This window comes from Selenomonas dianae (assembly GCF_030644225.1).
In the GTDB taxonomy this organism is placed as follows: Bacteria; Bacillota; Negativicutes; order Selenomonadales; family Selenomonadaceae; genus Centipeda; species Centipeda dianae.
Genome location: NZ_CP128650.1, coordinates 1,597,215 through 1,654,885, shown reverse-complemented (window position 1 = coordinate 1,654,885; position 57,671 = coordinate 1,597,215). Strand labels below are relative to the sequence as shown.

Below are 57,671 nucleotides of genomic sequence, written 5' to 3'. Positions count from 1 at the left end.
CCGACGCGGAACTCATTGTTCTTGATTTCCTTCGAAACGCCAACAATCATGTTTTTTTCCTCCTACTACAGATAGATAAAAAATACAGAAGGTTTGAAACGGCTAGGGGAATTTCTAAAGGTATACCCTATTCGAGATTTTATTATAATTCAGATACTTTTGTCAAGTAATAAAAGTGATTTTTTTTAAGCCAAAGTGCTTGTTCGTCCCCGTAAGTCCAGATAGAACAAGCACTTACGGGCATTCTTTAAATTTATAAAAATTATGATTCTATCAGTATGCCCTATGCCGTTTCGCGATGATGAGGCAGAAAAAATCATCTGTACGAAAATCGACAGATGATTTTTCTTTTTGTATGCGTTACTCCTCCGCTGCACGTCGCGCGATGATGGCGTCGATTTCGCGTTGCTGTTGTTCCTCCATGCGTTTCTGGATGAAGATGTTCGGGATGGAGACACCGACGACAATGGCGAGGATGATGGTAATGCCGCTGATGCCGAAGCGGAGTGCCTCCAAAAATTCTTCTGCGGAGATGGTCTGGATGTAGAGAACGGCGAAGAGCAGCCGATAGAGCAGGACGCCGGGAACGAGCGGAATGATGGGCGGGATGATGAGCAGTGTGTTTGGTGTATGGACGATATGAATGACTTTGAGTGCGGAAATACCGACCACAGCCGCAGCGACGAAAGAGCCGACCGCCTGCGATAAACCGATTTCATTCATGAGGATGTTGCGGATCAGCATGGTCACAATTCCTTCGAATGCGACAATGGCGAGCAGTTTTTTCGGTGTGTTGAAGATGATGGAAAAGCCGCCTGCCGCAAGTGCTGCGGCAAATGCCTGACTGATGTAGGCATCTGTCGGGAGGATGTGGACATCGGAGATGTTCGCGATGCCGGTGGACAGGATAGCGAAGGCGATGCCGAAGGTCATGCCTCCGACGATGAGCATGGTGTCTATCGCACGCGTCATGCCGGAGGAGATAAAGCGGTTGATGACATCGCTTGCAGCGTTGATGATCGGGAATCCGGGGATGAGGAAAATGGTACAGGAAACAAGCGCGTACCACATGGTCGGCAGAGCGAGAACGAACGGAATGAGCCATGCGACGATGGTGGCGGCAAACGCGGCAATCATGGAGCAGGCGTAGGGATTGAATTCATTTCGGATGCTGAGACGGTGGGCGATGAACCCGATCAGGGCTGCAGCGGTTGCGACCGACGACTCCGGCAGACTGCCGCCGAACAGTGAGCACGAAGCCCCCGAGGCAATCGCAGCACCAAGAGCCGCCGCCCATACCGGATAGCTGCGTGGGCGCTGTCGGACACGGGTAACGGCGTTTTCGATCGCGTTTATGGGGGTATTTCCGCGCAGGATACGCCATGTCAGTTTGCTGATGGCTGCGATTACAGCGAGATTGACACCGTGCTTCATACACTTTCGGAACTGGGTAAGGGATCGTTCGCCGTCCGTGACGTTCAGCATGAGCGTGGTATAGGTGACATGGGATTGGATCTGGTCGGAGGGAATGCGCAGATGGGCTGCGGCACGCCTCATGTCCCGTATGATGCGTGCGCAGTCTGCACCGCTCTCCATCAGAGACTGCCCGATGTCGAGCAGGATTTTCATTTTGTGGTTGAGCGTTCGGTTGTCATCCTCCGATGCGCTCTTGAATTGTGCCCGAGTCATGTGTATACAGACCGCCTTTCTCTCCACTAAACTATAAGTCTGCGTTATTATAACATAAATACAAACGCAAAGAAATGGAGAGAAACGTCTGCTGAAAAGATGCCGTACGGGTGAAATTGCGTGAGGACTATACGTCCCCCCGTGTTGCGATGATGGCGTCGATTTCGCGCTGCTGTTGTGCCTCCATGCGTTTCTGGATGAAGATGTTCGGGATGGAGACGCCGACGACGACGGCGAGGATGATCGTGACACCGTTCACGCCGAAGCGCAGAGCCTCAAGCAGCTCCTCGACGGAGATGGTCTGGATGTGCAGGACGGCGAAGAGGAGACGGTAGAGGAGAACGCAGGGGATCAGCGGGATGACGGGCGGAATGATGAGCAGGGTGTTCGGCGTGTGGACAATGTGGATGATCTTGAGCGCGGCGATGCCGACGACGGCGGCTGCTGCGAAGGAGCCGATGGACTGCGGCAGTCCGAACTCAAGCATGAGGACGTTGCGGATGAGCATGGTGACAATGCCCTCGACGGCGACGATGGCGAGCAGCTTCTTCGGTGTGTTGAACATGATGGAGAAGCCGCCCGCTGCGAGTGCCGCTGCAATCGCTTGATTGAGGTAGGTGTCGGTCGGCTGTATATGCACGTCGGAGATGTTGTGTACGCCCGCAACGAGGATGGCGAAGGCGATGCCGAAGGTCATGCCGCCGATGATGAGCATGGTGTCCATCGCACGCGTCATCCCGGAGGTCGTGAAGCGGTTCAGCATATCGCTTGCGGCGTTGATGGACGGGAATCCGGGCATCAGAAAGATCGTACAGGCGACGAGTGCGTACCACATGGTCGGCAGACCGAGGGCGGCGGGGATGATCCACGCGAAGATCGTCGCGACAAAACCCGTAATCATGGCGCAGGCGTACGGATTAAACGCATATCTTGTACTTGTGCGGTGTGCGATAAATCCCATGAGTGCGGCGATGGTGGCGACCAGTGCTTCAAGCCAGCTGCCGCCGAAGAGCTTGCACGAGCCGCCGGAGCCGACAGCGGCTCCGAGCGCGATCCCCCAGTCCGGATAACAGAGTGCGCGTTCGCGGATGCGGTCGATGGCACGCTCAATCGGATGCAGCGGCGTATTGCCGCGCAGGATGCGCCAGGTGAGTTTGCTGACGGCGGCGAGGACGGCAAGGTTGACCCCGTGCTTCAGACATTTGCGGAACTGGGTAAAGGATCGTTCGCCGTCGCTGACGCAGAGCATGAGTGTTGTATAGGTGACGTGCGACTGGATTTGATGCGCCGGAATGCGCAGATGTACCGCCGCGCGGCGCATATCACGTACGATGCGTGCGCAGTCCGCACCGTTCTCCATGAGTGTCTGTCCGATGTCGAGCAGGATTTTCATTTTGTGGTTCAGCATCTTGTTGCTGTCCTGCGCGGCATTTTTGATGGTTTCGATTTCCATGATTCCCCCTAATTATTTCCCAATGCTCCGCCCATTATACCACAGTCCGATGTGTGCGTGAAATGGAGGATGTGGGCGGCACATCAATTTTCCCAATAAAAAAGCCGCCCTGTCGAGGGCAGCTTCTTTGCTCACGCAGCGCTCAGCACTTGATGCCGGAGCCCTTGCGTGCGTAAAAGACATAGGTGATGATGATGGTAATGACGGTGAACGCGATGAGAATGTAGAACGCGGGGATGACACTGCCCTGTGTGCCGTATGACCAGCCGAAAATCTTTGGGATGAGGAACGCGCCATATGCCGCAATCGCCGCCGTGAAACCTGTGACGAGCGAGGCGTGCACGGGGTTGTCAAAGACGAAGGGGATCATGCGGAAGGATGCGGCGTTGATGAAGCCGGTCGAGAAGAAGAGTACGAGGAACGCACCGAAAAACAGTGCGAAATTGTGCGCCTGAATGCCCATGACGGTGACGATGCACGCGACGAGCATGAGGAGCAGCGAGTAGAACGTGACCTTCGAGCCGCTGTTGACCTTGTCCGAGACCCAACCGCCGATGGGGCGTACGCCCGCGCCGATGAAGGGGCCGAGGAACGCAGCATAGGCAAACGAGACCTCGGGGAACTCGCGGTTCACGAGGAGTGCGAGCGCTGCGGAGTAGCCGATGAACGAGCCGAAGCCGCAGGTATAGATGACGGTGATGAGCCATGTGTGCTTGTTGCCGAAGATCGACATCATGCTGCGCGGGCTCTGCTTCGGGATGGGCAGGTTGTCCATGAACATCCAGATGAGCACGAGGGTGAGCGCCGTGGGGATCGCCCAGAAATAGCAGACGTTCTGGATGTAGACCTCCTTGCCTGCCGCACTCAGGAGCGGATCGCCGAAGAGGCCGCCGAAACTCGCACCGAGGAGCATGGGGGCGGTCAGATAGATGAGTGATACGCCAAGGTTGCCGATGCCGGCGTTGATGCCGAGGGCAAGCCCCTTCTGCGACTTCGGGAAAAAGAAGCCGATGTTTGCCATCGACGAGGAGAAGTTTGCGCCCGCGATGCCGATGCCCGCGACGAGCAGGACAAAGGTGTCATAGGTTGTGGTCGTGTCCGTGAGAGCGTTGCCGAGCCCGATGAGCGGGATGAGAAGGAGTGCGGTCGAGATGAACGTCCAGTTGCGTCCGCCGACCATGGCGGGGAGGTAGGTGTAGACGAGACGCCCCGTTGCACCGACGAGTCCCGGCAGTGCCGCGAGCGTGAAGATCTCGTTATCCGTGAAGTGAAAGCCGATCTGATTGAGCTGTGCCGCGATGGTCGCCCACATCGTCCATGCGACAAAGGCGAGGGTCAGCGCCCATGTCGAGGTGTAGAGGTTCTGTTTGGCGATGCGCTCGCCGTATTTTTTCCAGAACGTCTCATTCTCCGGATCCCAATGCGTGAGAATATCACGCCGTGACGGGTTCTCGCCGAGTACAGCGAGGATGTCCTTGCTTTCCATTTGCATCTCTCCCATGATGATTTCGTGAAGCTCCGAGGGGATTGTGCCTTATCAGAGTTTCCTATAACGTTGATACAAAAAAATTATAGTGAAAAATTTTTCGCTTGGATGTGACCGATGTCACAGGATTTTAATAGTTTTTTCGATAATATTAAAAAATACAATGAACATTCTCTATGGACAGGAATGGAGGAGAGGTTCGTGGATCAGGAGACGCTCATTCGAGAGGTGGAGTCGATTCCGGGCAAGGTGATTTCCTTGCATGACGGCGCATATCTCTTTCGTGAGGGCAGGCCGGCACATTATTTCTACATCGTGCGGTCGGGGCATATCTTCATTGTGAAGTATGGTGCATCGGGGCGCGTGCTTGCCCTGCGTCTCGCGACAAAGGGCAGTATCATCGGCGAGCTGCCGATCTATGAGGAGAAGCCGATCTATATCTTCAGTGCGGTTGCACGCAGCGCCGCTGAGGTCTATGCCATTGAGTTTCCCGTACTACAGGCATACCTGGAAAAACACCCGCATCTCTCGATTGCCCTGCTCAAGCTGATCGGAATGCATATGCGAAAGCAGCATCTGAAATTTCGCGACTTGGTTCTCTACGGGAAGAAGGGGGCGCTCTGCTCGACGCTGATCCGTCTCGCGAACAGCTACGGGATGGAGACGGATGAGGGGATTCTGATCTCCGTTCCGCTGACGAATCAGGAGCTTGCGAACTACTCGGCATCGGCGCGTGAAAGCCTCAACCGTATGCTTGCCGATCTCAAGAAACAGAATGTGATCGAGATGCGCGGACATCTCATACTCATCAAGGATATGGAGTATCTGAAGGCAGAGATTCACTGTGAGAACTGCGGCAGGGAAATCTGTAATATCGAATAGAAAAAGCGCCTCATTGAGGCGCTTTTTCTATGCAAGGGGGACTGCGACGTATTTTTGCCCGCCGAGCCGGTACTGTGCGCGTCCTGCCGTGAGGTCGGTGAGTGCACGTTGATGGAGTTCGGTATCGGCAGCGGGGACGAGGAGGGGAAGGGTAACCCTGTCCGCATACGCAGCTTCCTCTGTCAAAAGACCTGCATCTCGGATATAGCGTTCCACTGGAGCCAAAAGGTCGTAGTCGATCTGAACATACATGGTCTGCAGCGGTGTCATACGTACCTTCGCCGCCGCGTCGAGTCCGAGCCCTGCCGTATGCGCATAGGCACGGATGAGCCCGCCCGCGCCGAGCTTGATCCCACCGAAGTAGCGTACGACAGCGACGGCTGCATTCGTGATGCCGCGTGCCTTGATCGCTTCGAGGATGGGGCTGCCCGCCGTGCCGCCCGGCTCGCCGTCGTCGCTCGAACGCTGACGATCCGAGCGTTCCCCCAGTACCATTGCGTAGGGAACGTGGCGTGCCTCATAGTGTTCCTTCTTTACCGTCTGCAGCCATGTCCGTACCTCGTTCTCGTCCTCTGCGTGGATTGCATAGGCAAGGAAGCGTGACCGCTGAATTTCGTATAAAACAGGGGAGACACCGCCGTTCGGTATCTCCCCTGTGATGGTTGTATAAATTTCCATCGTCATTTGTTTTTGCGGTTAAAGTAGTCGATGATGGACGCATCGAGCAGGATGTAGGTCGGCCCTGTGCTCGCCGTCAGCTCGCCCGCCTGAAAGATGGGGCATACATAGCCGCTGCCGCCGAGGAAGTAGTTCGTCGGAATTTCGCGGACGGATTTTTCGGGCTGAATCGGCGTGTTGCGCCCCTGCTCATTGTAGAGATGCCCACTGACCGCCTCACCGTCGAGGTCGGACGGGGTGAGGTGAACAAAGAACGAGAGCGGAATGCGTTGTCCTGTTTTTTTGTAGTAGACGCAGCCGTAGTCATGACGGACGGGCTGATTTGCGCGCAGCTCGTAGCGCAGATCCGTGAACGTTACGGAGAGGAAGTTGTCGTCGTCCAGGTGTACCCGATAGCCAAGCTCCCCGCGGTAAAAGGCGCCGTTCTCGTAGGCCGTGCGCATATTTGCGGCGAGCGACGCGATGTCGGCATTGATGAGATCTGCAGCGGCAGTGTCTTCCAACGCAAGGACGGGGTAGGCGATGGAGAGGTTCGTCGTCGACTCCCGATGTTCGGTGACGGTTGCGCCCGCTGTCCCGGAAACAGTAATGACGAGGGCGAGAGCGAGCAGCAAGGCTCTGAATTTCATAATCAAACTCCTCCTTTATACAGCTTCTACGATGATAATAAAAATTTACGGCTTTGTCAAATAAATCATAGTAATTCACGCCTTCCTGTAGTATGATGGGAGCGCATATTTTCGCGTGGGGATTTTGGAAGAAAGGTTGTGTTAAGAAGCCCATGGGCGAAACAACAATGAAACGGAAGCTGAAGAACAGGCATCTTCAGTTTATCTCTCTCGGCGGTGTCATCGGGAGCGGATATTTCCTCGGAACGGGCTATGTGCTCGAACATGCGGGGCCTGCTGCGATGATCTCCTACCTCCTCGGCGGACTGATTGTTCTCTCGGTCATGCTTTGTCTTGCAGAGCTGGCGGTGGAAAAACCGCTTTCGGGATCTTTTGTTGTCTATGCGCGCGAAAATATATCGCCGACGTGGGCGTGCGGCGTCGGCTGGTCGTATTGGGTGACGTGGGTGTCCTATGTGCCCTCGGAGATGATTGCCGCCGGCATCATCATGAACGGCTTTTTCCCGGAGGTCGGGACGATCTGGTGGGCGGTGTTCTTCGGGCTCGTCGTCACCATGATCAATCTGTTTCGTGTCGATAAATTCGGTGAGAGCGAGTTTTGGCTCTCGCTCATCAAGGTGTCTGCGCTCGTCGCGTTCAGTGTGGTCGCTCTGCTCATCTGTCTTGGGCTCGTCGGAGGGGAGGGGTATATCGGGACACGCATCCTGCTCGGCAGCGGCGGTTTTGCGCCGCACGGCTGCGCGAGTATCGCACTCACGATGGTGATCATTCTCGTGAATTTTCAAGGGACGGAGATCATCGGGCTTGCGGCGGGGGAGACCGCCGATCCTGCACGCAGCATTCCGACAGCGGTGCGCAACATTACATGGCGCATCATCGCCCTCTACATCGTTCCCATTACGCTGCTGATTTCCATTTTTCCGTGGGATCACGCCTCGCTCTCGGAGAGTGTCTTTGCGGCGGCGCTCGCAGAGCATGGATTTACGGAGCTGGCGGCGGTGTTCTCGCTCGTCGTCCTCACAGCGGCGATTTCCTGCTCGAACTCGGGGCTTTACGGTGCGGCGCGCGCAGTTCACGCACTTGCGACGATGGGCATGGCTCCGCGCGTGCTTGCGGGGCTCAGCAGTCAGGGCGTACCGTCGCGCGCGATTTATGCATCCATCCTGTTCTGCTGGGGGGTCATCGGCATCTATGCGGTGAATCCGGATGCGGCACTCTACACGTATTTGCTTGCGCTCTCCGGATTCTCGGGGGCGGTGGCGTGGATCTCGATCTGTTGGAGTCAGTACCGGCGGCGGCGTAAACTCGAAGCGGAGGGACAGGTGTCCCTGCTGCGCTATCGTATGCCCTTCTTTCCCTATGTGACGCTCTTTGGCATTTGGGCGCAGGTATGCTGCCTCGCATTCATGTTTTTTGTCCCGGAGCTGCGCTCCGCTCTCTATCTCGGTGTTCCCCTGCTGATTGTTCCCATGATTCTTTACAGGTTCTTGCGGTATAAATAGATATATGTTATAATTGAATTAACTTTTTCGATAGGGGGGACAATATGTTTGGGTTATTTGGAAATAAAAAGAGGGAGGAAGTGTCGCTCGCGGATCGGATCAAGGCGAAACCTCTCGCAGCAGAGCCCGCCGCACGCGAGGAGGGAGGGAAGGCACGTGCGCCGTTTGCGGGACTTGGCAGTGTGGGCGGCAGCGATATGAAATGTGCCTATCTCTCGCGCAGTGAACTGACGGCGGAGCGACTGCGGGAGGTCTATGACGTACCGGGCGGTCCCGCCATCGTCCTCGGGTTTGTTTCTGCGGATCTCCGTATGGACGATGTGGCACGCGCCGTACAGTCTGCCTCGCCGCCCGATGTCAAGATTCTGATGATGACGACCTGCGGCGAGCTGACGCATACGCCCGGCACACGCTCCTACTATATGGAGGCGGGGGATGGACGTGCGAAGGTGCTCCTGCAGGTGTTCAGCAAGCGCATGATCGCGGGAACGCACATGATGACGCTCCCGCTGCACAACGAGGATATGAAGCGCGGGGCGGTGACCATGACACCCACCGAGCGCGTGGCGAAGCTCACGGCGGACATCCGTGCGGAGAAGATACCGTTTCCCGTACGGTTTGACGATACCTTTGCCTTTGTCTATGTGGACGGCGTGAGTGCGTGTGAGTCGTTCGTGTTGAAGGCGATGTACGATGCCGAGAGTCTGCCCTGTCCTTACGTCGGCGGCAGTGCGGGCGGTGCGCTTGATTTCTCGCACACCTATATTTACAACGGGAAAGATGTGCTCGAAAACCATGCGGTTATCCTCGTGGTGAAACTCGCAGCGGACTACCGCTACTCGGTGTTCAAGACACAGGCGGCGGAGGAGACGGGGGATAAGTGGACGGTCATCGGATCGGATACGACGTTTCGCACGGTGGATACCGTCGCCGACAGCGACGGCCGGCCGGTGCTGTTCGCGGATGTGTTGATGAAGAAGATGCACGCTGCGGATATTCCTGCGCTGATGGAGGCTCTCGACGAGTTTACCTTTGCGACGCATGTTGGCAATCAGTTTTACATTCGCTCCCTGCAGACGATTGACCCTGCGACGAAGCGGATGCACTTTTTCTGTGACATTTCCGCCGGTGAGGAAGTCTCTCTCATGCGGCGTGCGAAGTTCCGCGAGATCCTGAAGGCGGACTATGCGGGGTTTGCCAAGGGCAAGCCTGCGCCCATCGGCGTCGTGCTGAACGACTGCCTCCTGCGCCGTCTGAAGTTTGCGGGGGACCTTGCGGGGGCGGATCTCTTTGAGGGGATCCCCGTCGCGGGGTATTCCGCACTCGGTGAGATCGCGGGAATGCACATCAACGAAACGCTGACGGCGATTTTCTTTTATCAGACCACCGGCGGCTCGTTCTATGACGGATATATGAACCGCTTTCCCTCTGTCTATGCGCTTTGCCAGAAATCCTTTCTCGAACATGAGATCAGCCGGCTTGAGATCATTGGCAAACTCAAAGACGGCATCATGCAGGAATTCGCTGAATACCGCAGCCATATGGCGGGCATGTCCAAGGCGATGGCGCGTGTCGGGGAAAGTGCCGAGAGCGTTTCCTCTCTTGTGGGCAATTTGAGTAGCGGGCTCACCGGGCAGGGCGACATGACCAAGCAGCTCCTTGAGCGCAATGTGGAGATCACACCGAAACTCGAACGCCTCACAGAGAGTACGAAGAAAATCGAGCAGGTCATGAATATGATTACGGAGATCTCGGCGCAGATCAATCTCCTCGCGCTCAATGCCGCCATCGAAGCGGCGCGTGCGGGAGAACAGGGGCGCGGCTTTGCTGTTGTTGCGGGTGAGGTGCGCAAACTCTCGGAGAATACGCGCGAGCGCCTTGAGGCATCCGACGAGGCGATCAGTGCGCTGCTGCGCGATGTGCAGGAGATTGACAAGATGCTTGCAACGAGTCAGGCGTTTGAGGATCAGGTCGAGAGTTTCGAGCACGGCTTTGACGGTCGCATCGCACAGATGCAGCGTGGTCTGGACGACGGACTGCGCGCCATCCGTGACTCACGTGCCTCCATCGATCGCGTGAGTGAACTCAGTATACGTCTGAGCAGCCGTTTCGATGAGCTGGACGAAGTGCTGCGTTCGATTCGGTGATGGCTTTTCGGAATATGCAGCGGTGTGCAACGGGGGGACACACCGCTGTTTCCGTCCCGGCACGTTCTTGTTGGTGCGGCAGGGCATCTTTGCCCTATGTTCTGTGAACGATGAATAGTGATTGACGCATTCATTCCGCTTCATGTATAATATATTGATAATATAGATATGTTGGAATTATGGAAGCACTGATAAATTCAGCGATTCCTTATTTATCGGGAGGAGCAGGAGTATCGTGGAGAGATATTGCCCGCAGGAGATCGAAGCGAAATGGCAGAAGTTCTGGGAGACAGAGCACAGCTGCCATACGGAGATGGAGGACACGAAACCGAAGTATTATGTGCTTGAGATGTTTCCCTATCCGTCCGGAAAACTCCATATGGGGCATGTCCGCAATTACTCGATCGGCGATGTGGTCGCGCGTTTTCGGACGATGGAGGGCTACAATGTCCTGCACCCGATGGGGTTTGATTCCTTTGGTATGCCCGCAGAGAATGCGGCGATCAAGAACAAGGTGCATCCCGCGCAGTGGACGTACTCGAACATCGAGAATATGGAGCGGCAGCAGAAGGCGCTCGGGCTTGCGTACGACTGGTCGCGTGAGGTCATCACCTGCCGTGAGGACTACTACCGCTGGACACAGTGGCTGTTCGAGTTGTTCTACAAAAAGGGGCTTGCGTATAAAAAGGCGGCGTCCGTCAACTGGTGCGACACCTGTGGAACGGTGCTTGCGAACGAGCAGGTCGAGGACGGCAAGTGTTGGCGCTGCAAATCCGAGGTGCACAAAAAGAACCTCGCGCAATGGTTCTTCAAGATCACGGACTACGCCGACGAACTCCTTGCCGATCTTGCAAAACTGCCGGGGTGGCCCGAGCGCGTCAAGACGATGCAGGAGAATTGGATCGGGCGGAGCGAGGGTCTGGAGTTCCGACTGCCCGCGCCCGCACTCCGGACAGAGATCCCCGTCTACACGACGCGTCCGGACACCGTGTTCGGCATTACCTTCCTCGCACTCGCGCCCGAGCATCCCCTTGTGGAGAAGATCTGTGCGATCAGCGACAAGGCGGACGAGATTCGTGCGTTCTGCACGCGTGTGAAGAAGCAGTCCGACATCGAGCGTGCATCGAGCGAGTCGGAGAAGGAAGGCATTTTTACCGGGCTTTACTGCACGAATCCATTCAACGGCGAGCAGGTCGAAATCTGGATTACGAACTACGTCCTCTTCGAGTACGGCACGGGCGCAGTCATGGCGGTTCCGTCCGAGGATCAGCGCGATTGGATGTTTGCGACGAAGTACGGCATCCGCAAGATCCTCACGATCCGCCCGCCCGAGGGTGAGCTGCGGCTTGCGGATATGACGGAAGCATACGTTGAGAAAGAAGGCTTCCTGATCAACTCCGGCAAGTTCACGGGAATGGAGATGCACGCGGCGATGGGCGCGATCATCGACGAGGCGGAGGCGCAGGGCTTCGGTAAACGCTGTGTCAACTACCGTCTGCGTGACTGGCTCATCTCGCGCCAGCGGTACTGGGGTGCGCCGATTCCAATTATCAACTGTGAAAAATGCGGTGAGGTACTTGTCCCTGAGGAAGAACTTCCCGTGCGTCTGCCCGAGGATGTGTCGTTCGAGCAGGGGACGGTATCGCCGCTGTCCTCAAGCGAGCACTTCCTCCACTGCACCTGTCCGAAATGCGGCGGTCCGGCGACGCGTGAGACGGATACGATGGACACGTTCATCTGCTCTTCGTGGTACTACTACCGTTACGCCGATCCGCACAACACGGAGCGTCCCTTTGATCGGGACAAGGCGAACTATTGGGCGCCCGTCGATCAGTACATCGGCGGTATTGAGCACGCGATCCTGCATCTCCTCTATGCGCGTTTCTTTACGAAGGTGCTGCGCGATGCGGGGATGCTGGACTTTGACGAGCCGTTTACGAACCTCCTCACGCAGGGCATGGTCATCAAGGACGGCGCAAAGATGTCGAAGTCGCTCGGCAACGTTGTTTCGCCCGAGGAGATCATTGAAAAATACGGCGCGGATACGGCGCGTCTTTTCATCCTCTTTGCCGCGCCCGTGGAGCGTGACCTCGACTGGAGCGATCAGGGGGTTGAGGGCGCATTCCGCTTCCTGAATCGTGTCTGGCGCATTCTGCTCCAATTCGAGGATACGATCAAGTCGGCGCCTGTGGTCTGTGACCCGTCGGCACTTACGCCCGAGGAGACCGAACTGCGCCGCATCCTGCATCTGACCGTGAAAAAAGTCACGGAGGATGTGCGCGACCGCTTTATGTTCAACACGGCGATTTCCGCCATCATGGAGTTGGTCAATGCGTTTTACGCATTTCAGGATAAGGAGCTCAGTGCTGCACTTGCGCGTGAGACGGCGAGCGCACTTCTGCGTCTGCTTGCGCCGTTCGCGCCGCACATCACGGAGGAACTCTGGGCACGGGTCTTTACGGGCAGCGTTCACGCGCAGAAATGGCCTGCATACGATCCGTCGGCTCTCGTACAGAACGAGATCGAGGTGGTCTTGCAGATCAACGGGAAGGTGCGCGACCGCGTGAGGATTGCCGCAGATTTGGACAGGGAGGCGATGGAGCGGATTGTAACTGAACTGCCGCGCGCGAAGGAACTCACAGAGGGAAAGCAGATTGTAAAGGTTGTCTGCGTCCCCGGCAAGCTGGTCAATATTGTCATCAAAGGATAACAGGGATACGCGGGTCAAGGAAGAAAAGGGAGAGGACACATTATGCTAAAAGCGTTTGCTGTGCGCAGTTTGCTGCCGGAAATGCTCATCGGTCGCACGGTCTACGATGGCGACACGGAGGATGTGCTTGTTGAGGGGGGGACGGTTCTGGATCGTGAGACGATCAAGCTCCTCAAGAAGAAGGGGATTGCGTCTGTCTACGTCGACGAGGACAGCATTATCGCAGCCGTACAGCGGGAGAAGACGGCAAAGGCGGATGCGGTGCCGAAGTCCTTTGTCGGCAAAGTTGCCCCTGCTCCTGAGCGCACAGTGAAACTCGACAGCAAATACGAAGAGAACTATCACTACGTTTACACCGAGATGGAAAAGCTCTTTCAGCAGGCTGCAATTACCGGTAAGCTCAACATGGACATCCTGCAGCCGGTCATGGCGAGCGGACGGCTGCGCGAACTCTACAAGGAGGGGGCGACGGCGGTTTCCATGATCTACACGATGAACCAGGAGGGGGACTACAACCTTCATCACTGCGTCCATCTCGCCATCCTCAGCGGTCTTATGGCAAAGTGGATGGGGCTAAGCGGCATCGACCGCCAGAACCTCGTGCTTGCGGGACTTTTCCTTGACATCGGCAAGCAGTTTATCGATAAAGAACTGCTTGAGAAAAAAGGACGCCTCACAGAAGAGGAGTTCGACATCCTCAAGAACCATGTCGTTGACAGTTTTAAGGTACTGGAGTGCAGCGATCTCTCCGGGCGTACAGATCTCATGAACGGCATTATCCAGCATCACGAACGCTGCGACGGATCGGGGTATCCCTCCGGACTTGACGGGGATCAGATTTCGACCTACGGCAAGGTGCTCGCTGTACTCGACAGCTACGATGCAATGGCATCCAGCCGTACCTATGCGGAGAAGCGTTCGCCGTTCGAGGTGTTCAAGATCCTCTATGCCGATGTGTTGGACGGAAAACTCGATTCCGAGTACGCTGTGCTTTTTATGCGTAAGCTCAACGCCGCACTCAACGGCTGCTGGCTGCGCCTCTCGGACGGTTCGGCGGGGCGCATCGTCTACATCGACCAGTCACGCGTTACGGCGATGCCTGTCGTTCAGCTTGTAGACGGCGGATTCATTGACCTCAATACAGTGAAGGAAATCACCGTCGTGGAGATCATGACGGCGGCAGAGGTCAGCAAACTTTAATCAGAACGAAAAAAGCACCCTGCGGGGTGCTTTTTTGTGTGCGGCTATTTCCATCACACGTTGAATGCGTTATAATGACAGAATGACTTTTCAGCAGTGACAGGGAGGGCGCAGGATGGCGATGGTTCCGAAACTCAATACGACGATCTTCGAAAAGGAGATCCCGTTCAAGGTCGTTGCGCCGTTCGAGCCGATGGGCGATCAGCCGCAGGCGATTGCGGACCTTGCGGGCGGCATCGAGAACGGGATGGCGGCGCAGGTACTGCTCGGTGCGACAGGAACGGGCAAGACCTATACGATGGCAAAGGTCATCGAGCGCGTGCAGCGCCCGACGCTCGTCATTGCGCACAACAAGACCCTTGCGGCGCAGCTCGCAAGCGAGTTCAAGTCGTTCTTTCCCGACAACTATGTCGGCTACTTCGTCAGCTACTACGATTACTATCAGCCGGAGGCGTATATCGCGCAGACGGACACCTACATCGAGAAGGACGCATCCATCAACGACGAGATTGACGAGCTGCGCCACTCCGCGACCTGTTCGTTGTTCGAGCGGCGCGATGTCATCATCGTTGCGAGCGTGTCGTGCATCTACGGTCTCGGCTCGCCCGAGAGCTATCACGAGATGGTACTCTCCGTACACAAGGGACAGACGATCCCGCGCGAGGCGATTCTGCAAAAACTCGTTTCCATCCGTTACGAGCGTAACGACATCGCATTCGAGCGCGGTCGCTTCCGCGTGCGCGGCGATGTGGTCGAGATTTTTCCCGCAGGTTACAACAACCGCGGCGTGCGCATCGAGATGTTCGGCGACGAGGTCGAACGCATCATCGAGTTTGATGTGACCTCGGGCGAGGTATATGGTGAGCGTTTACATTCCATGGTCTTTCCCGCGTCCCACTATGTCACGGACGATGAGGATATGAAAATCGCCATGGCGGACATCCGCACGGAGCTTGTGGAGCGTCTGGATGAGCTGAAGGGTGCGGGCAAACTTCTCGAAGCGCAGCGCCTTGAGCAGCGCACGAACTACGATCTTGAGATGATGGCGGAGATGGGTTACTGCTCCGGCATCGAGAACTACTCGCGTCACCTGACGCACCGGAACGCAGGGGACACGCCGTATACCCTCCTCGACTACTTCCCCGAGGATTTCCTCATCATGATTGACGAGTCCCATGTGACCCTGCCGCAGATTCACGCTATGTACGGCGGCGACCGCAGCCGAAAGGTCTCGCTCGTTGACAACGGCTTCCGCCTACCGTCCGCGTTCGATAACCGACCGCTCACGTTTGAGGAGTTTGCCGCGCGTGTCAACCAGATCGTATACGTGTCTGCGACACCGGGCAAATACGAGATGCAGCAGGCGCAGCAGGTCGCACAGCAGATCATCCGTCCGACGGGACTGCTCGATCCTGTGGTCGAGGTGCGCCCGCTCGACGGACAGATTGACGATTTGCTTTCAGAGATCCGTCTGCGCATTGAACGCAATGAACGCGTTCTCGTTACGACCCTCACGAAGCGCATGGCGGAGAATCTCACCGAATACCTCCGCGAGGCGGGGGTCAAGGTGCGCTACCTCCACTCGGACATCGCGACCATCGAGCGCGCGGAGATCATTCATGACCTGCGCGCGGGCGCGTTCGATGTACTCGTCGGCATCAACCTCCTGCGCGAGGGACTGGACATGCCCGAGGTGTCGCTCATCGCCATTCTCGATGCGGACAAAGAGGGCTTTCTGCGCTCGGATACTGCGCTCATCCAGACCATCGGACGCGCCGCACGCAATGCGGGCGGGCACGTCATCATGTACGGCGATGTCATCACGGGCTCGATGCAGCGTGCCATGGACGAGACGGAACGCCGCCGCACGATCCAGAGCGAGTATAACACGGCGCACGGCATCACGCCCAAGACCATCGAAAAGCCCATCGTCCCGCTCATCGAGATGACACTCGTCGCCGCCGAGGACAGAGCACTGTATGGCAAAAAGGACGGCAAGGCGAAGAAGAAGCTCGGCAAGAAGGAGCGCGAGAACCTCGTCAAGAGCCTCCTGCGCGAAATGCAGCAGGCATCGCGTGCGCTTGAATTCGAGCGTGCCGCAGAACTCCGCGACATGATTGTGGAACTGGAAGGCGAACTGCCGAAGAAGAAAAAATAAGCGTGAGGGAAAGCACTATGATCTGACAAAACAACTTACGCGGTACTCTTTGGGGGAGAAGTGTTCTAAGGAATCGCTGATAAAATGAAGTCTGCCAGATTGGCGTAGATTTTTTCGTCCGAACAAGGAGACAAACCGGACGCATAGCAAAAGCTATGTGGAGGATTTGTCGACACAGTGCGGGCAAAAAAGATGCGTCAAGATGGCGGCGCTGAATTTATCAGTGCTTCCTTAACAAGATCCGTTTCCGGGCTTTCCCAAATACTGTCCGAGGAGCTTCACCGAACAGTAATTCCCGCACATGGAGCACGCCTCCGCACCCTCCTCGTTGCGCGCTCCGCGTTTTCTGCGGGCAAGGTCGGGGTCGATTGCAAGCGTCATCTGCTTCTCCCAATCCAGAGCCTTGCGTGCCTTCGCCATTGCGAGATCCCACTCCCACGCGCCCGGTACGCCGCGCACGAGATCAGCTGAATGTGCCGCTATCCGTGCCGTGATAACGCCCGTATGCACGTCCTCGATGGTCGGCAGTCCCAGATGTTCCGCAGGCGTCACATAGCAGATAAAATCTGCCCCATTTACGGCGGCAAGTGTCCCGCCGATCGCCGAGGTAATGTGATCGTATCCCGGTGCGATGTCCGTCACGAGAGGGCCGAGAACATAGAATGGCGCGTTGTGGCAGAGTTCCTTTTCGAGCTTCATGTTTGATGCGATCTGATCGAACGGCACGTGACCCGGACCCTCTACCATCACCTGAACGCCGCGCGCCCATGCGCGATCCACAAGCGCTCCGAGTGTGAGCAGTTCCGTGATTTGGCAGCGATCTGTTGCATCTGCGAGACAGCCGGGGCGCATTCCGTCGCCAAGGCTGATCGTCACATCGTATTTCTCGCAGATGTCGAGGATGTCGTCGTAACGCTCATACAACGGGTTTTCCTTATCGTGGTGGAGCATCCAGCCCGCAATGAACGACCCGCCGCGGCTCACAATATCCATGACGCGTCCCTCGTGCTTCATATGCTCGATGGCAGAGCGCGTTACGCCGCAGTGCAGTGTTAGGAAGTCTGCTCCATCCCGCGCCTGCTGCTCGATTACATGAAAGAGATCCGTATCCGTCATTTCAATCACTGCGCCGTGGTTTCGGATCGCAACCACGGTCGCTTCGTAGAGTGGAACTGTCCCAACCATGACAGGGGAGTGGGCGATGATCCGCTGGCGTGATACGTCGATATGATCCCCCGTCGAGAGATCCATCACAGCGTCAGCACCGCAGCGGACGGCTTCGTCCAGTTTCGCAAGTTCCGGCTCAACTGCGGGGAATACGTTCGATGTACCGATGTTCGCGTTCACTTTGACGCGCAGCCCTGCGCCAACCCCGCGCGGACGGAGCCCCTTGTGTTCCGTGTTCGCGGGAATCACAATCCGTCCTGCTGCCACGCTCTCGCGTACGAACTCCGGCGTCACCCGTTCCTCCTCTGCGACAATACGCATCTCCTCCGTAATTTCCCCCGCGCGTGCACGCTGCATCTGCGTTGCCATAAAACTGCCTCCTAAAATACAAAAACCGTCCGGCATAGACCGAACGGCAACAACAAACAAAGCCACTTCCCTACGCAGGCATTACCCAACAGGTTCCAAGGGTCGATCCGAAGATCTCTCAGCAATAACGCTCCCCTAGTGGAAATATGTAATTTTCTGTTATTATATCATCGCTGCGCATGAAAAACAAGATTGAAAAACTTCAGTCACTTGATCCAAATAAATGGAGGGAAATATGAACGAAAGTATCAAAATCGAGGGCGCACGCGCCCATAATCTAAAGAATATCAACGTGGAGATCCCGCGCGACAAGCTCGTTGTCGTGACGGGGCTCTCGGGCTCGGGGAAATCCTCGCTCGCGTTTGACACGATCTACGCCGAGGGGCAGCGCCGCTATGTGGAGTCGCTGTCTGCGTATGCGCGGCAGTTCCTCGGACAGATGGACAAGCCTGACGTGGACAATATCGAGGGGCTGTCGCCTGCGATCTCGATTGACCAAAAGACGACGAGCCACAACCCGCGCTCGACGGTGGGCACGGTGACGGAGGTCTATGACTATCTGCGTCTGCTCTACGCGCGTGCGGGGCGGCCGCACTGCCCGAGCTGCGGCAAGCCCATTGCGCAGCAGAGCGTCGATCAGATGGTGGATGCCATCATGACGCAGCCCGAGGGGACGAAGCTGCTCATCATGGCGCAGCTCGTGCGCGGGAAAAAGGGCGAGCACCGCAAGATCCTCGACCAGATCCGCCGCGACGGCTATGTGCGCGTGCGCATCGATGGCGAACTGCGCGACCTCGGCGAGGAAATCACCCTTGAAAAGCAGAAAAAGCATACGATCGAGATTGTGGTGGATCGCCTTGTTGTGCGTGCGGGCATGGAGAGCCGTCTGACAGACTCTCTGGAAACGGCTCTGCGTGCGGGCGGCGGTGTGGTCTACGTGCAGGTGGTGGACGGGGAGCTCCTCATGTTCAGCGAGAATTTCGCCTGTGTGGACTGCGGCATCTCTCTCCCCGAGATTGCGCCGCGTATGTTTTCGTTTAACAGCCCGTTCGGCGCGTGTCCCGTCTGTACGGGACTCGGCAGTCACAAGGAGTTCGATGAGGAACTTGTCGTACCCGACCCGACACTCAGCGTAGCGGACGGTGTTTTTGCCCCCCTGTCCAAAAATCCGAACTCGTACGGGATGCGTGCGATTACGGCACTGCTGCGCGCGCATGACTATGACGAGCACACGCAGTGGAACCGCATGGACAAGAAGATGCAAAAGCTGCTGCTCTACGGTTCGGATGAGGAGATCTCCTTTCAGTACACGAATATGTTCGGCGAGGAGAAGGAATACAACGTTCCGTACGAGGGCGTTCTGCCCACGCTTGCACGCCGCTACCGCGAGACGGACTCGGAGGAGATGCGCGAGAGCTACGAGGACTATATGACGGAGACCCCGTGTACGGCATGCCACGGCGCACGGTTGAAGCCCGAGACGCTTGCCGTCACGATTGGCGGCAAGAGCATCGCCGACCTCACGGCACTGACGATCCGCGAGGCGGATGCCTTTCTCGCAGAGGCGGAGAAGGATTTTTCCCCGCGCGAGGCGAAGATAGCTGTGGAGATCCTAAAGGAAATCCATGCGCGTCTGAACTTCCTGCTCGATGTGGGGCTGGACTATCTGACGCTCTCGCGTGCGGCAGGGACGCTCTCGGGCGGTGAGGCGCAGCGCATCCGCCTCGCAACGCAGATCGGCTCGGGGCTGATGGGGGTGCTCTACATCCTCGACGAGCCGAGCATCGGACTGCATCAGCGTGACAACAACCGTCTGCTTGCGACGCTGCGCCATCTGCGCGACCTCGGCAATACGCTGATTGTTGTGGAGCACGACGAGGATACGATGCACGCCGCCGACCACATCATCGACATCGGCCCCGGTGCGGGCGAGCATGGCGGCGAGGTGGTCGCGGAGGGAACGGCGGAGGAGATCATGGCGAACCCCGCCTCCATCACGGGGCAGTACCTCGCGCGGAAAAAGTTCATCCCCGTGCCCGAAACGCGGCGGCGGGGGAATGGTAATTTCCTTGAGATTGTGGGCGCGGCGGAGAACAATCTGAAGAATATCAATGTGAAGTTCCCGCTTGGAACGCTGACGCTCGTTACGGGAGTATCCGGCTCCGGCAAATCCACGCTTGTCAACGAGATCCTTTATCGCGGGGTCGCCTCGCGTCTCTACCGTGCGAAGGGAAAGCCCGGCAAGCACAGGAAGATCAAGGGGCTTGAGCACATCGACAAGGTCATCAACATCGACCAACAGCCCATCGGGCGCACGCCACGCTCGAATCCTGCAACGTATACGGGTGTGTTTGATGCGATCCGCGATCTCTTTAGTCAGGTGTCCGAGTCGCGGATGCGCGGGTACAAGGCGGGGCGGTTCAGCTTCAACGTGAAGGGCGGACGCTGTGAGGCGTGCCGTGGCGATGGCATTCTCAAGATCGAGATGCAGTTTCTCCCCGATGTCTATGTTCCGTGCGAGGTCTGCAAGGGCGCACGCTACAACCGCGAGACACTTGAGGTGCACTATAAGGGCAAGACCATCGCTGAGGTGCTCGACATGACGATCGACGAGGCGGTGGACTTCTTTCAGAACGTGCCGCGCATCGCACGCAAGCTTGAGATCATCCGCGACGTGGGGCTCGGCTACATCCGTCTCGGACAGCCCGCGACGACGCTTTCGGGCGGCGAGGCACAGCGCGTGAAGCTCGCGACGGAGCTGTCGAAGCGCAGCACGGGCAAGACGCTCTACATCCTCGACGAGCCGACGACGGGACTGCACGCGGCGGACATCCACAAGCTGCTCGTCATTCTCCAGCGGCTCGTGGACGGCGGCGATACGGTCGTCGTCATTGAGCACAATCTCGATGTGATCAAGGCTGCGGACTATGTGATCGACCTCGGTCCCGAGGGCGGCGTGCGTGGGGGAATCATCGTCGCGAAGGGGACGCCGGAGCAGATCGTAGAGGTTGCAGCGTCCTATACGGGGCAGTTCCTGAAGCCGCTGCTTGTGGAGAAACATTGATGGCTCGAATGCAATGCAAAGCCCCAAAGCGAACCCTAGTGGAGCAAGTGAGTAAAGCGGGCGACTCGCCCCCGGCGTACTTCTTTCGTTCAAGCGAAGCGCGTTTAAGAAGTGCGCCGGTATTTAGGCGAATGAGCACGCGATCACTTGCGTAACTAAGTGTTCGCGAGGGGCTTGCATGAAAGAAACACAACTGATTTTACGAACTGAAATAAAGAAGGTAATGCAATGCTGATTTTAGGCCAGATGATCGTATTCTTTTTGATGATCTTTGCGGGAGCACTCGCACGCCGCTACAAGATCATCATTCCGAACAATCAGGAGCAGTTTTCCTCGCTGATTGTCAACATCGCGTGTCCCTGCCTCATCATCTCCTCGGCGATGCACGCGGAGGAGCACATGAACATGGCGCAGGTCATTGAGACCTATATGGACTATGCCATTCTCCTCGTGATGATGTGTGCTGTCGGTTTCCTGCTCCCGATTCTCCTGCGCTATCGCGGGCGGCTGCGCGGAGCGGTCAATCTCTCGTTTTGGTTCAACAACTCTCTTTTTATGGGGCTACCGCTCGTGCAGGGCGTGTATGGCGATCAGGCGGTCGTCTATATGACGCTGTTCTTCATTCCCGTCAATCTGCTCTTTTTCATCTACGGTGTTTCCTCGATTAGTATTCATAAGCGGCGTGGGCGCGAGATGTTCCGTCTGCTGCTGAACCCGGGCATCATCGCTTCGCTGATCGCGTGCGTGATCTACTTTGGCGAGATTCCGACGCATCCGCTGCTCATGCAGGCATTCTCCATGCTTGGTGCGATGACTGCGCCGCTTGCGATGATGATGATTGGCGCGTCGCTCAAGGACATCCATATGCGCCATATGCTGACCGATCGCAAACTGCTCGTCTATACTTTCCTCAAGGCGGTTGTCCTGCCAATTCCCATTCTCTTTGCGATGAAATTCTTCGTTACGAATCCCTATGTCCTCGGGTGCAGTCTCGTCATTGTCGCTGCGCCGACGGGCGGTATGGTGGCGATGGTGGCGCTGCTCTACAACAAGGTCGCCTATCCTCTGATGACGGAGATCATCGCACTCTCCACCGTCATCTCGGTGGCGACGATTCCGCTCGTGTCGATGATTACGGGTCTTTGATGAAATGGGGCGGTACATTTGCCGGGCTTCTTGGTGATTTTCCTGCTCATCGTTCTCGCACTGCTCGCACTCAGCGTCTATTTCCTGCGCTATTTGGCAGAGGGGCGGAGGCTTCGTGCGGCGCGAATCGCCCTTGTGTTCTTTGAGCTCGGCAGTGTCGGCGGGCTGTTCTTCCTGTTCAGTACGCATCGGACGGACGGCTGGGCGGGGCTCGTGACGCTGCCGATCATTCTGCTGCTGGTCGCGCAGATGATTGTACTTGCTCTTGTGGCGGTTGTCGTTTCGGTGCGGTTTTTCCTGCGAACGTTGGAAAATGCGCCCTACGATGAGGGGCGTCGGCGCGTGCTGAAAAATGCGGCGCTCTATCCTGCGGCAGGCGTTCTTCTCAGCAGCTATGGAGCGTTTATCGAGCGAAAACATACGGTGCGCCGTGACTATACCATCCCTGTGCCGAACCTGCCGCCCGAGGCGGACGGCATGGTGATCGCGCAGATCAGCGACGTGCATCTGGGGATGTTCTTCTCTGTGGAGGTCTTCGACGCTCTCCTCACGGAGGCTGCGGCGGGCGGCGCAGATCTGCTCGCCGTGACGGGCGATGTGTTCGATGATGAACGGCTGAACGAGCGTGCTGCCAAGGTGCTTGCTGCGCACGCGGGAGATTTTCGCGATGGGATCTGGTACTGTATCGGCAACCATGAATACTATCACGATGGCCGCCCGATTGTTGACCGCATGGCAGGAGAGGGGGCGGTGCACGTCGTACTGAACTCTGCGGCGCGTGTCGCAGGGCGTGGCGCACTCTACATCGCGGGTGTGGACTATCCATTTGCACGCGGCGACGGATTTTACACGCAAAAAGAGGCGTATTTTACAGCGGCGATGGCGGATGTTTCGCGTGACGCTGTTACCGTTCTGCTCGCGCATCATCCCGAGTTTATTGATGATGCGGCGGCGCACGGCGGCGTTCCGCTGACGCTCACGGGACACACGCACGGCAGTCAGTTCGGCATCCTTGGTCTGCCGCTCTTTCCCGTGTTCAAGTACACACGTGGCATGGTGCGCATCGGGGACAGTTACGGCTACGTGCATACGGGAAACGGCAGCTGGTTTCCGCTGCGGATCGGCTGTCCGCCCGAGATTGCATATTTTAGATTGGAGAGAACAGTACAATGAGTTGGATGGACGACTACACCGCCCTTCGCGAGGACATTCATCAGGGGTATATCTACGAGGCGATCGAGGCGATCCTCTATCTGCGTGCACACGAGGAGATTCCTGCGGATGAGCAGTGGCGTTTCTCCGAGATGATGGGCGCGTGCTGCGGTGCACTCGCCGATACGGAGGGCGCGATTGCGGCGTATTTCGAGGCGGCGACGGAGGATAAATTTCTCCGCAGTCAACGGCAGCATTTTTCCAACTATCTCTACCTCTGTCACGCCGTCCCGAACCTCACGCCAAAGGAACTCAAGGCGCAGTTCGATATGTATGCGACGCTCTACCGCCATGAGGAGCCGCTGCCGCCGCGTGCAGATGTACGCCATGAGCGGCTTCGGATCGGCTTTCTCGCGCCGCATTTTCTCAGCTCGTCCTCTGCGCTCTTCTACGAGGAGCTTCTGCGTGGGCTGACGGAGCAGTACGATGTCTATGTGTACTCCCTCAGTGACCGTGTGGATGCCTTTACCGAGCGCTTGCGCGGCATGGTGAACTACCATGTGATTGCAAATCTCTCCATCGCGGAGCAGGCGGAGTGGATCCGTGCGGACGAGATCGACGTGCTCGTTGACATCGGCGGACACACGGATGGCGGCATGACCCTCATGGTGCTTGCGCACCGTCCTGCGCCCGTGCAGATTTCGGGTATCGGTTGGTTCGCGACGACGGGCGTACCCTTTGTCGATGGCTTTTTGACAGATGAGGTACTCTCCCCTGTGGGATCGGAGGAGTTTTACAGCGAGGAGCTGCTGCGTCTGCCGCACGCGTTTCATTTCACACCGGATGAGGCGATGTGTGCGCGTGCGGTGGCGGAGCGTCCCGCGGATGCGCCCGTGACCTTCGGCGTGTTCCAGAACTTTATGAAGATCAACGAGGAGTGCCTCAAGGTCTGGGGGCGGATTCTGAAAAAACTGCCGCAGGCACAGCTCATTTTGCAGGATGCCGCCGTAGACAGCCCTCTGCGCGTGACGACGATCATTGAGATGATCGAGGGGCTGAAACTGCCCGCGAAGCGCATTTTTGTGCGGACAGGAAAACGGGACTACCTTGGGGACTACGGGGACATCGACATTGCGCTCGATACCTTTCCCTATACGGGCGGCGCATCGACCGCAACCGCGCTCTACATGGGCGTGCCTGTCGTCACACTGCGCGGGGAGACGCACCATGCGTCGCGGCTCGGGGCGGCGATGCTCACGGCAGCGGGGAAAGCAACGTGGATTGCGGAGGATGTACGTGGGTATGAGCAGCTTGCTGTTCGGATGGTGGAGGATATTGCTGCCGTCCGCGCGAACCGTGCAGCACTGCGTGCCGAGGTGGAGAAGTCCGCATTGATGGATGGAGCATCCTACCTTGCCGCGTTTTCGGGTGAGATGGAACGCCTGTGGGCAGAGCACGGGGATTTTGCACGGTGAGGACGGAGCTGCTTGAACTCCTCGCGCCGAGTGCGGAGCGTCTGTGCATTCTCGTTGTTGACGGCTCGGAATATCTTGCGCATCTGAGGGAGATGTACCCGAATGCGGAGATGCACGCCGTTACGCCATATGTTGAGATTGCGGAGGATGCACACGTTACCACACTTGGCGTGCACGCACACGTCCTCGATTGGCGGCGCGACCCGCTGCCGTTCGCAGAGGAGATGTTTGACCACATTATCTCGGCGTTTGCGATTGAGTGTGCCTATGAACCGTACGATACGCTTATGGCTCTGAACCGTGCGCTTAAGGAGACGGGGACGCTCTACACCTGCTATACGAATGTTCGTTATCACCGTATACTTGCGGGGTTGCGTGACGGCGAGTTCCGCGTGCGCGGCGACCGTCACCTGTATGCCAAGCCCGAGATCGTGCGGCTCCTCAATGATACGCTCTACAAGGAAATCCACTTCTTTGCAGGGGAGCGTGACGATGACCCGTCGGCGGGGGAAGCATGGGCGGAGGCGGGCTTTGCAAACTTCAGTGATGACCTCATTACACGGACATGGCTCATACAGGCATCTCGCAGTACGGCGGCAGCCGCGAACCTCAAGCGATTCTTTTCGCAGGAAAAGCGGCGCACGATGGCGCGTCTCCTGCACCGCGTCGAATACGATACTGCGGCGCAGGAAGCAGTCGCAGAGCTGCACAGACTCTGTGTGCGTGAGGGGATCTTTTATGATTATCTGTCAGATTTTATCACAGAAACGTGTGTGCATAAGGAACGCGTGCGGTCGCTGCTCACAGGAGTGCTTGCAGACATATAAAGAGTAAACTACGGTTAAATATTTAGTTGACGGAATAAAAAACCTGCCTTATAATAGAGAACATAAACATAATCTATGACAAGGCAGGTATTTTTTTATGCGCGAAAATCGTGTAAATGAACTGACGAAGAAGATCATTGCCGGCTATCGTGTCAGCCGTACGGACGACCGCTCCGTTTTTATGGATACGCCGGTCGAGGAACTCGGCGAGGGGGCATATCGTCTCCAAAAACATTTCTGCGGCAATCACATCGACCTGTGCACCATTGTCAACGGGCGCAGCGGACGCTGTGGGGAGGACTGTAAATACTGTGCACAGGCAGGGCGGCACAAGACAGGTGTCGATACCTATAACTTTATGGCGCAGGCGGATTTGATTGCGCACGCAAAGGCAAATCAGGACGCGGGTGCAAACCGTTTCTCCATCGTCACCTCGGGTGGTGCGCTCTCGGGTGCGGAGTTTGAACAGGCTCTGGATGCCTACAAGGAGATGCGCCGCACGCTCTCCATTGACCTCTGTGCCTCGCATGGGCTGCTCACGCGCAGTCAGTTCCGCCGTCTGCGTGAGGCGGGGGTGACGAGCTATCATCACAACATCGAGACATCGGAGCGTTATTTCCCCGAGATCTGCACGACGCACAGTTATGCCGACCGCATTCGCACGATTAAGGCGGCACAGGCGGAGGGGCTGTGTGTCTGCTCGGGTGGTATCATCGGCATGGGGGAGACGTGGGAGGATCGCTTTGATATGGCGTTCGCCCTGCAGGAACTCGGTATCGAGTCCATCCCGCTCAACTCACTCATGGCGATCCCGGGAACACCGCTCGAACATCTCCCGCCGATCTCGGGCGAGGACATCCTGCGTACGGTCGCAATCTTCCGCTTCATCAATCCGACCGCAAACATCCGCCTCGGCGCGGGGCGCAAACTCCTGCCCGAGAACGGGGCGACGGCGTTCCGTGCGGGTGCGTCCGCATCCATCACGGGCAATATGCTCACGACATCGGGTACGACCATCGCCGAGGATATGGAACTCATTCGAGAGATGGGCTTTACAAACCGCAGCGAGGACTGCCGCGTGTCATCGGGGGCGTGTGGCGCACACTGACATTGATTCCTTCAATATTTACATATAAAATTAGGGACGCTGCATTTTGCAGCGTCCCTAATTTTATCAGCGATTCCTATAAATACTCCTCAAACTTCTCCATATCGACAACTCGTATGCTGCGCCCCGTCGCCTCGATGATGCCCTCGCGCTGCATCGTGCTCAGCTCGCGCGAGAGGGAGGGACGGCTGACGGCGAGGTAGGCAGCAATAAACTCGCGGCTGACCGTGAGCGTTACACGCCCATCTTTGTCGATGTACGGGAACAGATAGCGGACAATTTTCTCGCGCAGCGTGCCGCTCGCGAGAATTTTCAGCTTTGTATGCATCGCATACGCCTTGCCCGCAAAGATCTTCATGAGGTTGCGCTGGACGATCAGTGCAGAGCGGCGCGGTGCTTCGCCTACATCGAGGGTGAAGAGATGGCTCGATACTTCGAGCAACTTCACCTTTGTTATTGCACGCACATACATATCATAGGGGCGTTTCAGAACCTCGTAGACCTCACCGAACATATCGCCCGGCCGATCGATCTCCGAGATGAAGATCTGTCGTCCCGAATAGGTGTCCTTGAGAATGTGTACCTCGCCCTCAAGCAGGATATAGAGCGAGTGGGGCATCTCCCCGTCGTGGAAGATGAGTGCTCCCTTCGGGTATGTGCGCAGCGTAACATCGCTTGAGGCGAGGAGTTCGGCAACCTCCTCTGCATTCATTCCCTGCGCGAGACTCGTCTGTGCGAGAATGTGTGCGGCATTTTCCTTTTCCTTTGACATCATGATACTCCTGCATATACAAAAAAACCGCCCACACGGGACGGCTGTCATATACAATGGTGCTCACTGAGGGATTCGAACCCCCGACCCCCTCCATGTGACGGAGATGCTCTACCAACTGAGCTAAGTGAGCCTAAAGGAAGCACTGATAAATTCAGCACCATCACCTTGACGCATCTTTTTTGCCTACACTTCGGCGGAAAATCCTCCACAGAGCAGCACTCTGCGTCCGGTTTTCCGCCTTGTTCAGACGAAAAATCTACGCCAATCTGACGGACTTCATTTTATCAGTGATTCCTAAGAAAAAATCCGCATCGCTGCGGATGGAAAATCAAATGGTGGGGTTAACAAGATTCGAACTTGTGACCTCCTCGATGTCAACGAGACACTCTAACCAACTGAGCTATAACCCCATTTTGTCGCTCATGTCCAAACGACAAGATGGATTATAGCAAGGATGGGGGCATATGTCAAGAAAATTTTTTTAGAGAATGAAACAGGGGCACAATTCTTATTTGCGGTGTTTTTGTCGATGAGAGTCAAAAAACGCAGAGGGGTTTCCTATCCTCTGCGTTTTTGTCCATTTCTCTGTGATTCCCTAGAAAAGGAAACGAACGCCTACATCGGCGCGCCACTTGTTATCCAGTGTTGCACCAAAATTCTTCGTGTATGTCCCATAGATATACGAGCTGTCGTTGAGTTTATGACTTCCGCCAAGTTCGAGATCCACCCAAGTGTCCTTCAGGTCGATCTCTGTGCTGCTTGTCGGCTCGCTCGGCGCAGTGAATTTACTCGTCATTGTGCCGCTGAACTCGTGCGCCAGTGCTATTTTCATAAATAGGTTGCTTCTTGGCGTGTCAGTGCCAACCCCAATGCCAATCCTGCCGACCGTGCTGTTAAATGCATCCTGTTGAACGCGTATTTTCTTTCCTGCAACATTGGTCGGCGCATCGTAGTCCGCCCCTTCCAAATGACCATAGGTCAGTTCTACACTCGGCTCGACGTAGAATCCGTTCTTTTCAGGAAGTTTTTTCCCATATTCCATGCTCAGGGAGAACCCGTGCGTTCCGTAGTCGCCATCCATGCGGTAGCCGCTGTCGGTGTAGGCACTGTATTCATTGTTCAGATGCGTGCCTTTCCCGATGATGTCGAGGTACTGCCCGTCGTCTTTCTGCATACTCCCGTAGAGTGCGATGCCGCTCAGTCGTCCCTTCCCTGAGCCGTTGCCGTAGGATGCACTGGATGTTCCGTACTCCAGTGCAATGCCGGTCGTCCAGTCCTTCACCTTTCGATCGTATCCGAGCTGTGTAATATGGTAGTTCTGCCTGAGATTGAGATGCTCGTCCTCAACCCCCGTCTTGCCGCCCAGATATTTCACCCAGATGCCGTTTTCTTCGCTTCCCAGACGCAGATCGCCCATGCGGCGGCGCAGGTCGTTATTGTTTCCCGCCCAAAAGACGGAAGAAGCCAGCATCGCGCTCTTTGCACCGCGTACCAGCGGTGTCTCCTTTTCGAAGATCGGTGACGACAGCTTTGCCTGCCCGTCGGCGGCTTGATAATCGAGCTGCATCTTTGCCGCCGGGGCGACCAGACCGCCCTCCACTGCCGCGATTCCTCTCAGGTTCCGCTCTCCGTTGACATAGCCCGTATAAGAGAGCTTGCCTGCGAGTGCCTGCAAGCTTTTCTCCACTTCCGCCTTGTATTCCTCCTCGTTCAGGCTCTTGCCGATGGTCGGATTCTGTGCGGAGAGCGTCACCTGCGAACCTGCGGCGGCATGGTTGACGACGAAATTCCCTCCGACGAGACTGCCGTCCGCCGCACGACCATAATGCACCGCCTCATGACCGCTGTAGTTATCTACGGTAATGGGGCGCGTGTCTTTTTGGTGGATGTGTCCGCGCTCCGCCTCCGACGCCCCGCCGACAAGGTTCCTCACCTTGCTTCCTGTGTAGAGATAGGTGTTTTTGTCCGCCCGGTTGGGAGCCGCCACGCGTTCCGCGCCGATCCACTGATTGTTCCAGACGGCACCGTTCTTCAGGTACATATCGACACCGGCGTGATGTTTGTTCTGTCCGTTTTCAGCGAACTCGTTGAGCACACCGCCGGTCAGCTTCGACTTTGCCGTGGTCAGACCAATGGAGACGAAAGAGCCGTGTGCGTCCGGATTGGGGTCGATGCCATAGTTTTTGTGCAGCACCCCGAGGTTGCCATAGACATCCACGTCTGCTGTCCCCGGAGTCTTCCCATCGGCACCGGTATTCATGAACACCGAGCCCTCCTCGGCAAGCATCGCATAGGTATCGGATGTGGTGAGTGCGTGCGTGACGATCTTGCCGCCGCGCACGGTGATGTATCCGTCCTTATTGGCTTGGAGCGCCACGCCTACAATGTCCATATCCACGTTGCCGTTGATTGTGCATTTTGTATCCCCGTGCTGCTCACCGTACGAGTACCCGCCGTAACCCGCATAGATGCCGCTCATATAGTAATGTGCGATGTCCGAGGTGGACGATGATTTGCCCCGCGTGGCCGGATTTTTGTTTTTCACCACCATTTTCAAGTCGCCGTTGATCGTGAGATCTGCGCCCTCCAAGAGGTACAGCCCCGTCACATTGTTGTACCACTGGCCGCCCCCATTGCCGGAGACGTTGACCGTGACATCCTCATTCCATACTTCTTTTTGGTCGTCGTGCATCGTACGGCCGTAGGCTTTGCCGTTCGTATGTTTCTCAATCGTTTTCGCCGCGCATACCGTCGCACTCGATAGGACACTTACCGCCAGCATAGAGGCAAGAACCATGTTCTTTTTGTTTCTCCTGCCGAGCATCTTCCAATACGCCATAATTATTCCTCCTTCATCATCGGGACGAAACACCGCATTTCATCCAAGCAACATAATCGTCGGCTATTATAACATCTGCTTTTTTTATTGTAAAATAAATTTTCGTTAAAAAATTATGCAAAAGAAAAATGACGACATATCGGCAATCGAGAAAGTAGAATAAATGAGGTTTTTGATTGTATTGTTGCATCACAATTCAACTTGACAGTGTATTAACAGTATGATAATCTAGGCTTATCTTTTTGAAATAAAAATATAATTCAATATTTTGCCAATCGGGTGCGCATTGCGCTCAAGGAATCACTGATAAAATGAAGTCCGTCGTATTGGTACAGATTTTTTGTCCTGCCAAGGAAACAAACCGGACGCATAGTAGGGCTATGTGGAGGATTTGTTGACGATGGCAGGGCGGAAAAGATGTGCTAAGACGGCGGTGCTGAATTTATCCGTGTTTCCTGAATAGAGAAGCAGGTGCAAGACCTGCGCTGTCCCGCAGCTGTAATGCAGAGTCGACCTCAATATGTCACTGGGAAACCGGGAAGGCGGGGAAGACGAGGAAGCAGAGCCAGAAGAACTGCCCGATTGGAACGCTGTATCGTCCCTGCGAGAGACAGGAAGGCGCGATTATCTTTGTGTGTTTCGTGTGCCTTTTTGCCGGAGAGCAAGAAGGCTTTTTTTGTTACATGGTGTGTGCATCTTTTGCTCGAAAGCATAACGAGAAAAAGGTAATGGGGATCAGGCAGAAGGAGAGGCGTATGATCTGATGTGTCGATGTCGCAGATACAAGCACATATCGGATCTTGGGATATTGTTTTTTCTTTTCGCTGTGATATTTTGCACGATCTTTATTTTACGTGAATTTACAACAACATCTTTACCGATTCATGATGTTCTGCCGGAGAGACAGACGACGGTGCGCAGTGTGCAGACCTATAACTCACGAGGACAGCAGGAGATGTTGGTCATCACGCGTGAACCGCAGCGGATTGTGGTGATGGATTGGAACAACATTGAAATCCTCTTGGCGTTGGGATTGGCAGATCGCATCGTATTAGCCTGTATGGAGCCTCCGCATACGACTGATTTACAGGAGCGGTATCCGGAGGAATTTGCCAAAATACAGGAAATTGCTCCGGAGAGAGTAAGTTTGGAAATGATTCTGGCCGCGGAACCGGATCTGATTTTCGCACGGCAATCCGCATTTTCTGAGCGGAGACTCCGATCGACAGAATGGTGGCACAAACGTGGTGTAGCTACCTATATTCCTGTGACATCAAATACCGGAGAGAAACAGACCATCGAAAAAGAACTCCGCTACATACGTGATGTTGGTATCGTGTTTGGCTGTCCGGAGAGAGCTGAGGCGATTGCAGCAGACATCTCCGCTCAGATTGGGCAGATACGGGAACAAACAGCGGGGAAAAGGCAGGATCGTGTCATCGTTCTGGAAGGCTCACCATCAAAATATGTGATCAACTATAATGCGCGTTGGCTTGTCGGTGATTTTCTGCACACACTCGGTGCTCGTATGGCGACAGATGTGCAGTTTCGCGACGCGGAGACTTTATTGGTCTTAGATCCGGATGTTATCTTTGTGGAATATTTTGATGAGCATACGGCTTCTTTTGCAGATCAGTTGATGCATCATCCGGAATACCGTTCGCTCAAAGCCGTGCGGGAAAACCGCGTCTACCCAATTCCTGTGGAGTATATGTATATGCCCGGGCTGCGCACAGCAAAGGGGCTTTGCCTGTTTGCAAAAGGTCTGTATCCGGACATTGAATGCGATATGGAAACCAAGGGGGGCGGTTCAAAGGTCATATCGAACCTAGAATAATATGTATCTCCATGAATGTTGGAAAGGATGATTCTCATGAAAAAAAGAGCCGTTCTCCTCAGTATTCTGCTTGCAGGGTCCGTCCATCTGCCGGTCGTATATGGCGCAGCCGCTGAGAATAAGGATTCGTATTCTCTGCCGGATGTTTTTGTGTATGGCAATTATAAGGACGAAATTTTCCATGGCGGGCAAATTGTACGCAAGAACAATTTGGGCATTATTGGCAAGGCAGACTTTATGGATGTACCGTTTAATGTGATGAGCCTTTCGCAAAAGTCCATTGACATGAATCGCTCCTCCGGAAATACGCTCCTTGAGGTGCTTACGTTGGATCCCACGGTGACCTCTGACGGCGACAATACCTATAATGATGTGCATATTCGCGGCTATCGTCTGCGTTCGCAGGACTATTACATCAATGGCGTGCCGGGGATGCTCTCCCCTTCGTCGATTCCAACCAATTTCGTGGACAGGGTGGAGATCATCTCAGGGCCAAATACGTTGGTGAACGGGATCGGTAGTTACTCTGCCAGTGCGGCCGGCACCGTGAATCTCGTTCCGAAAGTTGCGGAAGATGAGACGAAGATCGTCTTCCGGGAAACCTTTTCCGGGAAGAGCCATTTTGCTCATGAACTGGATCTCGGGACACGCTTCGGGAAGGACAAGGAGTGGGGCGTTCGGGCCAATATCGGCATCGAGGATGGAGCAACGCGATTCCGAAATGAAAAATATAAGGAAAACAATGCTTTTGTCAATGTCGATTATCGGGGAGAGAAAACTTCTGCGCAGCTTTTGGTCGGACATCGGGAGGTGCGCCACAAAGGATGTCAGACAGGAATCCGACTGGGTGGTCATTCTCTGCCAAAACCGCCGCAGGGGGATGCAAACTTTCAGCCTTCGTGGGGAGAATACAGCCATGCCAACGATATTGTGACGTTTTCTCTGGCGCAGCAGCTCAATCCCTCGGCAGAACTGTTTTTTAAGTGCGGGTATCATACCGATGAGTGGGATCCCGTGATCATGGCGTACTATCCAAGGCTGACCGATGAGAAGGGGAATTTTATAACCTATGTGGAGATGATTCGGGAGAACAGAACCTTTCGCGGGTATGCCGGGGGTGTTCGTCTGAAAGCCGATACCGGTCAGATGCATCACGATATTGTGCTGAGCGCGGATCGGTTGGAGGGCGAGGAATGGATTGAGTATGATACGGATTACTATGATGATCTGCTTCCTCCTTACAAGGGGAATATTTACGACAAATCCTCGTTTGATAAGATGATCCCGCCCAAGGCACCGAATTGGGGGTATCATGATGATGACGACGATAAGGTCATGAAGGGAATCAGTTTTGTCGATCGCATCGTCACCGATGATGACAAATGGTCTTTTTTGCTCGGCCTTCGTCATCAGGTTGTTTCACAGGGAAAAAATGACAGCTCCAAGTATAGTCCAAATTTCGGACTGATGTATGCGCTGAACCCCCATGTGAAGGTGTATGCCAACTACATGGAAAGTCTCGGCAGGGGAAGAAAGGTGGGCAGACGATATGCCAACAGGGGAGAATATCTGCCGCCACAGACCACCGAGCAATACGAGCTTGGCGTGAAATGGGATGCCAAGCGTCTGGGCGGGAGCTTCAGCATTTTTTCCGTGGAGCAGGAAAATCTCCATGTGGATGCGAATAATCGGTATGGCTATAACGGCCGACAAAAAAATCAAGGGGGACAAGTGACGGTATTCGGACACGTAACGCCAAAACTCAATCTCCTTGGCGGGATAATGTACCTGAACGCCAAGCAAAAGGGTGGAAAAAATGACGGTAGGACGATTGCGGGAATTCCAAAATGGAATTTCACACTCTCCACCGAATATCAGATGAATGCGGAATGGTCACTGACGGGACGTATGGTGGCGAATAGCAAGGCACCTATGAATCCGCTTGCCAGCAAGCATGTACCGGGATGGTGGCGACTGGATCTTGGGGCGCAGTACAAACATACATTTGCGAATGGAGATGCGCTGCGCGTGGGGCTCAACGTATTTAATGTACTGAACAGAGAGTATTGGGTTGTTCAGGATGCCGTTGCGGAATCGGTCTCGATGCATGGTCCGCGCAGTCTGGTACTGTCTCTGGCGTATGATTTCTAAGAAGTACTGTCATATCAGAAACAGAATACGCGTACGGGAGTGTCCCTGTACTTGGACATTGTTTCGATGATGTGTCGATGTATTCATTGGTGTTTTGTCAAAGGAGAGTCAGCAAATGAGCAAGAAGATTCGTGAGGGTGCGGCGCTTGGCGTTCTCTTGTCATCTGTCCTGTACGGGGGGGTGAATGTTCACGCACAGGAGATTTCTGCGCGTGAATCCATCGAGGAGACCGATTCGTCAATTTCATATGAAACGAAGGATATCGAGGTCGCAGGTGAACTCAAAGATCCGTTTGGCAATGTTATCACGGAACAGTCCTACTACCGCACGGGCGGCGACGTGAATGTCATTGATCGGGAGACGCTTGAGAAGCGTCATTTTAACCAACTCAGTGATGCGCTGAAAACAGTCCCCGGTGTACTCGTGCGTAAGCCCGGCTACCGCGGCGGCGAGATGGGAATCGAAGACACGCACAGCATTCTGAGCATCAACGGCGATGATCGTGTCGTTGTGCTTGTGGACGGACGCCGCGTGGACAACTCGGCGGCCAATGTACTGCAACCATGGACGGAAGACGGCACGAAAGCGATGCTCGACATCAACCAGATCATCAATATGAACGGTGTCGAACAGATCGAGGTCATCAAGGGCCCGGGCGCATCCATCTACGGTTCGGATGCGACGGGCGGCGTTATCAATATCATCACACGCAAGGGCGAAGGGCAGCCGCAGGGAACGCTCGATATATCGACGGGTTCGTGGAATCGTCATAATTATAAGTTTACCTATTCCGGAGCTCTCGATGCGAATCGTCTCAAATATTTCGTTTCACTCAGCCGTGAGATGAGTGGGGATGCGAAATACAAGGACGGTCTGAGCGGGAATACCTATCGCTGGCTGAATACGGGCTATAAGGATCAGGCTGCCAATATTCGCGTCGACTATGACTTTGACAAGAATCATGCACTTTATTTCTCTCATAACCATATGCAGGGCGATGACGACTATCCGATGACCGCACCGGAGCACAGATACTTCAACCCGACGGACTGGAATCGTATCATTACGGATTGGAAGACGTATAAAAAACGAGGTGAAACGGACAATCCGGGTTTCCGCAATCTGCGCTACACATGGGCGGCGACAGGTGCATACAATGCATATAACAAGAACAACAATGATGTGACGTATGTGTTCCATCGCGATAACGGCATGGAGAGCTTTGTCCGCATTTACAATCAGCATGAGCGCTACTGGGGAGCGTTCGGTGCGGGAGATGCGCGTGACCCGCACATTTCGCCGAATACACCTGCATGGGATGCGTGGGTGCGTCAGCACTATGTCGGACGCAGTGAAAAGCATTGGTTTTTCCGTATGGAGAACTACGGTATGCAGCTCCAGCTTGGCAAGGCATACGGCAGACACAACTTGCTGACAACATGGACGTATGACCGGTCGAAGTTTGAGAATCATAGGCTTTATAGGGGTATTGTGTCGCGCATGGAACGTTCATCCATTAACGGTTATCTGCAGGACAAGATTTTTGTTTCGGATAAATTCGAGATTACTCCATCTCTCCGCTATGCGCGCTATACGGATGCCTCTGAGAACGATGGCGAGGGAGGGAATGAGAACCTCGGTCAAACACGCGGCGTGTTCACGCCGTCGCTCCATATGCAGTATGCCTTTGAGAAGGGGACGAGTGCCTATCTCGGCTATACGCGCGTGCATCGTCCCTTGCGTCCGAATGACTATACTTCATCGTATGAAGACCCCTATGGGAACGAGCTACTTGCCAATCTGAAAGATGAGCGTGGGGATGTCTGGACGATGGGGCTGCGCCATGACTTCTCGAAGAAGACATCCGCCTCCGTCCACTATGACTATACGTGGATGAGCAATGCGGTCGTCGGCTATAACGTGCTCGATCCGAGTGACCCAACGCAGTCGTTCTATCGTGCCGTCAATGCCAATGAGCTGAAGAAGTCCTTCAATTTAACGTTGCAGCACCGATTTGATAAGCATCTGACGGTCGGTGCGGATTACTTCCATGCGTATGATCGGTACTCGGCAAAGGATGGCATGACCTTTGACCCTGACCTTAGTTTGGCAGATGGCAATGTCAACTCGGTTATCAATGATCTGCGTCCTGCGAATGTCTACAAGTTTGATATTTCCTATGACAACAGGCGGCTCAATGCATCTCTGTCCGGTACGTGGTATACGGGGATGAATACGATGGTATTCACTTCGACGCGCAAACTGATTATGGATTTTAACATCAATTACAAACTGCATAAGGACATGACGATCTATGCATCGATCGAAAATCTGACGAATGCAGCGTATGAGACGGTTGGATCGGATTACTACGGACCTGCCGCCTACCCCGAACTTGGGCGATCGTTCATGGTCGGCGCGAAGTATACGTTCTGATTTATTCTAGGGAAGCGCTGATAAAATGAGGTATGCCGGATTGGCGTAGATTTTTTGTCCGATTGAGGCAGCAAACCGGACGCATAGCGAGGGCTATGTGGAGGATTTGCTAACGAAAAGCGGGCGAAAAAGATGCGTCAAGATGGTCGTGCCGAATTTATCAGTGCTTCCCTAACTATAAGAATGGCAAGACAACCTTTTTGGCTGCTTGCCATTTTTGAGGCGCTGATTTTATGAAGAAGATCGTATGCTTTCTCCTATTATTCTTGTCGTTCGTGTTGTTCCCTTTTCTTCCTGTAAATGACAAAATACAGGTTGTTTCGCTCCGAGAGGAGTTTCCAAATACTGTTTCACCACACTATCCCGTTGTGGTTGATACCTATGATGCGGACGGTGCTCCCTTGCAGACGACGTTTCAGCGTGCGCCGCAGCGCATCATCGTAGACGAGGTGAATGCACTGGAAACTCTGCTGATCCTCGGACAGGGGGAGCGTATCGTCGGCGCGGCACTGAGCACCGCGGGCGTTTCCTACGCGCGTCTGCAGCGAGAATACCCGGAGGAGTTTGCCAAGGTAGAGCCCGTGATTCAAAACTCCATCGGACGGGAGCAGGCAGTCGCTCTGCAGCCGGATTTCATCCTCGCATGGAAGGCTTCGTTTACGCCGCGCTGGTATGGGAATACAGCGTGGTGGCAGGAACGCGGTGTGAATACCTATGTGATTGCAACGGCGAACCACGTTCTAAAAGATGCGACGGTTGAGGACGAATGCAAATTCATTGACGATATGGGGCGGATCTTCGACCAAAAAGAGCAGACGGATGCCCTGCTGCGGGATATTCGCGCGGAGTTGCGCATGGATGAGGAGACGATGCGCGGAAGAGAACAGCAGACGGTTCTGATCGTCGAGGTGGGGGAGGGGGATATCCTCAACTATGACGCGGGCTGGGTGGTCGGCGATATGGTGCGCCGCCTCGGTGGACGCATTCCGCTCACGAGTAAGTACATCGGCGAGGAAGAACTGATCTCCTGTGATCCGGATGTCATTTTTGTTGCGTATAACGATGCATACGGGAAACAGTTTGCAGAGAATTTTTTTCGGGCAGTGCGCTTTAACTCACTGCGTGCCGTGCAAAACAATCGCATTCACTTTGTTCCTGTGGAGTATGTCTATACGCCCGCCTTTAAGCTGCTCGATGGTATCCGCGCGATTCGGCGGGGACTGTATCCGGATGAATGATGTGTTCTGTATAAAAAAACTGCCATTTGATAGGCAGCTTTTTGTACAGAACATCATTTTTTTCGTCGTTTTCTACGTTCGTTTATCTGCTCCGTTTCAGCAGGAACAGTGGTATTCTCACGCAGTCCGAGCCAGAGGAAGATGGTGAGGGCAACGAGTCCGAAGCCGAGACTGGTCATCTGGGCACTGGTAAAGAGTCCGAGGTACTTCTCCGTATAGTCGCCCCGCAAGTATTCGAGCGCGAAGCGCACGAGGCTGTAGAGCATGACGTAGAGGGCGAAGCACTGTCCGCGTGCGTGCCCGCGTGCGCGAAAGATGAGCAGCAGGGCGAAGATGACGATGTCGAGTTGCCCCTCCCAGACTTCCGCCGGCCAGAGCGGCTGCGCACCGTAGGTGTGGTGTGCAAGGGTGGTGTCGGGGTAGAGGATGCCGAAATTGCTGCCCGTCGGTGCGCCGAATGCATCCCCGTTGAGGAGATTCGCACATCTGCCGAGCGCCTGTCCGAGCACGATGGCGGGCGCGGCAACATCCATGAAGTGAACAGTGTCGAGCCTGTGTTTCCGACTGTATAGGATGCCGGCGAGCACACCGAGAAAGACGCCGCCCTGGATCGCCATACCGCCCTGCCAGACGTTCAGGATCTCGGTCAGGTGGTGCTGGTAGTAGTCCCAATCAAAGAAAAATACGTCCCAGAGCCGTGCACCGAGAAGTCCCGCAATGCCGCAGTAGATGCCGAGATCGGGAACGTGCTTCTCGTAGCCGCGCCCGTCCGCCTTTGCGAGGAAGTAGCCGACCCCCGACGCGAGTAGGATCGAGAGGGAGATGACGACCCCGTAGGAGCGGATGGGGAAATCGCCGATGTAGAAGAGATATTGATGCAAGAGATGCCGCCGATCTATTCCGCTTCAAAAAGCGGAAGTTCCTCAAGGAAGATGATGTCCGTCCGCTTTGCCGCATCGCCCTCGGCGAGTACCGCCGCCTGCCCGATGACGTGTGCGCCCGCCTTATTGGCGAGGTTTCCGAGTGCGGTCATGGAGCCGCCCGTGCTGATGACATCGTCGAGCAGGAGAACCTTGCGTTCTGCGATGCGCGCAATATCGGTGTTCATGATATAGAGACGCTGCTTGCCCATCGTTGTGATTGATTCGTCCTCGACCCAGATCGGATCTTCCATATATGCCTTGACGGACTTACGCGCCGTGATGTAGTAGGGCATTCCGAGCTGACGGGAGAGCTCGGCTGCGAGGGGGATGCCCTTCGTCTCGGCAGTCATGATGATCTCCGTGTCAGCGGGAATCTTTTTCGCAAGTTCCCGCGCACAGCTTTCGCAGAGTTCGACATCGCCGAGCATGATGAAGCCGGCGATTGCCAGATGCTCGTTGAGATTGAGGATGGAGAGCCTGCGCTTGCAGCCCGCGACAGTGAGATCGTAGAATCGTTTTGCCATAATGCACCTAGAGTCCTTTCTCTGAGAGTATCATCTCAAGCGCGTTCAGCACTTCATTGATGTTGTCCTCGGTGATGATGAGCGGCGGTTGAAATGCCATGACGTTGCGACCGATGCCGTTCTTGCCGACGATAAAGCCCCTGTCCTTGAGTTCTTCGAGCACGAGATCCAGTTCGGCGGCAGCCGGGGCTTTGTCCGCATGGACGAACTCTGCGCCGACCATGAGCCCGAGTCCCCGCACATCGCCGATGATGGGGTGGCGCTTCTGGATTTCCCTCAGTCCTGCGCGCAGCTGCGCTCCACGCCGTTCGGCGTTCCTGATGAGATCGTGCTCCTCGATATAGCGGATGACCTGAAGCCCCGCCGTTGAGGAGACGGGGTTGCCGCCGAGGGTCGATGCACCGGGCTTCGTGTAGGTATCTGCGACCTCCGGCGTGGCGATGAATGCGCTGATGGGCGCACCGTTGCCGAGCGCCTTCGCCATGGTCATAATGTCGGGCGTAACGCCGAAATGCTCGATGGCAAACATCTTGCCCGTGCGTGCAAATCCTGTCTGTACTTCGTCCGCGATGAAGAGTGCACCGTAGTGATCGAGGATCTCCTTGACGCGCTTGAAGTAGTTCTTCGGCGGGACGATGATGCCAGCATTGCCCTGAATGCTCTCGGCAATGAAGGCGGCGGGGCGGCCCGTGGTCGCACTCTTGATTGTTTCCTCCAGTTCGTAGGTGCAGTCAATGCCGCATTCTTCGGGGGTGTGCTTGTGCGGGCAGCGGTAGCAGTAAGGATTTTTGACAAAGTGGATGCCGCCGACGGGATTCGGATCGGTGCGCCACATGGAGATGCCCGTGAGGCTCATTGTGAGTTTTGTGCGCCCGTGCAGTCCGCCGCGCAGGGCGATGAATTCGCTGCGGCCTGTTGCAATCTGTGCGAGGAGTGCCGCACCCTCGTTCGCCTCCGTACCCGTGGAGCAGAAAAAGCTCTTTTGGAGGTTTCCGGGCGTAATGCGTGCAAGCTGCTCGGCGAGGTTGACGAAGTTCTCTGTGAGGTAGATGTTGCAGACGTGCTGGAGCGTATTCAGCTGCTCCGTGACGGCAGCATTGATCGCGGGATTGCAGTGTCCGCAGTTGATGACGGAGACACCTGCAAAGCAGTCGAGATACTTCCTGCCTTCGCTGTCGTAGAGGTACTGCATCTCGCCGCGCACGATCTGGCGCGGTTCGCTGTAGAAATGCCCGAGGCAGGGCATGATGTATTTCTTCTTCTTTTCCAGGATGGCGGCTGCGCCGATGTATCCGTTTTCGTTTGGGGAAGCTGTGTCCATGAGGCTTCTTTCTATTTCTAAATGGAATTGCGGCTCTGGCGGAAACGGTAGGTGCCGATGCCCAAGGGACGCGGCGAAATCTCTGTGAGGCGGTCGAAGTCCGCCGCTCGGAAGCCGTCGCCGCCTGCTGCGAGGCGGTCGAGTGCGGCGCGGTAGATGCGGACAATCTCAGCGGTCACATCCGCCGTGTAGTCCTGTGCCTCGATGCGGTACGAGCCAAGTCCGTTGAACTTTTCAAGGTAGGGATAGAGGCACAGATCCTTTGCAAAGTAGATATGGTTGCGCTCGTACTGATCGACGCGGATGGAGTGTACGCCGCCCGTCTCGTCGCGGAAGGCATAGTGTGTGTCCATCAGCTCCGGCGCGGCAAGGTCACTGTAGTTCGGCAGCGACATCGCGGGGAAGTTGTAGTCGCAGATCATGGACTCATACGAGCCGTGAATGACTGCCTCGATGGGCAGGACAGCGTTCTCAACGATCTCGCGCAGCTGCTGAAATGAAAGTTCGTAGGAGGCGGTTGCCATCGTCAGACCATTCTCCTTGAGGAAGGTGACGGCGAGGTGGTTGAAAATGTTGAACGAGTGATCCGCTTGTACGGGCAGCTTCGTGAGCGTGCGGGCGAGCTTCAGCGTGCCGAGGTTGCCGACCATAATGCCGTCCACGGGTATATCGTTCAGTGCGGTAAAAAACTGTTCGAGTTCGCCGCACTCACGGCGCATGGTGGTGCGCGGCGTGTTCACGATGACGCGCGTACGTCCCGCCGCATAGCGCACGATTTCCGCATAGTCTCCGAGTTTCCACGGGCGGTTCGGGCGGAACGCCTCGCCGCCGACGTAGACGGTATCCGCACCCGCATCCACCGCCGCACGCGCAGCATCGACCGTGCCAACGCGTATGCTCAGATGGCGGCTCGGTGCATTCTCCTTTTCCATTGGGCGCTCGCCGCGCAGTACATCGTCGGCAAACCCTGCCTCCTCAACCGCCTGACTGAAGAAGCGCGGCTCGCGCTCGCCTGTCATGCCGATGTCGATGGCGGTCGGCTGTCCAAAAGCAAACGTCGTCGTGTAGTCGCGCACGCGGTTGTCGTAGAGCGTGCGCCATCCCTCCTCATCCGTTGTGTAGCCGCTCGGGTCGGCGATGTAGCTGTCAATCGCCTTGCGGTAGGTGGATACGAGCCGCGCGATGAACTCGGGCGAACGCATCCGTCCCTCAATTTTGAACGAGTAGACGCCTGCCTGAATGAGTGCGGGGATGGAGCGGTACATACACATATCCTTGAGCGCGAGCTTGTAGGGACCGGGGCTGTCTGCATCGAGCACCGTGCCCGTCTCCTCGTCGATGAGGGCGAACGGCCAACGGCAGATCTTCATGCAGCGTCCACGATTGCCGCTCTGTCCGAAGAGCACCCCCGAGTGGATGCACTGACCGCTCTCGGAGATGCACATATCGCCGTGCATGAAGTATTCGACCTCGATGCCCGTGCGTGTGCGGAAAAGTGCGAGTTCGGAGAGTGTCATCTCACGTCCGACGACAATGCGTGTGATGCCGTACTCCTTGAGTTTTTCGATCGCGTGCTCGTTGTGCGTGTTCATCATGACGGAGGTGTGCAGGGGAACCGTGATGCCCATTTCGTGTACGAGCTCAAGCACGGCGAAATCCTGTACGAGGATCGCGTCGGGGCGGATCTCGTTGAGGTAGGCGAGGTATTCGCGCAGCGCGGGCAGCTCCTCGTTGCTGATGAGGTTGTTGAGCGTGACGTAGAGCTCGACGTTGTGCGTGTGTGCGTACTCGACCGCCGCCTTCAGTCGTTCGTCGTCGAAGTTAAAGTCGCCCTCATGCAGACGCATATTGAAATGTTTGCCGCCGAGATAGACGGCATCCGCACCCGCTGCGATGCCCGCAGTCAGAGCCTCCCACGTCCCCGCAGGGGCAAGCAGCTCGACGGATTTTCGGTGTAACAGCATTGTGTAAAAAACTCCTTCTGGACGGAGAACTTGTTACTTCGGTCAACGAAGCAATCTCCTGTATCGCCTATGATTATAACAGGAAAAAACGTTTCTTTCAAACTATGGTATAAATAGCAAAAAAGAATAAATATAAAGGAAAGTTTTTTTGTGCGCTTCTTGTAAAAGAAGTGCTTTTCGGTTATATTATACATAGATTTTATTATACGTGCCAGAGGGTATAAATTTTATATAATATACTCTGTGATTGGCATATATTTTTTCGTTATCAATTATTGTTTCTGATTATTTGTTTTTCCTATGTATTTGTTTTATTTTCTAATAAGGGGGACTGTGTATGGGAGAGTTTGGAAGTCTGGGAATTTTTTTGCTGGTGGCGCTGTTTTTCCCCGTCATGGCACTCGGTCCTGCATTTCTGTTGCAGCCGAAGCAGCCGTCGCCGCAGAAATACATTCCCTACGAGTGCGGTGTCGATCCGATCGGCTCGCCGTATGTGCAGTATCGTGCGGGGTATTTCCTCTACGCACTGCTGTTCATCGTCTTTGACATCGAGACGGTGTTTCTCTATCCGTGGGCGGTGGAGTTCCGGATGCTCGGCTTGTTTGCGCTCATCGAGATGTTTGTCTTTGTCGGTATTCTCGCGCTCGGGCTTGCCTACGCATGGCGAAAGGGGGATCTCTCATGGAGATAGCGGATCGCGTACCCGAAAGCCTGCGTCACAATGTCTTCGTGGTGAAACTTGACGAGCTCTTGCGCTGGGCGCACGCGAGCTCGATCTGGCCGCTGTCCTCGGGGCTTGCCTGCTGTGCCATCGAGATGATGAGCACGGCGACGGCGCGGTTCGATCTCGCGCGGTTCGGCTATGAGGTGTTTCGTCCCTGTCCGCGTCAGGCGGATCTGCTCATCGTTGCGGGTACGCTGACGTGGAAGATGGCAGATCCGATTGTGCGCCTTTACGAGGAGATGCCCGAGCCGAAATATGTGATCGCTATGGGCGCGTGTACGATTGCGGGCGGGCCGTTCGCGGACTCGTATGCCGTTGTGCCGGGCGTGGACGAACTGCTGCCCGTGGATGTCTACATCCCCGGCTGTCCGCCGCGTCCCGAGGCACTGATCGACGGGATGCTCAAGCTGCGTGAGAAGATCCTCCATCCGGAGCGCGTGCGTGCCGAGCGTGCCTATTGGGCGGAGCAGGCAGCGGCAAAGGCGGTGAACGCATGAGAAAGGACTATGTATCTCTCGATGCGCTCGCCGGCATCAAGCTTGCCTTTCCCAATGCGAAGTATGACGCAGAGGCGGAGCACCCTGTCCTCTATATCGGGGCGGATGAACTCATCGCGCTGTTGACATTCCTGCGCGACGACAGCAATCTGCAGCTCACGCGTATGGAGAATGTGACGGCGGTCGATTGGAAGGATCGCTTTGAGATGGTTTATCATCTCTTTTCCTCTGAATGTACGCACTGGCTGACAGTGAAGGTGACGCTGCCGCACGATGCTCCTGTTGTTCCCTCGGCGACGGCAGTGTTCCCCGGCGTGGAGTTCGAGGAGCGCGAGGTCTATGATCTCATGGGGATTTCGTTCACGGGACACCCCGATCTCAGGCGCGTGTTTCACCATGAGGATTTCGTCGGGCATCCGCTGCGCAAGGACTTTGTGCCGCCGCCTCCGCCGAACATTCCGCGCATCCGAAGGGAGGGGATCTGATGGTTCGCAGCGAGACCTATACGCTCAACATGGGGCCGCAGCATCCATCGACGCACGGTGTGCTGCAGGTGCAGCTCGAACTCGACGGCGAGCGCATCGTCAAGGCGACGCCGATCATGGGCTACCTCCATCGCGGCATTGAGAAACTGCTTGAGGACAGGACATACACGCAGGGACTTCCCTACACAGACCGTCTCGACTACGTTTCCTCCATGAACAACAATTTCGGCTATGCGCTTGCCGTGGAGGAGCTTGCGGGTATTGAAACGACACCGCGTGCGGAGTACATTCGCGTCATCATGGCGGAGCTCAACCGCATCAACAGTCATTTGATCTTTATCGGGACACTCGCGAACGATCTCGGCGCGTCGACGGGGATGCTCTACTGCTTCCGTGACCGCGAGAAGATTCTCGACATCTTCAACCTCGTCTGCGGCGCACGGCAGACCTTCCACTATATCCGCATCGGCGGGGTCAAGGAAGACCTCTCGCCCGAGGCGGAGGTGCTGATCCGTGCGTTTCTCGATGAAGTTCCCGTTTTTCTTGAGGAGTACAACAAGCTGCTGACGGGCAACGAGATCTTTATCCGCCGCCTTGTAGGGACATCGCCCATGACGACGGAGCAGGCGCTTTCCTACAATATGACGGGGCCGAATCTGCGTGCAACGGGACTTGCCTTTGACCTGCGCAAGGTGGACGGATACAGCGTTTATGATGATTTTGATTTTGACATCCCCGTCGGCAAGAACGGCGACAACTGGGATCGCTACATGGTGAAACTCAACGAGATCGCCGAGAGCGCGAAGATCATCCGCCAGGCGATTGATGGGCTGCCCGAGGGCGACTTTATGGGGAAAAAAGTACCGAAGGTCATCAAGCCGCCGAAGGGCGAGGTGTTCAGCCGCACGGAGGGCACGCGCGGCGAGCTCGGCTTCTACATTGTGAGTGATGGTACGACGAAGCCGTACCGCATCCACATCCGCCGCCCCTCGTTCGTCAATATGCAGGGGCTGGATGCGATGTGCCGTGGTATGTTCATCGGCGATGCGGTCGCTGCGTATTCGTCCATCGACCCCATCATGGGCGAAGTGGACTGCTGAGAAAGGAGGAAAATGATGGAACTTTCTCTCTTGGCAAAACTCGCGCTTGAGATGCGTGCGTTCGTCTATGGTCTTGTACCGATTCCGTTTGTTGTGGATTTTACGCTGACGGTTGTCGGCATCGCGCTCCTGCTCGGGATCATCTCAATGGCGGCGATTGTCTTTACGTATGCGGAGCGCAAGATCTGTGCGTTCATCCAAGTGCGCATCGGGCCGAACCGCGTCGGCGGTCGATTCGGACTGCTCCAACCGATTGCGGATATGCTGAAACTCATGAGCAAGGAGGACATCATGCCCCAAGGGGCGGACAAGGTGGTCTGGGCGCTCTCGCCCGCGCTGCTCTTCGTCCCTGCGGCTCTGGTCTATGCGTTCTTTCCGTTCGATGCGGGTGCGGTGCTCGCGGATGTGAACGTGGGCGTATTCCTCCTGTTCGCCGTCTCGGGACAGGCGGTGCTGCCGTTCCTCATGGGCGGATATGCGTCGAATAACAAGTATTCCTTTATCGGCGGTATGCGTATCGTCGGGCAGATGCTCAGCTATGAGGCACCGCTGCTCTTTTCGCTGCTCGGTGTCGTCATGATTACGGGCTCGCTGCGTCTGGACGACATCGTGCAAATGCAGGCGAACACAAGCTGGTTCATCTTCATGCAGCCGCTTGCGTTCATCATCTTTTTGATTGCGGCGGTCGCGGAGACGAACCGCACGCCGTTCGACCTCGTGGAGGGCGAATCCGAGATCATTGCGGGTCCTTTTACGGAGTATACGGGGATGCGCTGGGCTCTGTTCTTCCTCGCGGAGTACGCAAATCTCCTGACGGCGGCGATTCTCGCGACGACGTTCTTCCTTGGCGGATACAGCGGCCCCGAGTTCCTGCCGGGCTTCGTCTGGTTCGGCATCAAGGCGGTGCTCATGGTGCTGCTCATCATGTGGTTCCGTTGGACGTTTCCGCGCACGCGCGTCGATCAGATCCTCACTTTCGGATGGAAGGTGCTCGTGCCGCTCTCGATTCTCAACGTCTTTTTGACGGGCGTCGGGATGTATCTTGTCGGCATTGTCTAAGGGGGTGCTCACGTGTTTGGTAAAGGATTGCTCACGGGTATGAGCGTCACATGGAAGCATCTCTGGGGCAGGAAGGAAACGTTCTGCTACCCCGAAGAAAAGCTTCCGATGACGGATAATTTTCGCGGGGGGAATCTCGCGATGGACTGGCGTGTCTGCATCGGCTGCTCGATGTGTGCGAATGCGTGCCCGAACAAGGCACTCGATCTTACCATCGTGCAGGATGCGAAGAAGAAGCGTCACATGAAGTCCTATGTGCACAAGTCGGGACGCTGCCTCTACTGCAATCTCTGCGTGGAGGTCTGCCCCGTCAAGACACTCGTCTGGGACAAGGACTATGCGATCTCGACGTGGAGCAAGGAGACGATGACCCACGACGCGATGACGGATCAGGATCGCGCAGATCTCGAAAAATTCCTCGCACAGGTCGAGGTCGAGGCGGCGGAGGAAAAGGCGAAGAAGGAAGCCGCTGCCAAGGCAAAGGCGGAGGCGGCTGCGAAGGCGAAAGCCGAGGCGGAAAAGGCTGCGGCGGAAAAGCCCGTCGAAACGAAGGACACGGAGCAGAAAGGAGGGACGGCATGAGCATCATCTTCTATTTCCTTGCGGCGGTGACGATCATCGGCGCACTCGGTGTCGTCCTGTCCCCGAATGTTGTGCACAGCGCACTCTTCCTCGTCCTCTCCTTTATCGGTGTGGCGGCGATTTACTTCTATATCGGCGCGGAGTTCCTCGGCGCGGTGCAGCTGATGGTCTACAGCGGCGCGGTCGCTGTCCTCATCGTCATGGCGATCATGCTGACGCGCCGTGACTCAATGGCGCAGTCGAATCCCTCGCAGAAGCTCTTTCGCCGCGTGGTGACGGGGCTGCTCGCGGGCGGATTCTTCTTCCTTATCGGTCTCGGCATTGTGCTCTCACCTCTGCCGGGCGGGGAACTCGGCGCGTCTACGGGCGCACAGGAGATTGCGCGACTGATGCTCGGCACGTACGTTTTGCCGTTTGAGATTGTGGCGGTGCTCCTGCTCGTTGCGATGGTCGGAGCGCTCCTGCTCGCGAGGGGAGGGGATACGGCATGATCGGACTTCCGGATCTCCTCTTTGTCGCCGCCGTGCTCTTCTGCATCGGACTTTACGGTCTGCTCACGCGGCGTGGCATCATCCCGATTCTCATGTGCGTGGAGCTGATGCTGAATGCGGTGAACATCAACCTCATTGCGTTTGACCGCTTCTATGCACATAATATGGAGGGACAGCTTATGGCTCTCTTCTCGATTGCGGTTGCCGCGTCCGAGATTGCCGTCGGGCTTGCCCTCGCGTTCCGTCTGTATCAGATCCGCTTCACGACGAATGTCGATGAACTGGATACGCTCAGAGATTAGGGGAGGGGAGCGATATGTTTACATTTGCACTGACGCATGCCTATCTGATCCCGCTCTTCCCCGCGCTGGCATTTCTCATCATCGGACCGTTCACGCGGCAGGAGAAGAATCTCTCCGCAGCGATTGCGATTACGATGATGTCGCTCGCGTTTGCGTTCTCCGTCTTTGTCGCGCTCGCCACCGTGAACTATCAAATCACGATGAACGATCCCTATGTGATGAAGGCACTCTGGGCGCAGATCGGCGATGTGAAGCTGACAATGGGTGTGCTCATCGACCCGCTCGCGGCGATGATGCTCGTCATTGTGACGCTGGTTTCGCTGCTGGTCTACATCTACTCCGTGAGCTACATGGAGCACGACGAGGGGATGGGGCGTTTCTTCGCGTTCATCTCGCTGTTCTCGGCATCCATGCTCGGGCTTGTCGTCTCGGTCAACTTCCTCCAACTCTACGTGTTCTGGGAGGGGGTCGGTCTCTGTTCCTACCTGCTGATCGGGTTCTACTACCACAAGGTATCGGCGCGTGAGGCGGCGAAAAAGGCGTTCATCACAACGCGCATCGGTGACTTTGGGATGCTGGTCGGCATCCTGCTCGTGCAGATGGTGTTTGGGACGATGGACTTCATCGAGCTGCGTATGCTCGTACCGCCGTACGTCCTTGCTGCGGGCACGGGCTTCCTGACCGTCATCGGCCTGCTGCTCTTTATGGGGCCGATCGGTAAATCCGGTCAGTTCCCACTCCATGTCTGGCTGCTCGACGCGATGGAAGGGCCTACACCCACATCGGCGCTCATCCATGCGGCGACGATGGTCGCGGCGGGTGTCTATCTCGTCGCGCGCGCGTTCTTTATCTTCAGTGAATCTCCCTTCGTCATGGACTTTATTGCGGGGCTCGGCGCATTCACGGCACTCTTTGCCGCGATCATCGCCGTGACGCAGCGCAAGTTCAAGTCGGTGCTCGCGTACTCGACGATCAGTCAGCTCGGCTATATGATGCTCGCGGTCGGCGTTGGCGCGTTCTCCGCGTCCATGTTCCACCTCATGACGCACGCCTTTTTCAAGGCGATGCTCTTCCTCTGTGCGGGTGCTGTCATGCACGCACTGCACGATGAGACAGACATCACGAAGATGGGCGGCCTCTGGCGGAAGATGCCGCTGACGTTCGCAGCAATGCTCGTCGGCGTGCTCGCCATTTCGGGGATTCCGCCGTTCTCGGGCTTCTTCTCAAAGGATGAGATCCTCGCGGCGGTCATGCACGCAAGTACGCCGCTCTATGTGATGGCGACGTTTACCTCGTTCCTCACGGCGTTCTACATGGCGCGTCTGCTCATCATCGCATTTCTCGGTGAGAGCCGCAGTCCGCACGAGGCGCATGAGGTCGACGCATTCATGCGCTGGCCGATGATTATGCTCATCCTGCTCACCATTGTGAGCGGCGCGTGGGGGTATTTTGGCGGGTTCTCCGTCTGGATCAACGAAGGCGTTCCGCATCATGAGGCGATTGACTGGACGGTTGCGGGAACGAGTACCGTGCTGGCTCTCATCGCCTTTGCCGCCGCCTATCAGATCTACGGACGGCACAGCCTGCGGTCGGCGATGCAGGCACGGAGCTTCGGCTTCCTGTACCGTGTTGTTTACCACAAGTTCTACATCGATGAACTTTACGGGTACTTCCGTGAGCGTCTCGTCTACGGCACGGCACTGATCCTGAAATGGGTCGATGAAAAAATCTTCGACAACATCATGATCGGCTTGGGGGCGTACGCGCTCGCAACGAGCGACCTCCTCACGGAGTCCGCGAACGGTCAGGCACAGCGGTACGTTGTCGTGTTCTATACGGGCGTTCTGATTCTTCTGTGTTATGCCCTCTACTGGGCGGTTCAGATCATCGCCTACTGGGGAGGTGCTTTCCGATGATGACATTTCCGATTCTCTCGGTCATCCTCCTGACCCCGCTCGTGGCGGCGCTCATCATTGCGCTGCTGCCGGGACGGCTGCACGATACGATCCGTCAGCTCTCGGCGTTTGCGATGATGGTCGCAACCATCCTCACGCTCTTTGTCTATGCGGACTATGATATGGCGCGCGGCGGGATGCAGTACACGGAGTACATCTCGTGGATCACAGATCTCGGCGTTGCATATTCGCTCGGCGTTGACGGCATCTCACTGCCCATGCTGCTTCTCTCAAGTGTTGTGGGGCTTGCCGCAATCTACAGCTCGTGGAATATAGAGAAGCGTGTGAAGGAGTATTTCGTGCTCCTCCTCATCGTCATTGCGGGCGTGTCGGGGGCATTCCTCGTGCGCGACCTCTTCTTCTTCCTCGTGCTCTGCGAGATGGTCGTCATTCCTGCGTATCTTATGGTGCTCATCTGGGGCTCGTCGGAGCGTGTCACCAAGGAGCACGCGGCAATGAAGATGACCATATTTCTGCTCGTTGGCTCGGCATTTATGCTGCTCGGTGTGCTCCTCCTGTATGTGAGCGCGTACGAGTCGGGGATGCGTACGTTTGACTTCGAGGCACTTGCCGCCGCCGCACTCACGGGGCATATCTCGTGGGAGGTACAGATCACGGCATTCTTCCTATTGCTCGTCGGGTTCGGCTCGCATCTCTCGATGTTCCCGTTTCACATCTGGTCGCCCGACGGCTATGCGGGCGCACCGACGGCAATCTCGATGATTAACGCGGGCGTGCTGAAAAAGATCGGGGGCTATGCGCTCATCCGCATCGGCTTCTTCATTCTGCCGCTCGGCGCAAAGTTCTGGGCTCCCCTGATCGCCGTGCTCGCGATGATCAACGTCATTTATGCGTCCTACATTGCGCTCGCGCAGCGCGACATCAAGTACATGATTGCGTATTCCTCGGTTTCCCATATGGGCTACGTCCTGCTCGGCTTTGCGGCTCTGAACGTCGTGAGTGTGAGCGGTGCGGTCGCCTACATGGTGGCGCACGGCGTCATGCTCGCGCTCTTCTTCTCGCAGGTCGGCTACGTCTACGAGAAGACGGAACTGCGCAGCGTCGGCGACCTCTGGGGGCTCGCACATCATATGCCGCACATCACGGTCGGCTTTATGCTCGCGGGTCTGTGTTCGCTCGGGCTGCCGGGGCTGATCGGCTTCATCCCCGAGTTCACAATCTTTGTCGGCATCATCGAGGTCTATCCCGTGATTGCCGTGATTGCCGTTTCGGGCATCATCTTCACGGCGTTCTATGTGCTGCGTATGCTCGCACGCGTGCTTTTCGGACCGCGGGTTGAGCGGTTTGCAAAATTCCCCGATGAGCGCAAGATCGATGTTGTTCCGCTCGTCGTACTCGGCGTGTTCCTCGTCGGCTTTGGCGTGTTCCCCGGACTGCTCATGAATGTGGTGGATACGGGGGTTGCCCCGCTTGCGCCGCTCTTTGAGCTGATTCAGGATGCGCCGACAATCATAGGAGGTGGGCACTGATGGTGCAAGCGATGAATTTTGCCGCGATCTCCGTGGAGATCGGGATCGCTGTGTTGATGGTGGTGGTGCTCATCACCGATCTCGTCCTCAAAAAGGACGCACCGCGCTGCCCCGTGGTCTGGCTGACCGTGGCAGGGCTTCTCGGTGTGCTCGCACTCGCTGTGGGCATGTATCCGCCCGACGGTGGAGCGACGGCGTTCTATGCGGGGCTTTACATCGTCGACGGCTACTCCGTGTTCTTCAAGATTCTCTTCATCATCGGGATTCTCTCGACCGTGATCTTTGCGGCGGACTACGTGGAGCAGACACTCAGGCACAAGGGGGAGTTCTATCTGCTCCTCCTCTCGGCGCTGCTCGGCATGTGCGTCCTCGCTTCGGCGAACGATCTCATGACGGCGTTCGTCGGGCTTGAGCTGATGACGATTTCGTTCTACGCGCTCGTCGCCATCCGTACGGATTCGCCGCTCTCGGCGGAGGCGGGCATCAAGTATCTCGTCTTTGGATCCGGTTCGACGGCGGTACTGCTCTACGGCATGAGCCTCGTCTACGGCATGACGGGGACGATGGTGTTCCAGAACATCGCGCAGGGGCTTGGGCTCGTGTTCTCGCTCGGGCTGATTGGCGTGGTCTTTATCCTCGCGGGCTTCTTCTTCAAGCTCTCGATTATCCCGTTCCATCTCTGGGCACCGGATGTATATGAAGGCGCACCCGCACCCGTGACGGCACTTCTTGCGATGTGCTCGAAGGCGGCGGGCATTGCGATCCTGCTGCGTGTGCTCTTTGTGGCATTCCCGTTCCTCTCGGCGTACTGGGCGCATCTGCTCGCCGTGTTTGCAGGCGTTTCGATGGTCGGCGGAAATCTCATGGCATTCCGCCAGACGAATATCAAGCGCATGCTTGCGTATTCGTCGATTGCACAGGCGGGCTACATGATGACGGCGATGGTCGCGACGAATGCGGCGGGCATCAAGGCGGTACTCTTCTATGCGATGGTCTACGTCTTTGCCAATGTCGGCGCGTTTGTCACGGTGTCCTACCTTGAGATGAAGCGCGGCGGCGCGGACTTTACGAGTGTGCGCGGACTTGCGAAGGACTCGCTGCTGCCGGCTGGCATCCTGATGGTCGCCCTGCTCACGATGGCGGGCATCCCGCCGACAGCGGGATTCGTCGGGAAAATCTACATTTTCTCGGCGGCGATTGATGCGGGCTATCTCTGGCTCGCGGGGGTCGGTTTCGTTATGTCGATGATGTCCGTCTACTACTATCTGCTCGTCATCAAGGAGATGTTCCGCGATGTCGGGGAGGGGGAGAAGTGGACAGCGGAGCATCTGCGTCTGCCACTCCCCGCAAGCGCGATGGGGGTTATCACCGTTCTGTTTACGCTGATTATCGGTGTTTGGGCAGAGCCGCTCTCAATCTTCAGTAATATTGCGGTCTATACATTTATGAGATAGGATCCAATCAAAAACGCCCGACGAAATTCGTCGGGCGTTTTTGTGCGGTGTGAAACGGTTGCTCTTATATACTACCGTTTAGCATCGAGTCGTCTCCGCCTTTGAAGAGCATATACTTGGCGAGGTCTTCTTGGAACTTAGTGAGATCGGTGGGCATCCATTTCCCCGTGTCCTTATCCTTCTTGACCTCGACCTCGAAGGACTGCTGTCCCGCGATTTTGGCATTCTTTATTTCGTCGGCAAGGCGCTGCATGACCATATCACCGAGCTTGTCAAGCGCTGACAAATCGTCCTGATCCATCATCTTCTCCATCTCGGTCTGTATCGCAGTCGTTATCGTTACCAGAACCGTATTGAGTTCGATGTAATCGGTCGTCAATTTGACCTTCGCAGAACTATCCGTCTTTGATACGACCTCGGTCTTAAACTTCAGCTCCTTGAGCTTGTCCCCCATGGTTTTTTTGGCGTTGTCGATTCCTTCCTTACTTGCATCGATTCCCTTGCCCATTTCCTGCATAAAAAGCTCGTTTATGGGCTTGGCCATATCTCCGGTCAGTTTGAACTCCTTGGCAGCCGCAGCATCGCCGTGTCCGATCGCCTCCGCGAGGCTCTTGACATCGGCATCCGGATCACTGCCGCCGCAGCCCGTGAGCGCAAGGGTGGAGAACAGAGCGAGACATAGGGCGAGCAAGAGCTTGCTCATGGTTGACGTGTAGGTTTTCATCGTCGTTCCTCCTTTTTCGTGAGAAAAATACCAAAACCTAATCAATCAGCCTTTCTGCATATTCTTCAGAAAGCTCATCTCTATTCTACCACAATAAGAAGGAAATTGTACTGTCATAAATGACAGGTTTTACGAAAAAATTTGAAAATTTTTTCGTAGTTTTCTATGGAAGTTATCACTGCTTCCCTATATATCCCAATGCAGCTGTTCGGGATTCGGTGTCGCGCGGTCGATCTCGCGCAGGATCCACGGGGCGTTTTCATGTGTCGCGGCGAACGCCTCCGCAAGTCCCTGTTCGTAGGCGGGCGGGATCTCCATCGCGTGAATCGCCATGTGCATATAGTCCTTCGCGATGAGGACGACGCCGCGCTCGGCGGCGAGATGTGCCTTGAAGCGGTAACCGTAGTAGAGATAGGAGTTGTGGGGAACGGCATCCTCAAGTCCGCTAAAGGCGGCAATGCGCTCATCCGCCTCTGCCTCCGCTTCCTCGGTCATGCGCAGCTTGTGCATGAGATTCCAACGATCCGCCCAGAGTTCGCCGCGCAGGATGTACTTGTAGAGGAAGTCCGTGGACTCGGCGCACTCAATTGCGAGGTTGATGTGCTCAAGCGCGGCTTCCTGCGTCGCCTTGTCCGACGCTTCGAGGGCGCTCAGTCCCTGCATAGCGTAGACCTTTTCCTCCACGTCCTGCGCGAGTTCCTCGTTTGGCTCTGCGTCGACGACGCTCAGAAAGAGCTCCAAGGCTTCGGCATGGTACTCCTCGGTCTGTGCGAGGAAGTGGGCGAGGCGTGCGCGTGCGTGCCAGTCGTCTGTGCCGCCCGCAAAGAGTTCGTGGGGCGGTGCTGCCGCGCCAAGGCGATCCAAAACAGCGTGGATCAGTTCGTGAAAGCGTTCTTTTGTCATAGTTCTATCACCTGTTTCATACGGTCTAGGAGGGGGAGATCGTGCGTGATGACGATGAGCGTGCCCCCACGTGCGTCGAGTTCCCTCAGCACGGCGGTGATCAATCGCTCTCCGCGTGCGGCATCGAGCCCTGCTGTCGGCTCATCGAGCAGCAAAATCTCCGCCTTTGCGGCAAGGGCAAGTGCGGTGAGCAGACGGCTGCGCTGTCCGCCCGAGAAACGGGCGGCGTTTTCCCCCAGAGGTTCGTCCAGCCCCGCAGGAAGTGCCCGTACCACATCGGCAAGCTGCGCCGTCTCAAGTGCATCCCACATCTGCTGCTCCTCCATGTTCTCGTGGAGACGCAGAAAGTTGTTGCGCGTCGATGTGCTGAACAGATAACTTCCCTGCAGAGAAGCTCCAAAGAGGGCGCGTGAGGCTTCGGTTGAAAGTTCGGTGTGCGGCACTCCCCGATATGAGATTGTACCACTGTCGGGATCCCAGAGGCGCAGCAGAAGGCTTGCAAGCGTGGTCTTGCCCGCGCCGCTCTCGCCGATGAGGGCGGTGTGCTGTCCGCGTCGAATCGTAAAGGAGAGTTCGCGCAGGATTGGAATGCCGTCATGGTAGGCAAAGGCGAGATGCTCCACCGCAATCAGCGGGGCATCCTCCTGCCACGCAGGAGAAGATGCTGACAAAGTTTTTTCAGAGAGATGTTCCTCTGCCGGCAGGATCGTCTCAGCCGCCCGTATTGCTTCCACTGTGCCGAGGCTTGCAGCGGGAAGGGGGCGGTACTCGCTGAGTACAGCTTCGAGGATGAGCACCCAGACGGCGTACTGCACACCCGTCAGCGTTCCGTCCGCAACGTGTGGAAGCAGGAGGAGGATCAGGAGAATCCATACCGATACGCGTAGTGTGTCGAGAAGGGTGAACAGCTGCTCGCGCTTTGTGCGTTTATGATTCTGTTTCCCTTGAAAATCCTCGGCGGCGCGATTGAGGCGGCATACGGCGGGGGGGAGTGTGCCGGCTGCCGCAAGCTCTGTACGACCGTCGAGCAGATCGAGCAGACTGCCCCGATAGGCGGCGCTCTCTGTGCGCAGATCCGTCTCATGGAGAATGTGCGGCAGGACGAGATGGAGGAGGTAAAGGAGGACGATGGAGAGAATTCCCCACGGGCTGAGCGGTAGGAGCGCTGCGCAGGTAAGGGCGGTGAGCATCCCTGCGATCAGCGGCTGCGGAACGGTGCGCAGATAGAAGTCACGCAGGGTTTCGCAGCCTGTGAGGAGATCGTGCAGGAACGCGCCTTCGCGGACATTGCCCTCCCGCATGGGAATCGCCGCAGCGGAGCGGCGATAGGTCGCCTGTTGCAAGTCCTCGTAGCACGCGAATGCAAGGCGATGGGAGAGCAGACGGTCGAGATAGCGGAAGACGGCACGCCCGATGCCGCACGCGCGTACCATTGTAATCGCAAGCGCGAGCGCAGAGAGAGGCGGCTGCAGTGCCGCGCTCGCGATGATCCATGCAGCCGTACCGATGAGCGCAATGCCCGAGGCAGCTGCGAGCACACCCGCAAAGAGCGCGGGCAGTGCCTTGCTCGGTGCCGCAATGGAGAGCAGACGAAAGAGTGTCCCGGTTATATCTCTCCACCTCCCAATGTAATAACGTGATCCGCCCACGTGATGAGGGCGGGGCGATGTGATGTCAGAATCAGCGTGCGGTGATGTGCGAATCGCGTGAGTGCGTCGATGACAAGGGCTTCTGTATCCCCGTCAAGTCCTGCCGTGATTTCGTCGAGGAGGACAATGGGACGGTTTTGGAAAAACGCGCGTGCAAGACCGAGGCGGTGACGCTGACCCGCAGAGAGTGGATGTCCGCCCTGTCCGAGCGGTGTCTGCAAGCCATCGGGAAGGGTACGCAGAAAGTCTCCGAGCGCCGCCGCCTCAAGTGCCGCCGTCACGGCTCCGTCCGTGGCGTTTGGAAGCCACAGACGGACGTTCTCGGCAAGGGTTGCCGTAAAGATATGCGGCTCCTGCGGAACGTAGGTGATGAGATGTGCGCGCGTTGTTTCCGATAGATGCGCAAGGTCAAACATATTCGCGTTTCCCGCACCGTCCGCGAGCAGGATGCTTCCCTCCGTCGGTGCAATCTGTCCCGCGAGCAGGAGCAGCAGCGTCGATTTGCCGATGCCGCTCGCACCCGCAAGTACGGTGGATTTTCCCGCAGGGAAGGAGAGGTTCAGATTTGCCAACACCGTTTCCTCGGTCAGCGGATAGCGATAGGACAGGTTTTCCGTACGTACGGCGGGCGGCGAGAGGATTTGACTGCGCGTACCGTCGGCGGGAGGAGGAAGATCCACATAGGGAAGGAGTGCCGCCTCCGCCGTCTTTGCGTCCATCGCCGCGTGGAATGCAATGCCGCCCTCGCGCAGTGGCTGATAGAATGCAGGGGCAAGGATAAGCACAAAGAATGCTGTCCGAAACTCCATCATGCCGTCCAAGAGGCGCAGACCGATGGAGACGGCAATCAGCGCAATCGAGAGTGTGGTAATCAGCTCAAGTGCGAACGCAGAAACAAAGGCAAGGCGCAGGACGGAGAGGGATGCCTCGGCGAAGCTGTGGCTCATATGCGTGAGATGAGCCCCCTCGGCATCAATGCGGCGAAAGACCTTGAGCGTCATCGCCGCGCGGACAAGTTCCGCAAATCCGTCCGTGAGCACCTGCATCTTGTCCCACTGACGCTCGCTCGCACGGCGTGTCGCCTTTCCGATGAGGAAGAGCAGGAACGGCGCGATCGGCAGTGTCACGAGAAAGAGCAGGGCGGAGAGCGGGTCTGCAATCAATGTCACAATGAGTATGAGCGGGATGATTACAGCACCCGCAATCATTGTGGGCAGAACCGTATGAAAAAATGGATCGAGAGCGTCCACACGCTCAAGGGTGAGCGTCAGCGCTCCCTCAAAAGAGCGTCCGGAGAGCAGCATAGCCTTGTGGAGCGCCGCCCGTGCAGAGAGGCGGATGCGGTCGGAGAGGCGTGCCTCTATGCGCCCCTTCGGCAGACGCAGGAGCGCCATCGAGAGGACGC

44 protein-coding genes, 2 tRNA genes, 1 pseudogene and 2 riboswitches (2 of these 49 cut by a window edge) are annotated in these 57,671 nt (G+C 56.2%); of the genes and pseudogenes, 28 read left to right on the top strand and 19 right to left on the bottom strand.

Going from position 1 to position 57,671, the window contains the following annotated elements:
• From ald to QU667_RS08110, 4 genes and pseudogenes are all read right to left on the bottom strand, one after another.
• A pseudogene (ald, locus tag QU667_RS08125) lies at positions 1 to 50 on the bottom strand (alanine dehydrogenase); it reaches 1,074 nt to the left of the window's first position.
• Positions 51 to 360: 310 nt separating this feature from the next.
• On the bottom strand, positions 361 to 1,689 hold the full coding sequence (locus QU667_RS08120; RefSeq protein WP_304986698.1) for a threonine/serine exporter family protein: 1,329 nt from the start codon (positions 1,687 to 1,689) through the stop codon (positions 361 to 363).
• Between the two features lie 127 nt (positions 1,690 to 1,816).
• Positions 1,817 to 3,142: a threonine/serine exporter family protein gene (locus tag QU667_RS08115; RefSeq protein WP_304986697.1), complete on the bottom strand. Its 1,326-nt coding sequence runs from the start codon at positions 3,140 to 3,142 to the stop codon at positions 1,817 to 1,819.
• Positions 3,143 to 3,284: 142 nt separating this feature from the next.
• Positions 3,285 to 4,634 (bottom strand): MFS transporter, encoded by a 1,350-nt coding sequence (locus QU667_RS08110; protein WP_304988435.1) that lies wholly within the window; start codon positions 4,632 to 4,634, stop codon positions 3,285 to 3,287.
• A 195-nt stretch (positions 4,635 to 4,829) separates the two neighbouring features.
• Here QU667_RS08110 and QU667_RS08105 point away from each other — a divergent pair, with 195 nt between their 5' ends.
• Positions 4,830 to 5,510: a Crp/Fnr family transcriptional regulator gene (locus QU667_RS08105; RefSeq protein WP_304986696.1), complete on the top strand. Its 681-nt coding sequence runs from the start codon at positions 4,830 to 4,832 to the stop codon at positions 5,508 to 5,510.
• A 27-nt stretch (positions 5,511 to 5,537) separates the two neighbouring features.
• Here the strand turns inward: QU667_RS08105 and QU667_RS08100 are convergent, their stop codons facing one another.
• Positions 5,538 to 6,194, bottom strand: a complete 657-nt coding sequence (locus tag QU667_RS08100) for an IMPACT family protein (protein ID WP_304986695.1) — start codon at positions 6,192 to 6,194, stop codon at positions 5,538 to 5,540.
• A complete protein-coding gene (locus QU667_RS08095; protein WP_304986694.1) occupies positions 6,191 to 6,817 on the bottom strand; it encodes a polysaccharide deacetylase family protein in 627 nt (208 codons plus the stop codon). The genes QU667_RS08100 and QU667_RS08095 overlap by 4 nt, the downstream gene beginning before the upstream one ends.
• A gap of 152 nt (positions 6,818 to 6,969) precedes the next feature.
• Between QU667_RS08095 and QU667_RS08090 the strand changes: the two genes are divergently transcribed.
• The 6 genes from QU667_RS08090 (at position 6,970) to QU667_RS11630 (ending at position 16,769) form a co-directional block, all read left to right on the top strand.
• Positions 6,970 to 8,319, top strand: coding sequence for an amino acid permease (locus tag QU667_RS08090; RefSeq protein WP_304986693.1), 1,350 nt, complete (start codon positions 6,970 to 6,972; stop codon positions 8,317 to 8,319).
• Between the two features lie 44 nt (positions 8,320 to 8,363).
• Positions 8,364 to 10,466 (top strand): methyl-accepting chemotaxis protein, encoded by a 2,103-nt coding sequence (locus QU667_RS08085; protein ID WP_304986692.1) that lies wholly within the window; start codon positions 8,364 to 8,366, stop codon positions 10,464 to 10,466.
• 235 nt (positions 10,467 to 10,701) lie between these two features.
• On the top strand, positions 10,702 to 13,176 hold the full coding sequence (gene leuS / locus QU667_RS08080; protein WP_304986691.1) for a leucine--tRNA ligase: 2,475 nt from the start codon (positions 10,702 to 10,704) through the stop codon (positions 13,174 to 13,176).
• 42 nt (positions 13,177 to 13,218) lie between these two features.
• The gene (locus tag QU667_RS08075; RefSeq protein WP_304986690.1) at positions 13,219 to 14,376 is read left to right on the top strand and encodes an HD-GYP domain-containing protein; all 1,158 of its coding nucleotides are present in this window, start codon (positions 13,219 to 13,221) and stop codon (positions 14,374 to 14,376) included.
• Between the two features lie 115 nt (positions 14,377 to 14,491).
• Entirely contained in the window at positions 14,492 to 16,534 is a 2,043-nt protein-coding gene (uvrB, locus tag QU667_RS08070) for an excinuclease ABC subunit UvrB (protein WP_304986689.1), read from the top strand.
• 91 nt (positions 16,535 to 16,625) lie between these two features.
• A complete protein-coding gene (locus QU667_RS11630; protein WP_304988434.1) occupies positions 16,626 to 16,769 on the top strand; it encodes a secretion protein HlyD in 144 nt (47 codons plus the stop codon).
• Here QU667_RS11630 and thiC read toward each other — a convergent pair.
• Positions 16,766 to 18,070 (bottom strand): phosphomethylpyrimidine synthase ThiC, encoded by a 1,305-nt coding sequence (gene thiC / locus QU667_RS08060; protein ID WP_304986688.1) that lies wholly within the window; start codon positions 18,068 to 18,070, stop codon positions 16,766 to 16,768. The two genes, QU667_RS11630 and thiC, sit on opposite strands and share 4 nt — an antisense overlap.
• A gap of 50 nt (positions 18,071 to 18,120) precedes the next feature.
• A riboswitch (TPP riboswitch) is annotated at positions 18,121 to 18,217 on the bottom strand.
• A gap of 88 nt (positions 18,218 to 18,305) precedes the next feature.
• Here thiC and uvrA point away from each other — a divergent pair.
• The 6 genes from uvrA (at position 18,306) to bioB (ending at position 26,842) form a co-directional block, all read left to right on the top strand.
• Positions 18,306 to 21,134: an excinuclease ABC subunit UvrA gene (gene uvrA / locus QU667_RS08055; protein WP_304986687.1), complete on the top strand. Its 2,829-nt coding sequence runs from the start codon at positions 18,306 to 18,308 to the stop codon at positions 21,132 to 21,134.
• A 228-nt stretch (positions 21,135 to 21,362) separates the two neighbouring features.
• Positions 21,363 to 22,280, top strand: coding sequence for an AEC family transporter (locus tag QU667_RS08050; protein ID WP_304986686.1), 918 nt, complete (start codon positions 21,363 to 21,365; stop codon positions 22,278 to 22,280).
• Positions 22,281 to 22,298: 18 nt separating this feature from the next.
• A complete protein-coding gene (locus QU667_RS08045; protein WP_304986685.1) occupies positions 22,299 to 23,453 on the top strand; it encodes a metallophosphoesterase in 1,155 nt (384 codons plus the stop codon).
• Positions 23,450 to 24,907 (top strand): O-linked N-acetylglucosamine transferase, SPINDLY family protein, encoded by a 1,458-nt coding sequence (locus tag QU667_RS08040; protein WP_304986684.1) that lies wholly within the window; start codon positions 23,450 to 23,452, stop codon positions 24,905 to 24,907. The genes QU667_RS08045 and QU667_RS08040 overlap by 4 nt, the downstream gene beginning before the upstream one ends.
• The gene (locus QU667_RS08035; RefSeq protein ID WP_304986683.1) at positions 24,904 to 25,734 is read left to right on the top strand and encodes a methyltransferase domain-containing protein; all 831 of its coding nucleotides are present in this window, start codon (positions 24,904 to 24,906) and stop codon (positions 25,732 to 25,734) included. Before QU667_RS08040 ends, QU667_RS08035 begins: the two co-directional genes overlap by 4 nt.
• 97 nt (positions 25,735 to 25,831) lie before the next feature.
• Positions 25,832 to 26,842: a biotin synthase BioB gene (gene bioB, locus QU667_RS08030; protein WP_304986682.1), complete on the top strand. Its 1,011-nt coding sequence runs from the start codon at positions 25,832 to 25,834 to the stop codon at positions 26,840 to 26,842.
• Between the two features lie 76 nt (positions 26,843 to 26,918).
• On the opposite strand, the gene QU667_RS08025 is transcribed toward bioB, so the two are convergent.
• From QU667_RS08025 to QU667_RS08010, 4 genes are all read right to left on the bottom strand, one after another.
• On the bottom strand, positions 26,919 to 27,617 hold the full coding sequence (locus QU667_RS08025) for a Crp/Fnr family transcriptional regulator (RefSeq protein ID WP_304986681.1): 699 nt from the start codon (positions 27,615 to 27,617) through the stop codon (positions 26,919 to 26,921).
• A gap of 54 nt (positions 27,618 to 27,671) precedes the next feature.
• Positions 27,672 to 27,747, bottom strand: a tRNA-Val gene (locus QU667_RS08020).
• Between the two features lie 203 nt (positions 27,748 to 27,950).
• A tRNA-Val gene (locus QU667_RS08015) sits at positions 27,951 to 28,027 on the bottom strand.
• Between the two features lie 185 nt (positions 28,028 to 28,212).
• Positions 28,213 to 30,456 (bottom strand): autotransporter outer membrane beta-barrel domain-containing protein, encoded by a 2,244-nt coding sequence (locus QU667_RS08010; protein ID WP_304986680.1) that lies wholly within the window; start codon positions 30,454 to 30,456, stop codon positions 28,213 to 28,215.
• 411 nt (positions 30,457 to 30,867) lie between these two features.
• Positions 30,868 to 31,052, top strand: a riboswitch (cobalamin riboswitch).
• Between the two features lie 167 nt (positions 31,053 to 31,219).
• Between QU667_RS08010 and QU667_RS08005 the strand changes: the two genes are divergently transcribed.
• The 4 genes from QU667_RS08005 to QU667_RS07985 all read left to right on the top strand — a co-directional run bounded on the left by QU667_RS08005 (position 31,220) and on the right by QU667_RS07985 (position 38,119).
• Positions 31,220 to 32,293, top strand: coding sequence for an ABC transporter substrate-binding protein (locus QU667_RS08005; protein ID WP_304986679.1), 1,074 nt, complete (start codon positions 31,220 to 31,222; stop codon positions 32,291 to 32,293).
• A gap of 27 nt (positions 32,294 to 32,320) precedes the next feature.
• Positions 32,321 to 34,444 (top strand): TonB-dependent receptor, encoded by a 2,124-nt coding sequence (locus QU667_RS08000; RefSeq protein WP_304986678.1) that lies wholly within the window; start codon positions 32,321 to 32,323, stop codon positions 34,442 to 34,444.
• Positions 34,445 to 34,559: 115 nt separating this feature from the next.
• Positions 34,560 to 36,881 carry a TonB-dependent receptor gene (locus QU667_RS07995; protein ID WP_304986677.1) on the top strand — a complete coding sequence of 774 codons (2,322 nt, stop codon included), beginning with the start codon at positions 34,560 to 34,562 and terminating at the stop codon, positions 36,879 to 36,881.
• 368 nt (positions 36,882 to 37,249) lie between these two features.
• Positions 37,250 to 38,119 (top strand): ABC transporter substrate-binding protein, encoded by an 870-nt coding sequence (locus QU667_RS07985; protein WP_304986676.1) that lies wholly within the window; start codon positions 37,250 to 37,252, stop codon positions 38,117 to 38,119.
• A 53-nt stretch (positions 38,120 to 38,172) separates the two neighbouring features.
• Here QU667_RS07985 and lgt read toward each other — a convergent pair whose 3' ends face one another.
• The 4 genes from lgt to QU667_RS07965 are packed head-to-tail and all read right to left on the bottom strand — an operon-like array spanning position 38,173 to position 42,851.
• On the bottom strand, positions 38,173 to 39,000 hold the full coding sequence (gene lgt, locus QU667_RS07980) for a prolipoprotein diacylglyceryl transferase (protein ID WP_304986675.1): 828 nt from the start codon (positions 38,998 to 39,000) through the stop codon (positions 38,173 to 38,175).
• 14 nt (positions 39,001 to 39,014) lie between these two features.
• A complete protein-coding gene (locus QU667_RS07975) occupies positions 39,015 to 39,566 on the bottom strand; it encodes a phosphoribosyltransferase family protein (protein WP_304986674.1) in 552 nt (183 codons plus the stop codon).
• Positions 39,567 to 39,573: 7 nt separating this feature from the next.
• Positions 39,574 to 40,887 carry an aspartate aminotransferase family protein gene (locus QU667_RS07970; RefSeq protein ID WP_304986673.1) on the bottom strand — a complete coding sequence of 438 codons (1,314 nt, stop codon included), beginning with the start codon at positions 40,885 to 40,887 and terminating at the stop codon, positions 39,574 to 39,576.
• A gap of 17 nt (positions 40,888 to 40,904) precedes the next feature.
• Complete coding sequence (locus QU667_RS07965) at positions 40,905 to 42,851, bottom strand: peptidase U32 family protein (protein WP_304986672.1); 1,947 nt, start codon at positions 42,849 to 42,851, stop codon at positions 40,905 to 40,907.
• A gap of 337 nt (positions 42,852 to 43,188) precedes the next feature.
• Here QU667_RS07965 and QU667_RS07960 point away from each other — a divergent pair, with 337 nt between their 5' ends.
• The 11 genes from QU667_RS07960 to QU667_RS07910 are packed head-to-tail and all read left to right on the top strand — an operon-like array spanning position 43,189 to position 52,990.
• Positions 43,189 to 43,542 carry an NADH-quinone oxidoreductase subunit A gene (locus tag QU667_RS07960; RefSeq protein WP_304986671.1) on the top strand — a complete coding sequence of 118 codons (354 nt, stop codon included), beginning with the start codon at positions 43,189 to 43,191 and terminating at the stop codon, positions 43,540 to 43,542.
• Positions 43,533 to 44,072, top strand: coding sequence for an NADH-quinone oxidoreductase subunit B (locus QU667_RS07955; RefSeq protein ID WP_304986670.1), 540 nt, complete (start codon positions 43,533 to 43,535; stop codon positions 44,070 to 44,072). The genes QU667_RS07960 and QU667_RS07955 overlap by 10 nt, the downstream gene beginning before the upstream one ends.
• Entirely contained in the window at positions 44,069 to 44,557 is a 489-nt protein-coding gene (locus QU667_RS07950; RefSeq protein ID WP_304986669.1) for an NADH-quinone oxidoreductase subunit C, read from the top strand. The genes QU667_RS07955 and QU667_RS07950 overlap by 4 nt, the downstream gene beginning before the upstream one ends.
• Positions 44,557 to 45,657: an NADH-quinone oxidoreductase subunit D gene (locus QU667_RS07945; protein ID WP_304986668.1), complete on the top strand. Its 1,101-nt coding sequence runs from the start codon at positions 44,557 to 44,559 to the stop codon at positions 45,655 to 45,657. Before QU667_RS07950 ends, QU667_RS07945 begins: the two co-directional genes overlap by 1 nt.
• Before the next feature lie 12 nt (positions 45,658 to 45,669).
• Complete coding sequence (gene nuoH / locus QU667_RS07940; protein ID WP_304986667.1) at positions 45,670 to 46,716, top strand: NADH-quinone oxidoreductase subunit NuoH; 1,047 nt, start codon at positions 45,670 to 45,672, stop codon at positions 46,714 to 46,716.
• Positions 46,717 to 46,728: 12 nt separating this feature from the next.
• On the top strand, positions 46,729 to 47,298 hold the full coding sequence (locus tag QU667_RS07935) for a 4Fe-4S dicluster domain-containing protein (protein ID WP_304986666.1): 570 nt from the start codon (positions 46,729 to 46,731) through the stop codon (positions 47,296 to 47,298).
• A complete protein-coding gene (locus QU667_RS07930; RefSeq protein ID WP_304986665.1) occupies positions 47,295 to 47,789 on the top strand; it encodes an NADH-quinone oxidoreductase subunit J in 495 nt (164 codons plus the stop codon). The genes QU667_RS07935 and QU667_RS07930 overlap by 4 nt, the downstream gene beginning before the upstream one ends.
• Positions 47,786 to 48,091 carry an NADH-quinone oxidoreductase subunit NuoK gene (nuoK, locus tag QU667_RS07925; RefSeq protein WP_006305959.1) on the top strand — a complete coding sequence of 102 codons (306 nt, stop codon included), beginning with the start codon at positions 47,786 to 47,788 and terminating at the stop codon, positions 48,089 to 48,091. The genes QU667_RS07930 and nuoK overlap by 4 nt, the downstream gene beginning before the upstream one ends.
• Positions 48,092 to 48,105: 14 nt before the next feature.
• The gene (gene nuoL, locus QU667_RS07920) at positions 48,106 to 50,007 is read left to right on the top strand and encodes an NADH-quinone oxidoreductase subunit L (RefSeq protein WP_304986664.1); all 1,902 of its coding nucleotides are present in this window, start codon (positions 48,106 to 48,108) and stop codon (positions 50,005 to 50,007) included.
• A complete protein-coding gene (locus QU667_RS07915; protein ID WP_304986663.1) occupies positions 50,004 to 51,536 on the top strand; it encodes a complex I subunit 4 family protein in 1,533 nt (510 codons plus the stop codon). The genes nuoL and QU667_RS07915 overlap by 4 nt, the downstream gene beginning before the upstream one ends.
• A complete protein-coding gene (locus tag QU667_RS07910) occupies positions 51,536 to 52,990 on the top strand; it encodes an NADH-quinone oxidoreductase subunit N (RefSeq protein ID WP_304986662.1) in 1,455 nt (484 codons plus the stop codon). The genes QU667_RS07915 and QU667_RS07910 overlap by 1 nt, the downstream gene beginning before the upstream one ends.
• Before the next feature lie 64 nt (positions 52,991 to 53,054).
• Here the strand turns inward: QU667_RS07910 and QU667_RS07905 are convergent, their stop codons facing one another.
• The 4 genes from QU667_RS07905 to cydD all read right to left on the bottom strand — a co-directional run.
• Positions 53,055 to 53,714 (bottom strand): hypothetical protein, encoded by a 660-nt coding sequence (locus tag QU667_RS07905; RefSeq protein WP_304986661.1) that lies wholly within the window; start codon positions 53,712 to 53,714, stop codon positions 53,055 to 53,057.
• 186 nt (positions 53,715 to 53,900) lie between these two features.
• Positions 53,901 to 54,617, bottom strand: coding sequence for a tetratricopeptide repeat protein (locus QU667_RS07900; RefSeq protein WP_304986660.1), 717 nt, complete (start codon positions 54,615 to 54,617; stop codon positions 53,901 to 53,903).
• A complete protein-coding gene (locus tag QU667_RS07895) occupies positions 54,614 to 56,227 on the bottom strand; it encodes an amino acid ABC transporter ATP-binding/permease protein (RefSeq protein ID WP_304988433.1) in 1,614 nt (537 codons plus the stop codon). The genes QU667_RS07900 and QU667_RS07895 overlap by 4 nt, the downstream gene beginning before the upstream one ends.
• A protein-coding gene (gene cydD, locus QU667_RS07890; RefSeq protein WP_304986659.1) for a thiol reductant ABC exporter subunit CydD crosses the window boundary here: on the bottom strand, positions 56,224 to 57,671 show its 3' portion. It continues 199 nt past the right edge of the window; 1,448 of the gene's 1,647 nt are visible here — the last part of the coding sequence; its start codon lies beyond the right edge, outside the window — the gene reads right to left on this strand; it ends in the stop codon at positions 56,224 to 56,226. The genes QU667_RS07895 and cydD overlap by 4 nt, the downstream gene beginning before the upstream one ends.

What these genes read in the sequence shown, in the direction of transcription:
- QU667_RS08120 (WP_304986698.1), bottom strand. Translation starts at nt 1,689, where the DNA reads ATGACTCGGGCACAATTCAAGAGCGCATCGGAGGATGACAACCGAACG.
- QU667_RS08115 (WP_304986697.1), bottom strand. Translation starts at nt 3,142, where the DNA reads ATGGAAATCGAAACCATCAAAAATGCCGCGCAGGACAGCAACAAGATG.
- QU667_RS08110 (WP_304988435.1), bottom strand. Translation starts at nt 4,634, where the DNA reads ATGCAAATGGAAAGCAAGGACATCCTCGCTGTACTCGGCGAGAACCCG.
- QU667_RS08100 (WP_304986695.1), bottom strand. Translation starts at nt 6,194, where the DNA reads ATGACGATGGAAATTTATACAACCATCACAGGGGAGATACCGAACGGC.
- QU667_RS08095 (WP_304986694.1), bottom strand. Translation starts at nt 6,817, where the DNA reads ATGAAATTCAGAGCCTTGCTGCTCGCTCTCGCCCTCGTCATTACTGTT.
- QU667_RS08090 (WP_304986693.1), top strand. Translation starts at nt 6,970, where the DNA reads ATGGGCGAAACAACAATGAAACGGAAGCTGAAGAACAGGCATCTTCAG.
- QU667_RS08085 (WP_304986692.1), top strand. Translation starts at nt 8,364, where the DNA reads ATGTTTGGGTTATTTGGAAATAAAAAGAGGGAGGAAGTGTCGCTCGCG.
- QU667_RS08075 (WP_304986690.1), top strand. Translation starts at nt 13,219, where the DNA reads ATGCTAAAAGCGTTTGCTGTGCGCAGTTTGCTGCCGGAAATGCTCATC.
- uvrB (WP_304986689.1), top strand. Translation starts at nt 14,492, where the DNA reads ATGGCGATGGTTCCGAAACTCAATACGACGATCTTCGAAAAGGAGATC.
- thiC (WP_304986688.1), bottom strand. Translation starts at nt 18,070, where the DNA reads ATGGCAACGCAGATGCAGCGTGCACGCGCGGGGGAAATTACGGAGGAG.
- uvrA (WP_304986687.1), top strand. Translation starts at nt 18,306, where the DNA reads ATGAACGAAAGTATCAAAATCGAGGGCGCACGCGCCCATAATCTAAAG.
- QU667_RS08050 (WP_304986686.1), top strand. Translation starts at nt 21,363, where the DNA reads ATGCTGATTTTAGGCCAGATGATCGTATTCTTTTTGATGATCTTTGCG.
- QU667_RS08040 (WP_304986684.1), top strand. Translation starts at nt 23,450, where the DNA reads ATGAGTTGGATGGACGACTACACCGCCCTTCGCGAGGACATTCATCAG.
- bioB (WP_304986682.1), top strand. Translation starts at nt 25,832, where the DNA reads ATGCGCGAAAATCGTGTAAATGAACTGACGAAGAAGATCATTGCCGGC.
- QU667_RS08025 (WP_304986681.1), bottom strand. Translation starts at nt 27,617, where the DNA reads ATGATGTCAAAGGAAAAGGAAAATGCCGCACACATTCTCGCACAGACG.
- QU667_RS08010 (WP_304986680.1), bottom strand. Translation starts at nt 30,456, where the DNA reads ATGGCGTATTGGAAGATGCTCGGCAGGAGAAACAAAAAGAACATGGTT.
- QU667_RS08005 (WP_304986679.1), top strand. Translation starts at nt 31,220, where the DNA reads ATGTGTCGATGTCGCAGATACAAGCACATATCGGATCTTGGGATATTG.
- QU667_RS08000 (WP_304986678.1), top strand. Translation starts at nt 32,321, where the DNA reads ATGATTCTCATGAAAAAAAGAGCCGTTCTCCTCAGTATTCTGCTTGCA.
- QU667_RS07995 (WP_304986677.1), top strand. Translation starts at nt 34,560, where the DNA reads ATGAGCAAGAAGATTCGTGAGGGTGCGGCGCTTGGCGTTCTCTTGTCA.
- QU667_RS07975 (WP_304986674.1), bottom strand. Translation starts at nt 39,566, where the DNA reads ATGGCAAAACGATTCTACGATCTCACTGTCGCGGGCTGCAAGCGCAGG.
- QU667_RS07970 (WP_304986673.1), bottom strand. Translation starts at nt 40,887, where the DNA reads ATGGACACAGCTTCCCCAAACGAAAACGGATACATCGGCGCAGCCGCC.
- QU667_RS07965 (WP_304986672.1), bottom strand. Translation starts at nt 42,851, where the DNA reads ATGCTGTTACACCGAAAATCCGTCGAGCTGCTTGCCCCTGCGGGGACG.
- QU667_RS07960 (WP_304986671.1), top strand. Translation starts at nt 43,189, where the DNA reads ATGGGAGAGTTTGGAAGTCTGGGAATTTTTTTGCTGGTGGCGCTGTTT.
- QU667_RS07955 (WP_304986670.1), top strand. Translation starts at nt 43,533, where the DNA reads ATGGAGATAGCGGATCGCGTACCCGAAAGCCTGCGTCACAATGTCTTC.
- QU667_RS07950 (WP_304986669.1), top strand. Translation starts at nt 44,069, where the DNA reads ATGAGAAAGGACTATGTATCTCTCGATGCGCTCGCCGGCATCAAGCTT.
- QU667_RS07945 (WP_304986668.1), top strand. Translation starts at nt 44,557, where the DNA reads ATGGTTCGCAGCGAGACCTATACGCTCAACATGGGGCCGCAGCATCCA.
- nuoH (WP_304986667.1), top strand. Translation starts at nt 45,670, where the DNA reads ATGATGGAACTTTCTCTCTTGGCAAAACTCGCGCTTGAGATGCGTGCG.
- QU667_RS07930 (WP_304986665.1), top strand. Translation starts at nt 47,295, where the DNA reads ATGAGCATCATCTTCTATTTCCTTGCGGCGGTGACGATCATCGGCGCA.
- nuoK (WP_006305959.1), top strand. Translation starts at nt 47,786, where the DNA reads ATGATCGGACTTCCGGATCTCCTCTTTGTCGCCGCCGTGCTCTTCTGC.
- nuoL (WP_304986664.1), top strand. Translation starts at nt 48,106, where the DNA reads ATGTTTACATTTGCACTGACGCATGCCTATCTGATCCCGCTCTTCCCC.
- QU667_RS07915 (WP_304986663.1), top strand. Translation starts at nt 50,004, where the DNA reads ATGATGACATTTCCGATTCTCTCGGTCATCCTCCTGACCCCGCTCGTG.
- QU667_RS07910 (WP_304986662.1), top strand. Translation starts at nt 51,536, where the DNA reads ATGGTGCAAGCGATGAATTTTGCCGCGATCTCCGTGGAGATCGGGATC.
- QU667_RS07905 (WP_304986661.1), bottom strand. Translation starts at nt 53,714, where the DNA reads ATGAAAACCTACACGTCAACCATGAGCAAGCTCTTGCTCGCCCTATGT.
- QU667_RS07900 (WP_304986660.1), bottom strand. Translation starts at nt 54,617, where the DNA reads ATGACAAAAGAACGCTTTCACGAACTGATCCACGCTGTTTTGGATCGC.